At 60.4% G+C, this 56,755-nt stretch carries 47 protein-coding genes, 6 tRNA genes, 3 rRNA genes and 4 pseudogenes (1 of these 60 cut by a window edge); 18 read left to right on the top strand and 42 right to left on the bottom strand.

Annotation, left to right across the window (positions count from 1 at the left end):
- Positions 1-82: the start of a hypothetical protein gene (locus ACMGGN_RS00300; RefSeq protein WP_046784618.1), read on the bottom strand. 317 nt of this gene lie to the left of the window's left edge; the window shows 82 of its 399 coding nt (coding positions 1-82); it begins with the start codon at positions 80-82; the stop codon falls past the left edge of the window.
- 258 nt (positions 83-340) lie between these two features.
- Between ACMGGN_RS00300 and ACMGGN_RS00295 the strand changes: the two genes are divergently transcribed.
- The 3 genes from ACMGGN_RS00295 (at position 341) to ACMGGN_RS00285 (ending at position 6,740) form a co-directional block, all read left to right on the top strand.
- Complete coding sequence (locus tag ACMGGN_RS00295; protein ID WP_119687791.1) at positions 341-4,171, top strand: GGDEF and EAL domain-containing protein; 3,831 nt, start codon at positions 341-343, stop codon at positions 4,169-4,171.
- A 195-nt stretch (positions 4,172-4,366) separates the two neighbouring features.
- Positions 4,367-5,620, top strand: a complete 1,254-nt coding sequence (gene glyA / locus ACMGGN_RS00290; RefSeq protein ID WP_012316314.1) for a serine hydroxymethyltransferase — start codon at positions 4,367-4,369, stop codon at positions 5,618-5,620.
- 163 nt (positions 5,621-5,783) lie between these two features.
- On the top strand, positions 5,784-6,740 hold the full coding sequence (locus ACMGGN_RS00285) for an arsenic resistance protein (protein WP_414156369.1): 957 nt from the start codon (positions 5,784-5,786) through the stop codon (positions 6,738-6,740).
- Between the two features lie 135 nt (positions 6,741-6,875).
- Here the strand turns inward: ACMGGN_RS00285 and ACMGGN_RS00280 are convergent, their stop codons facing one another.
- From ACMGGN_RS00280 to ACMGGN_RS00265, 4 genes and pseudogenes are all read right to left on the bottom strand, one after another.
- Positions 6,876-7,118 carry a hypothetical protein gene (locus ACMGGN_RS00280; RefSeq protein ID WP_115273837.1) on the bottom strand — a complete coding sequence of 81 codons (243 nt, stop codon included), beginning with the start codon at positions 7,116-7,118 and terminating at the stop codon, positions 6,876-6,878.
- A gap of 488 nt (positions 7,119-7,606) precedes the next feature.
- Positions 7,607-7,825, bottom strand: a pseudogene (locus ACMGGN_RS00275) (XRE family transcriptional regulator); the annotation flags it as partial.
- A 36-nt stretch (positions 7,826-7,861) separates the two neighbouring features.
- A pseudogene (locus ACMGGN_RS00270) lies at positions 7,862-8,059 on the bottom strand (helix-turn-helix domain-containing protein); the annotation flags it as partial.
- 25 nt (positions 8,060-8,084) lie between these two features.
- On the bottom strand, positions 8,085-8,591 hold the full coding sequence (locus ACMGGN_RS00265) for a MarR family winged helix-turn-helix transcriptional regulator (RefSeq protein WP_012316321.1): 507 nt from the start codon (positions 8,589-8,591) through the stop codon (positions 8,085-8,087).
- A 125-nt stretch (positions 8,592-8,716) separates the two neighbouring features.
- On the opposite strand from ACMGGN_RS00265, the gene ACMGGN_RS00260 reads away from it, so the two are divergent.
- Together ACMGGN_RS00260 and ACMGGN_RS00255 are read left to right on the top strand one after the other, a co-directional pair.
- Positions 8,717-9,529 (top strand): alpha/beta fold hydrolase, encoded by an 813-nt coding sequence (locus tag ACMGGN_RS00260; protein WP_279933664.1) that lies wholly within the window; start codon positions 8,717-8,719, stop codon positions 9,527-9,529.
- The gene (locus tag ACMGGN_RS00255; protein WP_414156368.1) at positions 9,522-10,694 is read left to right on the top strand and encodes an MFS transporter; all 1,173 of its coding nucleotides are present in this window, start codon (positions 9,522-9,524) and stop codon (positions 10,692-10,694) included. The genes ACMGGN_RS00260 and ACMGGN_RS00255 overlap by 8 nt, the downstream gene beginning before the upstream one ends.
- Positions 10,695-10,848: 154 nt before the next feature.
- Here the strand turns inward: ACMGGN_RS00255 and ACMGGN_RS00250 are convergent, their stop codons facing one another.
- From ACMGGN_RS00250 to tnpB, 5 genes and pseudogenes are all read right to left on the bottom strand, one after another.
- Entirely contained in the window at positions 10,849-11,070 is a 222-nt protein-coding gene (locus tag ACMGGN_RS00250; protein WP_012316324.1) for a hypothetical protein, read from the bottom strand.
- Positions 11,071-11,941: 871 nt separating this feature from the next.
- Positions 11,942-12,412, bottom strand: a complete 471-nt coding sequence (locus ACMGGN_RS00245) for a helix-turn-helix domain-containing protein (RefSeq protein ID WP_414156367.1) — start codon at positions 12,410-12,412, stop codon at positions 11,942-11,944.
- Positions 12,409-13,584, bottom strand: a pseudogene (locus ACMGGN_RS00240) (type II toxin-antitoxin system HipA family toxin); the annotation flags it as partial. The pseudogene ACMGGN_RS00240 and the gene ACMGGN_RS00245, both read right to left, overlap by 4 nt.
- A gap of 49 nt (positions 13,585-13,633) precedes the next feature.
- The gene (gene tnpC, locus ACMGGN_RS00235) at positions 13,634-15,214 is read right to left on the bottom strand and encodes an IS66 family transposase (protein ID WP_414156366.1); all 1,581 of its coding nucleotides are present in this window, start codon (positions 15,212-15,214) and stop codon (positions 13,634-13,636) included.
- 18 nt (positions 15,215-15,232) lie between these two features.
- A complete protein-coding gene (tnpB, locus tag ACMGGN_RS00230; protein ID WP_033697337.1) occupies positions 15,233-15,592 on the bottom strand; it encodes an IS66 family insertion sequence element accessory protein TnpB in 360 nt (119 codons plus the stop codon).
- Positions 15,593-15,669: 77 nt separating this feature from the next.
- Here tnpB and istB point away from each other — a divergent pair.
- Positions 15,670-16,326: pseudogene (istB, locus tag ACMGGN_RS00225) on the top strand (IS21-like element ISPsy14 family helper ATPase IstB); the annotation flags it as partial.
- 445 nt (positions 16,327-16,771) lie between these two features.
- Here istB and ACMGGN_RS00220 read toward each other — a convergent pair.
- The 4 genes from ACMGGN_RS00220 to ACMGGN_RS00205 all read right to left on the bottom strand — a co-directional run bounded on the left by ACMGGN_RS00220 (position 16,772) and on the right by ACMGGN_RS00205 (position 20,557).
- Positions 16,772-17,953: a hypothetical protein gene (locus ACMGGN_RS00220; RefSeq protein ID WP_414156365.1), complete on the bottom strand. Its 1,182-nt coding sequence runs from the start codon at positions 17,951-17,953 to the stop codon at positions 16,772-16,774.
- A gap of 118 nt (positions 17,954-18,071) precedes the next feature.
- On the bottom strand, positions 18,072-18,284 hold the full coding sequence (locus ACMGGN_RS00215) for a hypothetical protein (protein WP_414156364.1): 213 nt from the start codon (positions 18,282-18,284) through the stop codon (positions 18,072-18,074).
- Positions 18,285-18,671: 387 nt separating this feature from the next.
- Positions 18,672-18,983 (bottom strand): hypothetical protein, encoded by a 312-nt coding sequence (locus ACMGGN_RS00210; RefSeq protein ID WP_414156363.1) that lies wholly within the window; start codon positions 18,981-18,983, stop codon positions 18,672-18,674.
- 122 nt (positions 18,984-19,105) lie between these two features.
- Positions 19,106-20,557 (bottom strand): HNH endonuclease, encoded by a 1,452-nt coding sequence (locus ACMGGN_RS00205; protein WP_414156362.1) that lies wholly within the window; start codon positions 20,555-20,557, stop codon positions 19,106-19,108.
- Between the two features lie 179 nt (positions 20,558-20,736).
- On the opposite strand from ACMGGN_RS00205, the gene ACMGGN_RS00200 reads away from it, so the two are divergent.
- Entirely contained in the window at positions 20,737-21,933 is a 1,197-nt protein-coding gene (locus ACMGGN_RS00200; protein WP_414156361.1) for an IS256 family transposase, read from the top strand.
- Positions 21,934-22,072: 139 nt separating this feature from the next.
- On the opposite strand, the gene ACMGGN_RS00195 is transcribed toward ACMGGN_RS00200, so the two are convergent.
- Positions 22,073-22,148, bottom strand: a tRNA-Thr gene (locus ACMGGN_RS00195).
- 70 nt (positions 22,149-22,218) lie between these two features.
- Positions 22,219-22,629 (bottom strand): pilin, encoded by a 411-nt coding sequence (locus ACMGGN_RS00190; protein WP_414156360.1) that lies wholly within the window; start codon positions 22,627-22,629, stop codon positions 22,219-22,221.
- Positions 22,630-22,844: 215 nt separating this feature from the next.
- On the opposite strand from ACMGGN_RS00190, the gene ACMGGN_RS00185 reads away from it, so the two are divergent.
- The 4 genes from ACMGGN_RS00185 to yacG are packed head-to-tail and all read left to right on the top strand — an operon-like array spanning position 22,845 to position 25,742.
- Positions 22,845-24,053: a type II secretion system F family protein gene (locus ACMGGN_RS00185; protein ID WP_414156359.1), complete on the top strand. Its 1,209-nt coding sequence runs from the start codon at positions 22,845-22,847 to the stop codon at positions 24,051-24,053.
- Positions 24,054-24,055: 2 nt separating this feature from the next.
- Positions 24,056-24,922, top strand: coding sequence for a prepilin peptidase (locus ACMGGN_RS00180; RefSeq protein ID WP_414156358.1), 867 nt, complete (start codon positions 24,056-24,058; stop codon positions 24,920-24,922).
- Positions 24,922-25,545, top strand: a complete 624-nt coding sequence (gene coaE / locus ACMGGN_RS00175) for a dephospho-CoA kinase (RefSeq protein WP_012316340.1) — start codon at positions 24,922-24,924, stop codon at positions 25,543-25,545. The genes ACMGGN_RS00180 and coaE overlap by 1 nt, the downstream gene beginning before the upstream one ends.
- Entirely contained in the window at positions 25,542-25,742 is a 201-nt protein-coding gene (yacG, locus tag ACMGGN_RS00170; RefSeq protein WP_012316341.1) for a DNA gyrase inhibitor YacG, read from the top strand. The genes coaE and yacG overlap by 4 nt, the downstream gene beginning before the upstream one ends.
- 130 nt (positions 25,743-25,872) lie before the next feature.
- On the opposite strand, the gene ACMGGN_RS00165 is transcribed toward yacG, so the two are convergent.
- Positions 25,873-26,613 (bottom strand): energy-coupling factor ABC transporter permease, encoded by a 741-nt coding sequence (locus ACMGGN_RS00165; protein ID WP_404602473.1) that lies wholly within the window; start codon positions 26,611-26,613, stop codon positions 25,873-25,875.
- A 34-nt stretch (positions 26,614-26,647) separates the two neighbouring features.
- On the opposite strand from ACMGGN_RS00165, the gene ACMGGN_RS00160 reads away from it, so the two are divergent.
- The 3 genes from ACMGGN_RS00160 to ACMGGN_RS00150 all read left to right on the top strand — a co-directional run bounded on the left by ACMGGN_RS00160 (position 26,648) and on the right by ACMGGN_RS00150 (position 28,963).
- Positions 26,648-27,277: a DUF1780 domain-containing protein gene (locus tag ACMGGN_RS00160; RefSeq protein WP_012316343.1), complete on the top strand. Its 630-nt coding sequence runs from the start codon at positions 26,648-26,650 to the stop codon at positions 27,275-27,277.
- A 132-nt stretch (positions 27,278-27,409) separates the two neighbouring features.
- Positions 27,410-27,583, top strand: a complete 174-nt coding sequence (locus ACMGGN_RS00155) for a DUF3094 domain-containing protein (protein WP_012316344.1) — start codon at positions 27,410-27,412, stop codon at positions 27,581-27,583.
- Between the two features lie 84 nt (positions 27,584-27,667).
- Positions 27,668-28,963 (top strand): NAD(P)/FAD-dependent oxidoreductase, encoded by a 1,296-nt coding sequence (locus ACMGGN_RS00150; protein ID WP_012316345.1) that lies wholly within the window; start codon positions 27,668-27,670, stop codon positions 28,961-28,963.
- A 264-nt stretch (positions 28,964-29,227) separates the two neighbouring features.
- Here the strand turns inward: ACMGGN_RS00150 and ACMGGN_RS00145 are convergent.
- The 6 genes from ACMGGN_RS00145 to rluD form a co-directional block, all read right to left on the bottom strand.
- A tRNA-Lys gene (locus ACMGGN_RS00145) sits at positions 29,228-29,303 on the bottom strand.
- Between the two features lie 6 nt (positions 29,304-29,309).
- Positions 29,310-29,386, bottom strand: a tRNA-Pro gene (locus ACMGGN_RS00140).
- Between the two features lie 4 nt (positions 29,387-29,390).
- Positions 29,391-29,466, bottom strand: a tRNA-Asn gene (locus ACMGGN_RS00135).
- Positions 29,467-29,889: 423 nt separating this feature from the next.
- Entirely contained in the window at positions 29,890-32,454 is a 2,565-nt protein-coding gene (gene clpB / locus ACMGGN_RS00130) for an ATP-dependent chaperone ClpB (RefSeq protein ID WP_046784643.1), read from the bottom strand.
- Between the two features lie 243 nt (positions 32,455-32,697).
- On the bottom strand, positions 32,698-33,438 hold the full coding sequence (pgeF, locus tag ACMGGN_RS00125; protein WP_046784644.1) for a peptidoglycan editing factor PgeF: 741 nt from the start codon (positions 33,436-33,438) through the stop codon (positions 32,698-32,700).
- Positions 33,435-34,397: a 23S rRNA pseudouridine(1911/1915/1917) synthase RluD gene (gene rluD, locus ACMGGN_RS00120; RefSeq protein ID WP_039602973.1), complete on the bottom strand. Its 963-nt coding sequence runs from the start codon at positions 34,395-34,397 to the stop codon at positions 33,435-33,437. Before rluD ends, pgeF begins: the two co-directional genes overlap by 4 nt.
- A 147-nt stretch (positions 34,398-34,544) precedes the next feature.
- Between rluD and ACMGGN_RS00115 the strand changes: the two genes are divergently transcribed.
- Positions 34,545-35,564 carry an outer membrane protein assembly factor BamD gene (locus ACMGGN_RS00115; RefSeq protein ID WP_414156357.1) on the top strand — a complete coding sequence of 340 codons (1,020 nt, stop codon included), beginning with the start codon at positions 34,545-34,547 and terminating at the stop codon, positions 35,562-35,564.
- Positions 35,565-35,657: 93 nt separating this feature from the next.
- Entirely contained in the window at positions 35,658-35,888 is a 231-nt protein-coding gene (locus ACMGGN_RS00110) for a PP0621 family protein (protein WP_012316350.1), read from the top strand.
- Between the two features lie 100 nt (positions 35,889-35,988).
- Here ACMGGN_RS00110 and thiO read toward each other — a convergent pair whose 3' ends face one another.
- The 5 genes from thiO to ACMGGN_RS00085 are packed head-to-tail and all read right to left on the bottom strand — an operon-like array spanning position 35,989 to position 38,854.
- A complete protein-coding gene (gene thiO, locus ACMGGN_RS00105; protein ID WP_414156356.1) occupies positions 35,989-37,086 on the bottom strand; it encodes a glycine oxidase ThiO in 1,098 nt (365 codons plus the stop codon).
- Positions 37,087-37,139: 53 nt separating this feature from the next.
- Positions 37,140-37,529, bottom strand: coding sequence for a type IV pilin protein (locus ACMGGN_RS00100; RefSeq protein WP_046784647.1), 390 nt, complete (start codon positions 37,527-37,529; stop codon positions 37,140-37,142).
- Position 37,530: 1 nt separating this feature from the next.
- Positions 37,531-38,004, bottom strand: coding sequence for a hypothetical protein (locus ACMGGN_RS00095; RefSeq protein ID WP_414156355.1), 474 nt, complete (start codon positions 38,002-38,004; stop codon positions 37,531-37,533).
- Positions 38,001-38,648: a PilW family protein gene (locus tag ACMGGN_RS00090; RefSeq protein ID WP_414156354.1), complete on the bottom strand. Its 648-nt coding sequence runs from the start codon at positions 38,646-38,648 to the stop codon at positions 38,001-38,003. The genes ACMGGN_RS00095 and ACMGGN_RS00090 overlap by 4 nt, the downstream gene beginning before the upstream one ends.
- The gene (locus tag ACMGGN_RS00085; RefSeq protein WP_046784650.1) at positions 38,645-38,854 is read right to left on the bottom strand and encodes a prepilin-type N-terminal cleavage/methylation domain-containing protein; all 210 of its coding nucleotides are present in this window, start codon (positions 38,852-38,854) and stop codon (positions 38,645-38,647) included. The genes ACMGGN_RS00090 and ACMGGN_RS00085 overlap by 4 nt, the downstream gene beginning before the upstream one ends.
- A gap of 109 nt (positions 38,855-38,963) precedes the next feature.
- Between ACMGGN_RS00085 and ACMGGN_RS00080 the strand changes: the two genes are divergently transcribed.
- Complete coding sequence (locus ACMGGN_RS00080; RefSeq protein ID WP_115273822.1) at positions 38,964-39,455, top strand: GspH/FimT family protein; 492 nt, start codon at positions 38,964-38,966, stop codon at positions 39,453-39,455.
- On the opposite strand, the gene ispH is transcribed toward ACMGGN_RS00080, so the two are convergent.
- From ispH to murJ, 6 genes are all read right to left on the bottom strand, one after another.
- Complete coding sequence (ispH, locus tag ACMGGN_RS00075; protein WP_012316357.1) at positions 39,456-40,403, bottom strand: 4-hydroxy-3-methylbut-2-enyl diphosphate reductase; 948 nt, start codon at positions 40,401-40,403, stop codon at positions 39,456-39,458.
- Positions 40,404-40,417: 14 nt separating this feature from the next.
- Positions 40,418-40,855, bottom strand: coding sequence for an FKBP-type peptidyl-prolyl cis-trans isomerase (fkpB, locus tag ACMGGN_RS00070; RefSeq protein ID WP_012316358.1), 438 nt, complete (start codon positions 40,853-40,855; stop codon positions 40,418-40,420).
- The gene (lspA, locus tag ACMGGN_RS00065) at positions 40,848-41,363 is read right to left on the bottom strand and encodes a signal peptidase II (RefSeq protein WP_012316359.1); all 516 of its coding nucleotides are present in this window, start codon (positions 41,361-41,363) and stop codon (positions 40,848-40,850) included. Before lspA ends, fkpB begins: the two co-directional genes overlap by 8 nt.
- On the bottom strand, positions 41,356-44,187 hold the full coding sequence (gene ileS, locus ACMGGN_RS00060) for an isoleucine--tRNA ligase (RefSeq protein WP_012316360.1): 2,832 nt from the start codon (positions 44,185-44,187) through the stop codon (positions 41,356-41,358). Before ileS ends, lspA begins: the two co-directional genes overlap by 8 nt.
- Positions 44,184-45,134 carry a bifunctional riboflavin kinase/FAD synthetase gene (gene ribF, locus ACMGGN_RS00055; protein ID WP_012316361.1) on the bottom strand — a complete coding sequence of 317 codons (951 nt, stop codon included), beginning with the start codon at positions 45,132-45,134 and terminating at the stop codon, positions 44,184-44,186. Before ribF ends, ileS begins: the two co-directional genes overlap by 4 nt.
- A gap of 118 nt (positions 45,135-45,252) precedes the next feature.
- Entirely contained in the window at positions 45,253-46,791 is a 1,539-nt protein-coding gene (gene murJ, locus ACMGGN_RS00050; RefSeq protein WP_125923356.1) for a murein biosynthesis integral membrane protein MurJ, read from the bottom strand.
- Between the two features lie 250 nt (positions 46,792-47,041).
- Here murJ and rpsT point away from each other — a divergent pair, with 250 nt between their 5' ends.
- On the top strand, positions 47,042-47,320 hold the full coding sequence (gene rpsT / locus ACMGGN_RS00045; protein ID WP_003247625.1) for a 30S ribosomal protein S20: 279 nt from the start codon (positions 47,042-47,044) through the stop codon (positions 47,318-47,320).
- 139 nt (positions 47,321-47,459) lie between these two features.
- On the opposite strand, the gene ACMGGN_RS00040 is transcribed toward rpsT, so the two are convergent.
- The 8 genes from ACMGGN_RS00040 to ACMGGN_RS00005 all read right to left on the bottom strand — a co-directional run bounded on the left by ACMGGN_RS00040 (position 47,460) and on the right by ACMGGN_RS00005 (position 56,304).
- Positions 47,460-49,760, bottom strand: coding sequence for a PqiB family protein (locus tag ACMGGN_RS00040; RefSeq protein WP_046784655.1), 2,301 nt, complete (start codon positions 49,758-49,760; stop codon positions 47,460-47,462).
- Positions 49,753-50,376, bottom strand: coding sequence for a paraquat-inducible protein A (locus ACMGGN_RS00035; protein ID WP_281870259.1), 624 nt, complete (start codon positions 50,374-50,376; stop codon positions 49,753-49,755). Before ACMGGN_RS00035 ends, ACMGGN_RS00040 begins: the two co-directional genes overlap by 8 nt.
- Complete coding sequence (locus tag ACMGGN_RS00030) at positions 50,363-51,022, bottom strand: paraquat-inducible protein A (RefSeq protein ID WP_125923355.1); 660 nt, start codon at positions 51,020-51,022, stop codon at positions 50,363-50,365. Before ACMGGN_RS00030 ends, ACMGGN_RS00035 begins: the two co-directional genes overlap by 14 nt.
- Before the next feature lie 134 nt (positions 51,023-51,156).
- A 5S ribosomal RNA gene (gene rrf / locus ACMGGN_RS00025) occupies positions 51,157-51,272 on the bottom strand.
- Positions 51,273-51,403: 131 nt separating this feature from the next.
- A 23S ribosomal RNA gene (locus ACMGGN_RS00020) occupies positions 51,404-54,295 on the bottom strand.
- A 236-nt stretch (positions 54,296-54,531) separates the two neighbouring features.
- Positions 54,532-54,607: transfer RNA gene (locus tag ACMGGN_RS00015), tRNA-Ala, on the bottom strand.
- A 6-nt stretch (positions 54,608-54,613) separates the two neighbouring features.
- Positions 54,614-54,690 (bottom strand) — tRNA-Ile (locus tag ACMGGN_RS00010).
- Positions 54,691-54,767: 77 nt separating this feature from the next.
- Positions 54,768-56,304, bottom strand: a 16S ribosomal RNA gene (locus ACMGGN_RS00005).
- Together the 16S, 23S and 5S rRNA genes with 2 tRNA genes alongside form the textbook arrangement of a ribosomal RNA operon.
- Positions 56,305-56,755: the final 451 nt, after the last annotated feature.

Below are 56,755 nucleotides of genomic sequence, written 5' to 3'. Positions count from 1 at the left end.
CGGTCACGGCAGTGCTGACAAGGGTCTGACTGCTGCGCCCACAGGCGGAATCGAGGCCATTGGTGGAAAAGTGAGTAACCAAAACCGAACATCTCCGATGCGTTGTCATTGAAGCGGGCGGCATTCTCGCACAGCAAGCAAGGCATTGCCGAACGGGCAGGTTTCATCGCGACCATCGGCACCCGATAGCAGGGCTGGCACTTTGCCATAATGACAGGCATGCTAGCCCGTTTCGGGTATACGGCCTTATAGTGCGCAACCGCGGTGCGGTCGCCCAGGCACCGGCATACACCGTGCATATCAATCCCTGCCGTCGCCAGCCCAATAGCAGGACCAAGGTTTGACCAATCTCAATCATCCGTCCTCGCCGCGCACTGTCACGCCGGCCCCAGCCGCTCCGGTGCGCGGCTCGGTCAAAGGTGCGCTGGCCCTGCTGGCTTTGCTGCTGCTGGGTTTGCTGCTTTGGCAACTGTTCTCGCAGTTCCGCCACACCCAGGCCGAGCAGCGCCAGCAGCACCTGGACGCAAGCGTCGAACTGGCAGACCACTTGGGCCTGAACATGGCGCTCAAGGCCCAGCAGGCGCTGAATGTGGTGCAGCCGTATGTCAAAGCGCCTTCGCCTGCCGCCTTGCCCAGCCTGCTCGACACGCTGCGCGAGCGCCTGCCAAACCTGCGCGACCTGGCCTGGCTGGACCACAGTGGGCGGCTACAGAGCGACAGCCTGGCCGGCAGCCCCGACCGCCCGCTGATTGACGAGCTGTTCGGCTTGAACCAGGGCCGGCCTTACTTCTTCGCCAACTCGGCGGACAACCGCACCGTCTACCTGCTGTTGCGCCAGGCCACCGAGCAGGGTCGCGGCTACTGGCTGCTGCGCCTGTCCAACGATTTTTACCGCACCCTGACCCAGCACCTGGACGGCCCCGGGCACCCCCTGTGGCTGCTGGAGAACAGCCGCAGCGGCGAGGTGCTGGAACGCCACGCCCCAGCGCAGACCAGCGACCAGCCGCTGCAAAGCGTGATGCTGGTCTTCATCGACAACAGTGTCTGGCAGCTGCGGGGCCTGTTCGATGCCGGCCTTGCCCAGCAGAAACTGTTGCCGGCACTGCTGGGCAAGTGCCTGCTGGCGCTGTTCTGTGCCCTGCTGCCGGTACTGGCGCTGATCAACATGCGCCGCCGCCAGCGCGCCCTGCAGGAGGACCGCCGGCGCTATCAGGAAATCTTCGAGGGCACCGGCGTAGCCCTGTGCGTGCTCGACCTCTCCAGCCTGCCCGGCCAGCTTGACCGCTACCACCTGCGCAACCTCGCCGCGCTCAAGCAGAGCCTGGCACTCGACTCCAGCCTGCGCCGCTCGCTGCTGCTGGAGCTGAAGATCACCGAAATCAACCAAGTGGCGCGCCAGTTGCTCAACGTCGACTGCCACGCAGGCGCCTGGCAACGGCTGATCGACGGCAGCGGCGACGGCCGTGACAGCGTCGGCATGCAACTGATCGATGCGCTGATCGAGCAGCGCCCGCTGCTGGAACTGGAAGTGCGCCTGCCCGCCCCCCTGGGCGGTGAGCTGCACCTGTGGCTGATGGCGCGGCTGCCGGAACAGCGCCGCGACTACCAGGCGGTGATCCTGAGCATCAGCGACATCACCAGCCGCAAGCAGGTGGAGCTGTCGCTGCTGGAGCGCGAAAGCTTCTGGTCGGACGTGGTGCGTACCGTGCCCGACCAGTTGTACGTGCAGGACGTGCTCAGCCAGCGGATGATCTTCAGCAACCGCCACCTCGGCCAGACCCTGGGCTACGACCGCACCGAGCTTGCGCAGATGGGCGACCGCTTCTGGGAGCTGCTGCTGCACCCCGAGGATGCGGCGCACTACCAGGCCCTGCGCCAGCAGCAACGCGCCAACGGCCACGGCCAGTCACTGCATTGCCAGCTGCGCTTCCGCCACCGCGACGGCGGCTGGCGCTGCTACGACATCCGTGAGCAAGTGCTGACCCGCGACAGCGATGGCCAGGTTACCCGCATCATCGGTGTGGGCAAGGACGTCACCGTGCAGATCGAGGCCAGCCAGTCGCTACGCGACAGCGAGCAGCGCTACCGCATGCTCGCCGAAAGCATCAGCGACGTGATCTTCTCCACCGACAGCAAGCTGCAGCTCAACTACGTCAGCCCCTCGGTGCAGGCAGTGCTGGGCTACAACACCGACTGGATCTTCGAAAACGGCTGGCAGTCGATTGTCGCCAACCCGTCCCAGCTCACCGGCATCTACAGCCTGATGGAACGGGTCAGCAAGGCCATGGGCGACCGGGAACAGCTGGCACAACTGCGCCAGCACCTGCCCAACCAGCTGTTTTTGTTCGACTGCCTGCGCGCCGATGGCCGCAAGATCCCTATCGAGCTGCGCCTGGTGCTGGTGTGGGACGACCGCGAGCGCTTCGAGGGTGTGCTGGGCGTGGGCCGCGACATCAGCCAGCAACGCCGTGCGGAAAAAGACCTGCGCATGGCCGCCACGGTCTTCGAACACTCAACCTCGGCCATCCTCATCACCGACCCGGCCGGCTACATCGTGCAGGCCAACGAAGCGTTCAGCCGGGTCAGCGGGTATTCGGTCAGCGATGTGCTCGACCAGCTGCCAAGCATGCTGACGGTCGACGACCAGCAGGAGGGCCACCTGCGCTACGTACTCAAACAGCTGCACCTGCGCGGCAGCTGGGAAGGCGAAGTGTGGCTCAAGCGCCGCAGTGGCGAGCACTACCCAGCCTGGGTCGGTATAACCGCGGTGCTCGATGACGAGGGCGACCTGGCCAGCTATGTGTGTTTCTTCACTGACATCAGCGAGCGCAAGGCCAGCGAACAGCGCATTCATCGCCTGGCCTACTACGATGCCCTGACCCACCTGCCCAACCGCACGCTGTTCCAGGACCGCCTGCACACCGCCCTGCAACAAGCTGAGCGGCAAAAGTCGTGGGTGGTACTGATGTTCCTCGACCTAGACCGTTTCAAGCCGATCAACGACTCCCTGGGCCACGCCGCGGGCGATCGCATGCTCAAGGACATGGCCCTGCGCCTGCTGGCCTGTGTCGACGATGACGACACCGTGGCGCGCATGGGCGGTGATGAGTTCACCCTGCTGCTGCAATCGCGCGCCACCCGCGAAATGGCACTCAACCGCGCCATCCATGTGGCCGAGAACATCCTCGCCAGCCTGGTGCGGCCGTTCGTGCTCGAAGGCCGCGAGTTCTTCGTCACCGCCAGTATCGGCATCGCCCTCAGCCCGCAGGACGGCGGCGAACTGAGCCAACTGATGAAGAACGCCGACACCGCCATGTACCACGCCAAGGAGCGCGGCAAGAACAACTTCCAGTTCTACCAGGCCGAGATGAACGCCAGCGCCCTGGAGCGCCTGGAGCTGGAAAGCGACCTGCGCCATGCCCTGGAGCAGAACGAATTCATCCTCTACTACCAGCCGCAGTTCAGCGGCGACGGCAAGCGCCTGACCGGTGCCGAGGCGCTGCTGCGCTGGCGCCACCCCACGCGCGGCCTGGTGCCGCCGGGCGACTTCATCCCGGTGATCGAGGAGCTGGGGCTGGTGGTGGATGTCGGCGACTGGGTGCTGCGCGAGGCCAGCCGCCAGCTCAAGGCCTGGCACAAGGCCAAGGTGCGCGTGCCGAAGGTGTCAGTGAACATCTCGGCCCGGCAGTTCTCTGACGGCCAGCTGGGCAAGCGCATCGCCACCGTCCTCGAAGAAACCGGCCTGCCGCCTGCGTGCCTGGAGCTGGAGCTGACCGAAAGCATCCTGATGCGCGATGTGAACGAAGCGATGCAGATACTCGACAGCCTGAAGGTGCTGGGCCTGAGCATTGCGGTGGACGACTTCGGCACCGGCTACTCGTCGCTCAACTACCTCAAGCAGTTCCCCATCGACGTGCTGAAGATCGACCGCACCTTCGTCGACGGCCTGCCCGAGGGCGAGCAGGACGCGCAGATTGCCCGGGCGATCATCGCCATGGCGCACAGCCTGAACCTGGCGGTGATCGCCGAGGGCGTCGAAACCCACGAGCAGCTGGAGTTCCTGCGTGAGCATGGCTGTGACGAGGTGCAAGGCTACCTGTTCGGGCGGCCGATGCCGGCCAGCCAGTTCGAGGCGCAGTTCAGCAACGAGACGCTGTTCATGTTCCAGTGATCCGGTGCCCGCTGGCGCGGCCCTGGCCTGCTGAAAGCGGACTTCAAAGTCAACTCCCGCCCCCATCCAGCCCAGGCAGGGCGCGGGATGCAACATGAAAGCCATTGGTCCGCGACTTGATGCCACTTCATATGCCAGGCGCGAATCAATCGGTTAGAATGCCCCCCCAATTCAGCCCGATCCTTGAGGACCGTTATGTTCAGCCGTGATTTGACCATTGCCAAGTACGACGCCGAGCTCTTCGAAGCCATGCAGCAAGAAGCTCTGCGCCAGGAAGAGCATATCGAGCTGATCGCTTCGGAAAACTACACCAGCCCAGCCGTCATGGAAGCCCAGGGTTCGGTCCTGACCAACAAGTACGCCGAAGGCTACCCGGGCAAGCGTTACTACGGTGGTTGCGAGTACGTCGACGTGGTCGAGCAACTGGCCATCGACCGCGCCAAGGAGCTGTTCGGCGCCGACTACGCCAACGTTCAGCCGCACGCCGGCTCCCAGGCCAACGCCGCTGTCTACCTGGCCCTGCTGTCGGCCGGTGACACCATCCTGGGCATGAGCCTGGCCCACGGTGGCCACCTGACCCACGGTGCTTCGGTAAGCTCCTCGGGCAAGCTGTACAACGCCATCCAGTACGGCATCGATGCCAACGGCCTGATCGACTACGACGAAGTCGAGCGCCTGGCCGTCGAGCACAAGCCGAAAATGATCGTTGCCGGCTTCTCGGCCTATTCGCAGGTCCTGGACTTCCCGCGCTTCCGCGCCATCGCCGACAAAGTAGGTGCCTACCTGTTCGTCGACATGGCCCACGTTGCCGGCCTGGTTGCCGCTGGCGTGTACCCGAACCCGGTGCCGTTCGCCGACGTGGTCACCACCACCACTCACAAGACCCTGCGCGGCCCGCGTGGCGGCCTGATCCTGGCCCGTGCCAACGCCGACATCGAGAAGAAGCTGAACTCCGCCGTCTTCCCGGGCGCCCAGGGCGGCCCGCTGGAGCACGTCATCGCGGCCAAGGCCATCTGCTTCAAGGAAGCCCTGCAGCCTGAGTTCAAGGCTTACCAGCAGCAGGTGGTGAAGAACGCCCAGGCCATGGCCAGCGTGTTCATCGAGCGTGGTTTCGACGTCGTTTCCGGCGGCACCCAGAACCACCTGTTCCTGCTGTCGCTGATCAAGCAGGAAATCTCCGGTAAGGATGCTGACGCCGCCCTGGGCAAAGCCTTCATCACCGTCAACAAGAACTCGGTACCTAACGACCCACGTTCGCCGTTCGTGACCTCGGGCCTGCGTTTCGGCACCCCGGCCGTCACCACCCGCGGCTTCAAAGAAGCCGAGTGTAAAGAACTGGCCGGCTGGATCTGCGACATCCTCGCCGACCTGAACAACGACGCCGTCATCGACGCCGTACGTGAAAAGGTCAAGGCCATCTGCAAGAAGCTGCCGGTGTACGGCAACTGATTGGCGATAGCCTGATGTGAAAAGCCCGGCCCTTGTGCCGGGCTTTTTCATGCCTGCGGGCAAGCCTTGCCATTGCAAGCCACAACAAGCGGGCGACCACAATTGCGGCGCAGCGTATTACCCTGTGCACCCTCATGCCCACCGCGAACGCCAGGACGCCGCCTTGACCAGAGAGCAACTCGAAACCCATCAGATTGCGTTGTATTTCGCCGCCGTGCTCGCCGCCGCTGCCTTCGGCCTGCTGGCCACCGACACCGCGCGCCACCTGGAAGCACTGGTCACCCCCGCCATCGCCGTACTGATGTACGCGATGTTCCTGCAAATCCCCTTCCTCGACCTGCGCCAAAGCCTGGGCAACCGCCGCTTCATGGCCGCGCTGCTGCTGGCCAACTTCATCTTCGTCCCGTTACTGGTGTGGGCCGCCACCCGAGGCTTGGTCGAGCACCCGGCCATCCTCATCGGCGCCCTGATGGTGCTGCTGACGCCCTGCATCGACTACGTGGTGGTGTTCACCCACATCGGCACAGGCGACTCGCGCCTTACCCTCGCCGCCACCCCCGTGCTGTTGCTGGTGCAACTGGTGCTGTTGCCGGTGTACCTGGCGCTGATGCTGGGTGACAGCAGCGAAGTGGCGATTTCCATCACGCCATTCATGGAGGCGTTCGTGCTGCTGATTGTGCTGCCGCTGATCCTGGCGGTGCTCACCTCGGCCGGAGCACGCCGGTCACGTAGCGTTTCTGTGTGGAATGAGGCCTGGGCGTGGATGCCGGTGCCGGCGATGGCACTGGTGCTGGTGGCAGTGATCGGCTCGCAGATTGCCGTTGTAGTGCGCGATTTCGACCGCCTGCTGCCGGTGATCCCGGTGTACATCGGCTTCATGCTGCTGGCCCCGGTGCTCGGGTTTGCCTCGGCGCGGCTGTTCCAGTTGCCGGTGGAAGAAGTACGCTCGGTGACCTTCAGCGCCGCGACACGCAACTCCCTGGTGGTGTTGCCCCTGGCGCTGGCGCTGCCGGAGGACATACGTGGGCTGGCGGCTGCGGCGGTGATCACCCAGACGATGGTGGAGTTGGTCAGTGAGTTGATTTACGTGCGAGTGGTACCAGCACTAATTCGAGCCTGATACCCGCAACCCCTGTAGGAGCGGCCTTGTGTCGCGAAAGGGCTGCAAAGCAGCCCCAAAATCCCACAGGCAAATTACTGAACTGCTAACCGCCCTGGTTAACGGTTCAGTAACTTGCCGTTTATACAACCTACCTCACCGACTTCCCTCCCCCGCCTCGCCAGCTTCGCCCTGCAAAAGGCTCGTTTTCGCACACTGCTCACTGGCCAACTGGCTGATGATCCGTATCGCCTGGTGGATACCTGCGGTGTTCCGGAAGCTCAAGTGAGGGTTGTGTTCACACTCGAGCATCTCGTCATGCTGCACCAGGGCCTCGCCGAGCAGTTCGAGGGTCCAGGCGTAGCTCTGGATTGTGGACAAGCGTTCTTGGTCAGTCATGGGGCACCTGCTTGGGTGCGCTGTGCGGACGTGATGGGTCGTAGATGGGGTAGAACCGGTGGGGTTCGGGAGCCGGCGAAGGGCGACGGCGGCGGAGAACGAATGCGAGGATCAGTAACGGATTTCGGGTGGTCATGCATGAGTTCCTTTCGTTGTGGAACTGCCACCGCTCGCGGCCAAGCAAGTTAAGGTGGCAGCAGTACGCGGGTTGGCCGACCGGGACGAAAGGAGCCCGGCACACCCGAAGGTGTCCCGCGCACCACCGCCAAAACACGACATCGCGGGCACAAAAAAAGCGCCTGCGATGAAGACTGAGCGCTGATGCGCCTTTCGAATCCGACCGGCCAAGGTCGCATCACCGATGCTTTGGCGACTGAGGCAATTTATCCCCATGCCACCGCTTTCGCAAGTGCCTTCGGCCAGCAGTACGTCAGGCTGCCCCGCTTATAGCTACGCAAACGTGACCCGATTTGCATCCCACATCAATCTTACTTTTCCTGACTGCTTTTCCGTGCCCGTGGCGATGCCGGCCTCGACACTGCCTTCTTCGCTTTGGCTGCCGCAGGGCTTTACCCTCGCTTGGGTCCGGCCACCACGTAGGAGCTGGCCAGCGGCACGGCCACAGCGATTGGCGCACCAGCCTTCAACTGGCCGACATTGTTGCCGACGACCGTTGCGATGGGCTTGTCTTTGGCAGTCATCACCATACGCAGGTAGGGCGCGATTTTCTCGGCCTTGGTGGTGGGCAGCAGCACGCCCTGGGAAGAAGCGAACAGCGTGTCATCGAAGCAGCCGCGCAGGCGCTTGAGGCAATAACTGACGGTGGGCTGGCTGACGCTCATCAACTCGGCGGTGCGCTTGGCGCTGCGCAACTCGAGCAGGTTGAGAAACACCACGATGTCCTGCAGATCCAACTGCTTGAGGTAGTTGCTGTGCAGCATGAAAATTCCTCCTGAATTTTCCAGTTCATTGGCTGGGCGCCCCTTCGCCAGGCAGACACGCGAGCATCTGCTTCAACAGCTGCGCAAACCCTGCGCGCTGCTTCGCACTCAAAGGGGCCAGTACCAGCTCCTGAATCTCAGTATGTGTAAGCAGAGCCTTCTCAATCAACACCTTACCTGCCGCGGTCAGTGCAACCTGGTAGCTGCGCTTGTCGTGATCGTCGGCAATACGTTCGACCATGCCGGCGCTTTCCAGCCGGGCCAGCCGGTTGGTCATCGCCCCGGATGTGATCAGCAGCGAGCGGTAAAGCTCGGTTGGCGTCAGGCGGTACGGCGCCCCTGCCCTTCGCAGCGTCGCCAGCACATCGAACTCGCCTTCCTTGAAGCCGTACTGTGCCAGCGCTTCGGCACGCATGCGCTCCAGATGCTTCTGGATGCGCGCCATGCGCCCGAAAATCTCCATGGATGTGACGTCCACCGAGGGCATCGCCTGCGCCCACTGCGCGACGACGAAATCCACATGATCGTTCATAGCTCCCCTTCACCGGGCAATTGATCAATTGTTAACCCGCGCAAACTCCTGAACTCCGACGCCTTTAAACTATCTTAACGTTAAGTTATCTTGCTGACGATACGACTGAAGGATCAGGAGAACACATGGCATTTTTCATACACGGACCGCATCGGCACTACTACTACGACTCAGGCGCTGGCAGCCCGGTGCTGCTGCTGCATGGCCTGGGCAACAGCGGGCGCGCCTGGGCGCCCCAGGCCAGTGCACTGCTCAGCCTGGGCCACCGCGTTATCGTATCCGACCTGCTGGGCCACGGCGCGTCCAGCGAAGCGCCCGAAGGTATCACGGCCCATGCCCAGGCACTGGAAATGCTGGCACTGCTCGACCACCTGGGGCTGGAAAGTACCCACCTGATCGGCCTCTCCCTGGGCGGCATGGTGGCGCTCGAAATGGCCTGCCATGCACCTGAGGCCGTACAGCAACTGGTGGTCGCCGGCACATTCGCCAGCATGAACAGCACGTACCGCCAGGGGCTGCTGAACGACTGGGCCGCAAACCTTGCGCAAGCGGACGGCTGCCTGAAGCGGTTCAAGGCCACATGGCCGGCGTTGGTTGGCGCTGATTATGCCGCCTCGGCCGAAGGCCAATGCCTTTACCAGGCCTGGCACGCCCAGGCCGCTCAACTGTCAGCGCAAAGCCAGATCCGCTGGTGCAATGGCATGAAGCGCTACGACCTGAGCGATCAATTGCCAGCAATCCAAGCGGCAACCCTGGTGCTCGCCGCCGAAGGCGACCTCATCAGCCCACGCTCGGAAGCCGAAGACATCACCCAACGTATCGACCATGCCCGCCAGATCACCCTCCCGGGTGACGGCCACGTATTCAACATTCCGTACGCCCAGGCCTTCAACCAGGCGATATGCACCTTCCTGCAGGAGCCACTTCAACATGCGTGATCTGCCAAGCAAAGCGTGCATCGGCCTACTGGCCATGCTGATCGGCTTGAACTTACGCCCCATCATAGCGGCCATCGGCCCCTTGCTCGGCACCCTGCAACAAGACCTGGGCCTGAGCAACGCCCAAGGCGGCCTGCTGACCACCCTGCCAGTGATGATGATGGGGTTGTTCGCGCTGTCCGGCCCCTGGCTGCTGCGCCTGGTAGGTGAAGTGCGAGGTGTGGCGATGGGTATCACGCTGATCGTCATCAGCTGCGCCGCACGGGCCTATATCACGTCCGGCACGGCGCTGATCGCAACAGCCGCGTTGGGCGGGGTCGGCATTGCGGTTATCCAGGCTTTGATGCCCGCGTTCATCAAGCGCAGCCACCCGCAAAGCGCCGGCATGCTGATGGGGCTGTTCACCACCGGCATCATGGGCGGCGCCGCGCTGGCCGCTGCCTTTGCGGCGCCGGGTGCCAGCACCTTCGGCTGGCAACTGACGTTGGGGGTTGCAGCCTTGCCGGCGCTGGTCGGCTTGATCGCCTGGTTGCTTGCCGCCGGCAGCGACCCCGGTAGCCACAGCGATGCCACCTTGCCGTACCGCAGCGGGCGAGCCTGGTTGCTGTTGTTGTTCTTCGGCATTGGCACGGGTGCCTACACCCTGGTACTGGCCTGGTTGCCGCCGTTCTATGTTGAATTGGGCTGGACGGCCACCCAGGCGGGTTACCTGCTTGGCGCCCTCACCGTCACCGAGGTCATCGCCGGCCTACTGGTTTCAGCCCTCATTCAGCGCTACCCAGACCGCAGACAGCCGCTGACCGTGGTGATACTGCTGTTGCTTGCCGGCCTGGCCTGCCTGATGCTCGCCCCCGTGCAGCTCGCGGTGGTGGCCACCCTGTGCCTGGGGCTTGGCATCGGCGCATTGTTCCCGCTGTCGCTCATCGTCACCCTCGACCACACCCACTCGCCAACCGAAGCCGGCGCCTTGCTGGCGTTCGTGCAGGGCGGTGGCTACCTGATCGCAGCGACCATGCCACTGATTGCCGGCATCGTCCGTGACCAGCTCAGTTCGTTGCACTGGGCCTGGGGGATAATGGCCATCGGTGCGGTGTTGTTGCTGGGGTTGAGCACGCTGTTGCGACCGAAGGCCGTGCAGTTGCCAGGTGCGGCGCACGAAGCGTGAGCGGGTGAGGTTTTAATCGAAGGGCACGCTGTGTGGGCGGGCCTCCGGTCAGAACCGGAGGCCGCGTTCGCGGTTCAAGGCAGGGACGGTTTACAGGCTAAAACGCGTGATCAGGTGGTACCTGAACGTGCCCTGTAACCGGATGTGCCCCTCCTTAGCAGGCTTCGCCCTTCAACAGGCTCACTTTCGCGCACTGCTCACTGGCCAACTGGCTGATGATCCGTATCGCCTGGTGGATACCTGCGGTGTTCCGGAAGCTCAAGTGAGGGTTGTGTTCACACTCGAGCATCTCGTCATGCTGCACCAGGGCTTCGCCGAGCAGTTCGAGGGTCCAGGCGTAGCTCTGGATTGTGGACAAGCGTTCCTGGTCAGTCATGGGGCACCTGCTTGGGTGCGTTGTGCGGACGGGATGGGTCGTAGATGGGGTAGAACCGGTGGGGTTCGGGAGCCGGCGAAGGGCGACGGCGGCGGAGAACGGATGCGAGGATCCTGGATAGACTTACGGTGAGCATGCATGAGGTCCTTTTCGTTTGGAGCACCACGCTGACCGTCGCCAAACGGTTAGGGTGGCAGCTGTACGCAGGTTGGCGAACCGAGGAAAAGGAACCCGGCAGACCCGAGGGTCTCCCACGCACAGCCGCCATTACACGAGACAGCGGACGCAAAAAAAGCGCCTGCAATCGTGATCGGGGCGCCGTTGCGCCTTTTCATACGGGTCGCCAAACCCGGTCGCACAATTGGTTGCGACCCGATGAATTTATCCCTCCAGGCCAGCTTCCGCAAGGTTCAGTGTGGTCCGAAAGTGCATCATGAGCCGTAGGAGTTGTCACGACAGCACGCCATAGCGCGCAGTGGCGCGACAATCATGCTGAACTGTCACGTTCGCCCGTAAGGATCAGGCTTGGGATTGTTACCCAGCAGCCTAATCGCTACTTCCGGCAGGATTGGGGGGTGGCAGCTTTGTATGGGGTAGGAATACCGGGGAACTTGGAAACCCGGCCAAGCCGAAGCCTGCCCACACACAGCCGCCATTACACGAGACACGCCAAAACCGAAAACACAGATAACCGCTATCTAGAGGACCTTGCAACGTTCTGCGGAAAAACTCAACCCCCGATTACCCATGGTTACCGTTACAAGTATGAAGCCGTCGTGGTTTGGAACTACTGCGAGCAACCAGACTTAATGCCGCAACCGATCAGTTAGAGGCAAATGGGATGAGACTTTATTTGCATCCCACATCAATCTCACTTTTCCTGACTGCTTTTCCGTGCCCGTGGCGATGCCGGGCTCGACACTGCCTTCTTCGCTTTGGCTGCCACCGGGCTTTTCCCTCGCTTGGGTCCGGCCACCACGTAGGAACTGGCCAGCGGCGCGGCCACAGCGATTGGCCCACCGGCCTTCAACTGGCCGACATTGTTGCCGACGACCGTTGCGATGGGCTTGTCTTTGGCAGTCATCACCATACCCATCCGCACGCCAAAGAGACGCAGCACGGCCTCCAAAGTGCTGAGCTTCGGATTCGACTTCCCGCTTTCCAGTTCGTACAGGCTTTTCGTGGACATCCTGCACATGGCCGCGAAGGTCTCTTGGTCAAGCCCGGTGACTTCCAGCCGCAGACGGCGGATGGATGTGCCGATTGGATCGAGCCCAGCCGCGTTGCGCTTGACGATATCCTCTACGAGCTGAGCACGCTCTTCAGGCTGTAGTTTTTTCATCGCAGTCCCCACTCCACGAGTCGCTTATCCAGGTTATTCACCGGTAGAGAGGCTGCATTGCGCATCGATTCAGGAACATCGGTCAGCAGATCGGGCAACGCCCTGAATTCCTCAGCCGCATTCATCAACCGTTGCAGCAGAACATCGGGATCAGTGTAACCAACGAGCTCAGCGCAGTTGTCGCTCCAATTGGAAGACCCCTTGCGCTCCGCCGCCCACTTCGTCGTCCGTGTGATGCCCTCTTCATCCAGGATCATTGGCGCAAGGTCATAGATTGGCGCCAAACGAAACCTCCCACCCACACGCATGATGGAGGTGTTGCGGCCGTGGTTATCGGTGTTCCCTAGAATGCGGTTCAGCAGATCGCGCCGCACGTACTCGAACACCAGGTCGTCCACCTCATCCTGCTGGCCGTTATCGATCCATAGACCTACCAGTCGGTGAACCACTTCGGCATGCGCCATCGGATGCGCGTAGCCGGTAATGCCGCAGATCGAGTACACCGACTCCAGCGGTATCCGCTCCACCCCGCCATCCACTACTCGGCGATCAAACCGTGGCATCCAGAGGCTTGGCTTCACTGCCTCTTCAAGCGCCAAACCATCAGTGGGAACCGTATCAAGGCCCAGGGCAGCAACCGCCTTGTAGTAATGAAACTCTGTTCGCAGGATGTCTTTGTCGCGCTCGCCGCCTCGATTACGCGCAAACTTGATCAGCCAGTGACGGCACGCCTGGTCATCGGGGAGCATCGCATCAGCATACAGAGCACCGTCGTGGGCTTGGGTCATGACCAGCTTGGGGGCTTGCCCGTTGGCACCGGTAGCACCGCCCAACGCCGCGCCGCTTTCATAGGCGTACTCAAGAAATTCGTTCGTCCTGTTCACGACCTCAGCATGCGCGAAAGCCTCGTTCCGATCCGGCTGAAGGCCTTCCACCGACTCCTTGATGCGCAGATGCCCAATAGGGGCCGACGTGAAGCGCTCCAGAAGGTACAGCCCCATTTCCACGCCTTCGGGCTTAAGACGCCCGTAGCGGGATTCAAGAGAGTCCTTGGCAGCACCAGAGGGAATGATGTCGTAGAGGAATGCTGGATACCCTGTGACGTCATGATGGTCCCAGTTCAACGGAAGGTTAACGCTTAGGGCCAGTTCGCAACGATCTTCCATGCGATCAAAGGAGTGCGATCCATGAACCCCTCCTATCACATGATGGGGCAGCAGGTTACCGTGGCATCTCTGGCGAGCAGTTCCACGGCAGAAGAGCTTCGTAGTCGGCCACCGACGATGCATACGGCAGGTGCTCAAGTACGTGGCGCAGCCACGTATAGGGCTCCTGGCCGTTGACCTTGGCGGTCTCAACCAAGCTGTAGATCTTTGCGCTGGCACTGGCGCCGTTCACGGTGTCGCTGAACAGCCAAGCCTTGCGCCCGATGACAAATGGCTTGATCGCACGCTCCGCAAGGTTGTTGTCGATCGGCAAATGGCCGGCCTCGACATAGCGTTCCAACCGACTCCAGTTGTTAGCCAGATAGTGCACGGCCTTGCCCAGCACACTTTGCGGTGTGACCTGGGAGTACGTCTTGTCCAGCCAGCTTTTCAATTGGCCGAGGATCGGCAGGCTTCGTTCCTGGCGACCGATGAACCGCTGCTCATCGCTGACATCCTTGAGTTCACGCTCGATGCCATACAGCTTGTTGATCATCGCCAGCGCCACATCGGCACGTCCCGTCTTGCCTTTGGGCTGCATCTTTTGCGCCTCGACAAACTTGCGGCGTGCATGAACCATGCACGCCAACCGTTCGACACCGGGCTGTAATGCCAACGCGTTGTAACCGGCGTAATCATCGGTCATGACATAACCGCGATAGCCCTCCAGCAGGCGCAACGGTATCTCCTGCGCACGGCTGGTGGTGTAGTCGAACAACACGACTTGTCGATCAGGTGGCCCGCTGGCCTGCACCCACATCCAGGACTGGCTGGTCGGGTCGCGATCCGGTTCCTTGAGCACCTGCACCCGCGTTTCATCGCAGTGAATCACCGGGCTTTCCAACAACCGCTCACGCATCAGATTCAGCAGCGGCTGGAAGTGTTCGCTGCACTGGATTACCCAGCGGGCCAAGGTTTGCCGGGGGATTTCGATGCCATGCCGGGACAGTACGCTTTCAAAACGGTGTAGCGGCAGACCATCGACATACTTGGTGGTCAGCAGCATGGCCAGCACGCTGGGGCTGGCCATGCTCTTTTCGATCAACTGGGCTGGCTTGTCAGCGGTAACCGGCGCGGTTTCGCAGCCCCGGCACCCGTAAACCTTGCGCACGTGTTTGAGTACGCGGATCTGCATCGGCACGATGTCGAGCTGCTCGCTGGTTTCCTCGCCAATGACATGCTTGCGGCAACCACAGGCGCAGGTCAGTTCGTGCTCGGGCAGGTCGTGGATGACTTCGACCCGAGGCAGATCGGCCGACAGTGGTTTGCGTTTGCCGCGACGTTTGGCAGGCGCAACGACTTCTTCGTCGGCATCGTCAACCACCGCCAGTAGCGGGTCGCTTTCGGGTTCGTTGAACATCGCCAGTTGCGGCGTGTTGGGATCGACAGTTTGCTCAGACTTACGGCCAAAGAAACGGTCACGCCATAACTTGATCTGCTCTTTCAGGTCGTCGATGTGTGTCGTATAAGCCTCCTTGACCTCCTGCTCGCGCACACGGGCAGCCGATTGCTCACACGCACGAGCAGCGTAACTCTCAAGCAGCATTTGCTTGAGCAGAACAGGGTCATCCGGGAGGTTGTCGGGCACTGAAATCATGGCCCGGATTATACCGGGTCAGGCGACGAAACGGGGCGTCAGAACCTGATGCGGACGGTTGCGCCAGAGGTCGAAACCGTCGAGTAGCCAGTTCAGTTCTTGGACGGTCAGGACAATCGCTTCGTCGCTGGCGTCGGGGGAGGTTTTGAAACGTTCGGCTTCGAGGCGTTTGAGCCAAAGGCAGAAGCCGTTGCGCTCCCAGTACAACACCTTGATGCGATTGCGAGCTTTATTGAGGAAAACGAACAGTACGGGGTCGAACACGGCGACCTTGATATCCAACTCGACCAGCGCGGTGAGGCCGTCGATGGATTTTCGGAAGTCTACGGGCTTGGGATAGAGGTACACCTTTTCGACTTTGCTGTCGGGTCGCATCATGGCGGGCGGACTCCAGAAAGAAATCGGGAGCGCAGCATCGGGCATCAGGTGGACGCTTGGAATGTGGGGATGATGGATCCCTTACCGACGAGCGCTTGGGCCTGATGGTCGACCGCGAGCTGACCGAGCGCGAAGATGCACGCCTGACGACTCGCCTCAAAGCCGCACGACTGCGCCATAACGCCTGCCTGGAAGACATCGATTACCGCAGCCCTCGTGGCCTGGACAAGGCCCTGATCCTGCAACTGGGCAGCGGCCAGTGGCTGCGCGATGGCCTGAACCTGATCATCGGCGGGCCGACGGGCGTAGGCAAAACTTGGCTCGCCTGCGCGATGGCCCACAAGGCCTGCCGCGATGGCTACAGCGTGCGATACCTGCGTCTGCCGCGCTTGATGGAGGAGTTGGGCCTGGCTCATGGCGACGGCCGCTTCGCCAAACTGATGGCCGGCTATGCCAAGACCGACCTGCTGATCTTGGACGACTGGGGCCTGGCACCGTTTACCGCCGCGCAACGGCGCGACATGCTTGAGCTGCTGGACGACCGCTACGGCAATCGCTGGACGCTGGTTACCAGCCAAATGCCGGTGGACAAATGGCATGCGCTGATCGGCGATCCGACCTTGGGCGATGCGATCCTCGACCGGCTGGTGCACAACGCTTATCGAATCGAACTGAAGGGCGAATCGATGCGCAGGCGCGCAACGAAATTGACGACGGCTGGGACTTCAGACTAACAATGCAAACCTGCGTCGCTGCGCTCCGACTGCCTGTCCAAGTGAGCGTGGAATGAGCGTCCAAATGATCGTGGGCTGGGTGTCCAAGTGTAGTGGAATCCGCACGAATGGCTTCGCTACAACGTCACCTCACTCGGAAACAAGCATTGGAGGTGGTTTCGCAAGAACTGAGCCACTTCCGCCCTGAGATTACCGAGGTCTATCTGCGTTGAGCGTCACCATCGATCCAATCCTGATTCAAAGCAGCCTTCTCTTCGTTTTAGGGGCTATTCGGATTATGGTGTGGAAGCTGGAACTCCCTGTAAATCAAAACCCAGATAATCGTGTCTAATACAGCAGCCGTTTTCCTACCCATACCCAAGCTTTTTAGCAGTGAAGTAGCCTGTCGTTTTTTCCGTGATCAGACGCTAGCGTCGGTCGGGAGAGCGGCAGCCGCTAAAGCGATTTAGCGTCCCAGCAGCTTCAGCCGACTTGCTGTTTTCATGTCCACAGGCACCGCTTCAACGACGCCCTGATCTACAGTAGGGCTAATCATGAGCGCGTATGTCTTCGCTTGCTCCCGTCCTTTCTGTAATTGTTCCGGTGTACAAATAAATACTGGCAAATCCCCCGACCAGTTACCTACGCCTTCGAGCTCCGCATCCACATGAATGGACAGATATTGCTCGGTAAGCTCAAAGGTCGGTGTGCTAACGCTATTAACGCGATTGACCCAGGCAAGCGGTGCCATTTGCTTATTATCAGATCTGGATTTCCGGGGGACAAACGACAGGCGGATGATCTCCTTCATAATTAATCTGCTAAGCCACGCGGAGTCTGAATACCTTTCGTGATAATCAGAGATAAAGCTGCCGTTATGAAGGTCTGCAAACCAAGTGCCGTGAGCCACGCCCAGGACGTTGCTAAAGAGCGACTCCACCGCATTCATGCCATCAAGCATCCTACCGGTGTGGCTGCACATGGTTTTGGTTTTCATGGCATCGCGGCGGTCTGTAGCCGCTTGGATTAGTACGGTGACCTCGTGCCCGAATTCTGTTCGCTCGATCAAAGGTGGCTGAGAAAGCTGCCCGCCATAGCCCAGTTCGTTTGAAAGTACATACCTGTCCTCATCTGGCCATTTGCTGAAATCTACGCTCAGTGCCCACAGCTCCCGGATAGTACCTTCTAGGAAGTGAGAAATTCGGAACCGGCATCCGTCCGGACCGAATCGTAATACTGCACCCAGCGCTATCAGACTGGGGCCGATAGCGATGATGTCCTCGCAACCCACATCACCTTGTCCCTGAAGGCGCTTTGATGCCTCGTGGCTGAGCTTCAGCTCATGCAGGTATTGAGCTGTAAATCGGGCTTCGTCCCTGTCGATGAGTACGCTGCAATTGGCGCACAGCCAAATCCCATTATCGATTGATCCACGTTGCTCAGGACTCATCGAATGGTCGTAACGGCGAGCGCCAGGGCCAGGTGCAGCTGCTGCGATGTGAGCTGCAACGCCGATCATCGTCACCGCATTTGAGGCTTCGTCGCTGGGCCCTACTGTCGGTTCCTTGCACAAGGAGCATTGATAACACGCCCGTAGGGCAAGGTCGCTCTTGGTCCGTTTTGAAAAATCGTCACGGTTGGTTTTCATCTGTGGAATATAACCCTGGTAGAGCCCATCGGTAGCAGAGTATCCGGAGTCCGAAAGCCGCCCCCTAGCACTGACAAAGCCCGCTCAAGGGCGGGTCAGTGATCGGAGGCTCTTTCCCTCACTCGTCCTCGCCTTCGAGCTCATCTAATCTCCGATGGTTTTGCTCATGCTCATCCCATTTGAATTCTTCGATTTGGATGAGAACAATCTCGTCATCGGTCTTGCCGTACCAGACGCCACCTTCCGATGTTTTATCGTCATAGGTAGGGTCGAACTCTGCTTCCCACTCATCGACCAAAGGCGTGAGTGTCCGATTTTCGCTATCTGTCATACCGTTTTCCCCTGCTCGATCCTGGTCGCGAAAACCGCGCCTCTCTGCTGCTGCTGCCCAGCTCGATGGCTGGGCTTCGGGTTTACCTGGACGTTTTCCTGCCTAGATCGGCGATTCGGTTTTCCCGCAACGCGTACAAGTATTCGTCACAAAATCACGGTCGTGATGCGGAATTCGGGAGGTTTCAACCATGTTGTGCCCAAAAAAGCACCGAAACCGCTTCCACAGACTCACCTTTTCTTTTCCGTACATGATCGCTCCTTTGTTATGGGGGACGTGAAATCGCCCCCTTCTACTGCATCGGCCCAGCGCATGGCTGGGCCTGGGCGTATCTGGGCGTTTTCCTATGGTCTGACGCCGTTGATCCAACCCAGCCCAGTGGATGATTCACCACGGCGCTATACCAGCAGCAACGAAGAAGCTCTGCAGCTTTGCCAGCCCTTCCGTCATCAGGTGTGCATCATCGTCGCTTACGGCTTTAGAACGACAATCTTCTAGGTTCAAACTCCTGACCAATCGGGCCAAAGCGTAGGCTTCGGCTCGCTCAAATTCCGCATATACCGTCTCCCCGGTTCGTGGATTGTCGGCAGTTATGATCAGATCTGGGCTATTGCTCATGTGGCTTCCTCTGCTTTGTCCTGGAGACCAGGATTTTCCGTGCAAATCAGGCTCGATCAGATTCAGCTGCTGGTTGAGCATCCGACGCCCCAAGGATCGCGCTCAAGTAGCAGGTAACGTCGTTCAACGGTTCCAGCTTCTGGGTAGTGACGTAAAGACTGGATCCCTTCATGCTTTTTCCATCCCACGGAACAGAAACAGCATCATGTTGCCACTTTTAATCCCGCGACGATCCTCTGAAACTCAAAACGCAGTTTCAGGGCGTCACTTGAATAATGGGCCCGCCGGTGGTCCCCTGCACACAGCGCTATCATGCTCGCCGGATCATCCAAGCCACCCTCTGACAACGGGATGATGTGGTGAGTCTCCAGGTACTGCCTGCCATTGGCCTTCAGAAACCCAGCCTCCCCGCAGTATTCGCAATGCCCGCGGGATCGGATCAGCACCTGTCTACGGTACTCGGGGTTACGAGCAACATAATTGACCTGCTTGTTGAGTCGTTCCTGTCCCGCCTCGACAAATTGATCGTCTATGCCAATCCCATAACTTTCGGCCGTGAGAGTCGGCAGTACGATGTATTCTGATGTCCGCTGCTCAGAATTCGCGGACGATTCGGTATCAAGGTTTGCCAGACCGTCGCCGACAGCGCCCGTGCCACGGACCAGTAGAAAATCAAAGGTTTTCAAGTCAAAGGTGCTCAGATGCCAAGGCTCCAGATCCAGCTCTCTAGCTTTGGGGGTATCTGAGGAGGTAGCCCCGCCATCCTCACGATCAACGATCGCCACACGGATGTCAGCTCTACGGCCAAAACAGTCAATCAGTAGCGAGTTGACTGCCCTCGCTTGCTCCGACCAACGCTGGCCTCGACGATAGAGAGCTTGAGCCTCGACCTTAAAATTGCCACGCAACTGCCGATAATTCTCACCGAGTCGCGCGTAGTGCAACGCATCCTCGTTGAAATTGCCGGCGCAGACGATTTTATCATCGCGAACTCTCATTTTTGAGTACCACAGGTTTAGAACCACGATACCGCTTGCAGAGTCGCGATATGACCATTCGCTATTCTGGTTTCTGTTCTCAGCTGGCCGGTCGAATGGTTTTCCATCGGCAAGAACGCCCCAGTGAATGAGGTCAAATCCGCAGCCAATCAGCACGTCATAGACTCGCTGTTTTGTGCGAGGACGTAGGGAATTCAGTAGCTCGGGCACTGATCTGGCGTGCAGCGCTCGTGGAGGTTCATGCGTCAGTTTTGTGCACACTTGCAGGCACAGATTGCAGATGCGCTCGATCGTGGTTGAGTCAATTTTCACTTGCCACGCAGAAAAGCGTGAGCTTGATCCTGGGCGATTGACCACACGCGGCATTTCTTCATCGTCAAACACCGCACACAGTTCAGCTCGAACATCCTCCCTCTCCTGCCAGAAGGAAATGGGAAAGGACAGGACAGCACTTGGCTCACAACGAAATGCCAGCACGTCTTCCGAGCTGCTACCTTCAAGCTGCGTACGCCGAAAGAGAAGCGTAGAGGTGTTCGACTTGCCCAATGGATATAAGCCAGCGGCAGTGAGGATGGCAAAAATCTTCACAAATTCAGCTCCCAAAGCGGAGGCTGAAAACGCGTCAACGACTAGTGCTGTGATTGCATCGCTCTTCACGGCTTCTTTTTACCTTTCCATGAGATTTAAAGTGCAGCTAGGCTGTGCATCGGATCGTGTCCCGGGAAGTGATGTAACTGAACCAGCCGAAGGCGCCCTACGGGCGAAAGAGGATGGTCATCGTGGTTCTTGGCTAACGTTGAGTTTGCGAAGACCAAACACTCACCAGAGAAACCACGATGACCAAGCCCACTATCGCATTGACCGAGTTGGTTGAGAAAGGGGCAGACGCTGATCTGCTCAAGCAAATGATCCAGTTCGTTGCCCAGCGCATGATGGAGTTCGATGTCGAAGGCCTGTGCGGCGCGGGCTTCGATGTCAAAAGCCCAGACCGGACAAGTAGCCGTAATGGCTACCGTGATCGCCTTTGGCAAACCCGCGCCGGCGACGTTGACCTGAAGATCCCGAAGCTGCGCCAAGGCAGCTACTTTCCTGGCTTCCTCGAACCCCGACGTACCGCCGAGAAGGCCATGGCGGCGGTGATCCAGGAAGCCTACATCCAAGGCGTTTCAACGCGTTCGGTGGACGAGCTGGTCAAGGCCATGGGCATGACCGGTATCTCCAAAAGCCAGGTTTCACGGCTAGCTGGTGAGATCGATGAGCGCGTTCACGCTTTCCTTGATCGCCCGCTTGAAGGCGACTGGCCCTATCTCTGGATCGATGCCACCTACGTCAAGGTGCGGGAGGCCGGGCGCATCGTCTCGGTCGCCGTAATAATCGCCGTGGCCGTGAACACCGACGGTGGCCGCGAAGTCCTGGGCATGCGGGTTGGGCCGTCAGAGGCTGAGCCGTTCTGGACAGACTTCCTGCGCAGCCTCATGCGACGTGGTTTGCGGGGCGTGAAACTGGTCATCTCCGACGCCCACGAAGGGCTCAAGGCGGCTGTTTCCAAGGTATTCAACGCGACCTGGCAGCGCTGCCGTGTGCATTTCATGCGCAATGCCATGGCCCACGTCGGCAAAGGTCAGCGCACCATGGTAGCGGCGCTGCTGCGCACGGTCTTCGCCCAGGACAGCCGTGCCGAATGCCATCAGCAATGGCGGTTGGTCGCCGATCAACTGCGCGAAAAGTACCCGAAGATCGCGACGCTCATGGACGGCTGCGAGGATGAAGTGCTGGCTCACATGGCGTTTCCCAAGGCGCACCGGCAGCAGTTACACAGCACCAACCCGCTTGAACGGCTCAACGCTGAAATCAAACGCCGCACCGATGTCGTGGGGATTTTCCACAACGATCCGGCCATCACACGGCTGGTAGGCGCGATGCTGCTGGAGCAGAACGACGAGTGGTGCCTGCAAAGACGTTACATGCAGTTGGAGGCCTTCGAAGCGGTCAGCGATAATCCACAAGCCAAGCTGTCAGCTGTGATCAACTAAACGGCGAACTCAATGGCCAGAGCCATGATGAGTTACACCACTTCCTGGGACACGATCACCGCATGAAACAGAAAGCCCGCACTAGGCGGGCTTCTGAGGGGCTTCATGCGAGTGCTTGGCACTGCATGAACCTATTGACTGGTGCCGGAGACAGGAATCGAACCTGCGACCTTCGCGTTACGAGTGCGCTGCTCTACCGACTGAGCTACACCGGCGTGTAGCGCAACGTACCACTGCCGCAGCCGTTACGCAAACGCCTGTTTCCGCTGACTTATTCCCCTGCCCTCAGGCCCCTTTGCAGCCACTGGGCGCCAGGTCTTCCTCGATGTTGGTGGTGCAGCGCCAGCCGGTAGCCGAGCGCGTCAGGGTGAGGGCCTTGCCCGCCACATTGGCCGGCGCGTCCACCAGGGTGCAGACAATGCTCCCGTTGCCGTCGGCAGCCTTGCCGGCAGCGGTGATCGCGCAATGTGCAGTCGCGGGCTGGCCGCCCAGTGCAGCTACATCGGCCACATCCTTCCCTTCATTCAAGCGCAGGTCCATCGCTGTCTTCAGCGCGCTGATCTCCAGCAAACCGGCAGCCGCCTTGGTGCGTGACTGGTGGTTGGTGTACATCGGGATGGCGATGGTCGCCAGGATGCCGATGATCGCGACGACGATCATCAGTTCGATCAGGGTGATACCGCGTTGCCCTTTCATGAACGGTTTCCTTTTTGATACGCGTGTTCGTTGAGGTCAGGCTCGACCCCGGCTGGCAGCGGCGCAGTAGACCTGAACAGACACCTTTTGTCACCCCTGCCGGCCGGGGCGTCACCTTCGCTGAACTACTCTAGTGAGCATCGCCAATGCGCGCCCCTTCATGGACACGACAAGCTGTTTCCAGGCTTGTCACACGGGCAGAAAAGGACCTTTGCATGAACCATTCAACACAGCTCTATGCCTGGCAGGGCATCGATGCCAATGGCGCAGAAGTGCGCGGGCAGATGGCTGGGCGCAGCCCGGCCTATGTGCGGGCCGGGCTGCAGCGCCAGGGCATTCGCGTGGCTAGTTTGCGCCCCGCAGGCGGGCTGGTATGGCGCTGGCCTGCACGTAGGGTAAAGAGCGACCCTGCGGGTTTCAGCCGGCAGTTGGCAACGTTGCTGAGGGCGGGTGTACCGCTGCTGCAGGCCTTCCAGGTGATGGGCCGCAGTGGGTGCAGCGCGGCGCAGGCGGCGTTGCTGGAACGTTTGAAACAGGATGTGGCGGCGGGGTTGGGGCTGGCGGATGCGTTGCAGCGCCACCCGCAGTGGTTCGACGGGCTGTACTGCAACCTGGTACGCGTGGGCGAGCAATCCGGGACCCTCGACCGGCAGCTTGAGCAACTGGCGGGCATGCTGGAGCAGCGCCAGGCACTGCTCAAACGGGTGCGCAAGGCGATGCTGTATCCGCTGCTGCTGTTGCTCACCGGCCTGGGCGTGTCGGCGGTGCTGTTGCTGGAAGTGATTCCGCGCTTTGAAAGTCTGTTTGCCGGCTTTGATGCTGCGTTGCCGGCGTTCACGCAATGGGTCATCGGCTTGTCCACAGGGCTGGGCCGCCATGGGCCGCTGCTGTTGATAACCCTGCTTGTGGTGGCTTTGGGTATGCGCCAGCTGTATCGGCAGCATGCGCCAGCACGCCTGTGGATATCTTGCCAGGTACTGCGCCTGCCGGTGTTCGGTCGGCTGCTGGGGCAAGCGGCGCTCGCCCGTTTTGCACGCAGCCTGGCTACGGCGTATGCCGCTGGGGTACCGCTGCTGGATGGGCTGGGCACCGTGGCCAGGGCCTGTGGGGGCGAGCTGCACGAGCGGGCCATTTTGCGGCTGCGCCAGGGCATGGCCAATGGGCAAGGGCTGCATCAGGCGATGGCGGCTGAGCCGTTGTTCCCGCCGCTGCTGGTGCAGCTGACGGCCATCGGTGAATCAAGCGGCACCCTGGACCAGATGCTGGAAAAAGCCGCCAGCCTTTACGAGGAACAGGTCAGCCAGGCGCTGGACCAGTTGACCAGCCTGCTGGAGCCAGCCATCGTGCTGGTTCTGGGCCTGCTGGTCGGTGGCCTGGTGGTGGCGATGTACCTGCCGATCTTCCAGTTGGGTAGTTTGATCTGAACATGACTTTATGGACTTTACTGGCCGAACAGCCGGCGTACTTCTTCACCCTTGCGACAGTGCTTGGCCTGTTGGTCGGCAGCTTCATCAATGTGGTGGCGTATCGGCTGCCGATCATGCTGGAGCGCCAATGGCAGCGTGAAGCGCAGGAGGCGCTGGGGCTGCCGACCGATGAGCATGAGCGCTTCGACCTGTGCCTGCCCGCTTCACGTTGCCCGCACTGTGGGCATGCGATCCGTGCCTGGGAAAATATTCCGGTGCTCAGTTACCTGGCCTTGCGCGGGCGCTGCTCTGCGTGCAAACAGCCTATCGGCTCACGGTACCCGCTGGTGGAGCTGGCCTGCGCCTTGCTGTCGCTGACGGTGGCCTGGCATTCCGGTGCCGGGATGGAGACACTGGCCTTGCTGGCCTTTACCTGGAGCCTGCTGGCGCTGAGCCTTATCGACCACGACAAGCAGATACTGCCGGATGTGCTGGTGCTGCCAACGCTGTGGCTGGGGCTGATCGTCAATGTTTTCGATACCGTGGTGCCATTGTCCGACGCCATCTGGGGCGCGGTGGCTGGTTATCTCAGCCTGTGGACAGTGTATTGGCTGTTCAAGCTGATCACCGGCAAAGAAGGCATGGGCTACGGCGACTTCAAGCTGCTGGCGCTGATCGGGGCCTGGGGCGGCTGGCAGGTAGTGCCGCTGACCTTGATGCTGTCGTCGCTGGTCGGGGCGGTGGTGGGGTTGTGCATGTTGCGCCTGCGCAGCCATTCGATGGGTACGGCGATACCTTTTGGCCCTTATCTGGCCATTGCGGGGTGGATTGCCGTGCTCTGGGGTGATGAAATATACGCCTCATACCTGCAACTGCTTGGATTCTGATGACCACTGCGCCGTTCACCCCCTGGATTCTCGGCCTCACCGGCGGCATTGGCAGCGGCAAAAGCGCCGCCGCCGAGCGCTTCGTCGAGCTTGGTGTGCACCTGGTCGATGCCGACCAGGCCGCGCGTTGGGTCGTGGAGCCCGGCCGCCCGGCCCTGGCCAGCATTGTCGAGCGCTTTGGCCCGGGCGTGCTGCTGGAGGACGGCCAGCTTGATCGCACAGCGTTGCGCCAGTTGATCTTCGCTGACCCGGCCCAGCGCAAATGGCTTGAACAGCTGCTGCACCCACTGATCGGGCAGGAGATATTCAGCTACCTGGCCAAGGCTGAGTCGCCGTATGCGGTGTATGTGTCGCCGCTGCTGATCGAGTCTGGCCAGTACCAGAAAACCCAGCGTGTGCTGGTGATCGATGCACCGCAAGCGCTGCAGGTAGCGCGCACCTTGCAGCGGGACAACACCAGCCCCGAGCAGGTGCAAGCCATCCTCAAGGCTCAGTTGGCCCGCGAAGAGCGCTTGCGCCATGCCGATGATGTGGTGGTCAACGACAGTGACCTTGCCGCGCTGCATGCGCAGATCGACCATCTGCACCACTTTTACCTGACTTTACGAGGAGGCCAGCCATGAGCCAGCCATTGACCGTCGATTGCCCTACCTGTGGCGCACCTGTGGAATGGGACGCGAAGAACGCGTTCCGGCCGTTCTGCTCTGACCGTTGCAAGTTGATCGACCTGGGCGCCTGGGCGGCTGAGGAGCACAAGATTGCGGGGTCGCAAGAGTCCGAGGATGAGTTGTATTCGGGGGACCTGGAGCCACGGCACTAAGGCGCTGCGCCGGGACCTGTAGGCGCGGCCTTGTGTCGCGAAAGGGCTGCGCAGCGGCCCTCGATATTTCGGTATTGATGCAACAATTGCTTGGGCCGCTCTGCGGCCCTTTAGCGACACAAGGCCGCTGCTACTCGTCCTTCCACGGCGCCTGCAGGTACCGCGTGCGGTTGAATGTCTCCAGCCACTCCGGGCAGAACACCACCAGCGCACTGACCACCATGCCGTTGATGAACGCCTCCGGGAACATCATCAGCCACAGGTAGCCGACAAAGTCGCTGAGCCACTCCGGCATGGCGAAACGCCCGTCCAGCCACAGCAGCCCCAACCCGGCCAGCAGGCACACCAGCACGGTCAGTGCTGCGGGAAAGAACCCCGAGCAGAAGATATAAACGAAGAGGTTACGCGGCTGCGCCCGCTCGACCAGGATGGCGCACACCTCGGTGATCAGCACCGGCAGGCCGATCAGCAGCAGGCCGTTGACACCAAGCGCTGCCAGGTCCTGGCGCCCCAGCGCCAACAAGCCGAGCTGGGCCAGAAACCCGCCAAGCACCGCCAGCGGCCAGTCCAGCAACAACGTCACGGCGGTCATGCCGATGAAGTGGTACGACACACCGGTGTCGAAGTCGCGCCTGACCAGCCAAAGTGCAAACAGGCAGAACACCGTACCGAACAGCAGGTGCTGCCGGCGGCTGTCGGCGAACAGTTCCAGCCAGCGAGTGCGGCTGGCCGCCCACAGCAGCAAAGGGACGAACCCTACCCAACCGAGCGTGAGGCTGGTGCTGGACAAGACTTGCGCGCTGATCACTTGACGAATGCCCCTGTCGAGACTGTGGACATACCTGAGTCTACACCCATTCAAAAACAGCATCTTATCGTCATGGTTTAGCGTCTAAGCTGTGAGCATGGATGACTCAGACTACCTGCGCCTGCTCACCATCCAGGCCGAACAAGCCAATGCATTCCTCTCCAATGCTCGCAAATGGGAGCGGGAGCGTTGGGTATGCCAGCGCCTGCTGCAGGGGCTGAACATCCCCTATCGCAGTGAAGATTTCACCCCGGCCGGCCAGGAGCCGCCCGACGTGCTGTTCCGCGATGCGTCGTTCGAGGTGTTTTTTGTGCTCGACGAAGGCCGCCGGCTCAATGATGAGTGGCGCGAAGAGCTGCAGCGAAGGCGCAGCGCCTTTTCACTGGCCCAGCTGGTACGGCGCGAGGCGCGGCCCAGGCGTATCGCCGCCACCGAGCTGCTGGCGCGGCTGGCGCCCACCTTGCGCAAAAAGGCGCACAACTATCGCGAACGCGGGCTGGACCTGAGCGAGCTGGACATCATCGCCTTCGCCAGCCTCAAGCGTGAAGTGCTCGACCTCAACACCCACTTCCCGCCGCCCACCGAGTACCTGCGCCAGGGTTGGCGCTCGCTGTCGCTGGTGGGGCCGACCTTTGCCCGGGTGCTGTTCGCCCACCCTGATGCCCCGGACTTTCTGCGCGGCAACCTGGGGCGCAGCATCGTGTTCGACGTGGGCATCAGTCTTTGATCCAGTGCCGAGAGTCTTTGCGATGGCGTACACTCGGCGCCAGGGATAGAAAGCTTTATCATTTGTCTCAAGTACTTGCCGGAACGCTGTAGCGTTCAGGCAGTCACATACGTCTACCTGACGAGGCCCACCATGACTAGCCGACTGAATCCGGAAGATCAGCGTCGTGTCGATGAGTATCTGCGAGCCCCTCAGCACCAAGTCGAGCGCAAGCCATTCCGGCCGTGGCTGCTCCTTGTGCTGGTGGTGGCCGTGACCATCGGGCTGGGCCTCATCAGCCGCCTGTTGAGTGGACTGGTGCTATGAGCTGCCTCGCGCTCGCCCTCCCCTCTTGCAGTTTGCGGCAGGCCCCTGGGGCCACGAATTCCGTAAACCTTATGAGATATCCCCATGACTCATCGCATCGTGATTGTCGGCGGCGGCGCCGGCGGCCTGGAACTGGCGACCCGCCTGGGTAAAACCCTCGGCAAGCGCAAGCAGGCCGAGATTACCCTGGTCGACGCCAACCTCACGCACATCTGGAAGCCGCTGCTGCACGAAGTGGCCGCCGGCTCGCTCAACTCCTCGGAAGACGAACTGAACTACGTGGCCCAGGCCAAGTGGAACCACTTCAACTTCCAGCTGGGGCGCATGAGTGGCCTGGACCGTGAAGGCAAGCAGATCCAGCTGGCCGCCACCCTCGATGAAGAGGGCCGCGAGCTGGTGCCTGCGCGCACCTTGCGCTATGACACCCTGGTCATTGCCGTGGGCAGCAACACCAACGACTTCGGTACCCTTGGCGCGGCGCAGCACTGCCTGTTCCTGGACACCCGCAAGCAGGCCGAGCGTTTCCACCAGCAACTGCTCAACCACTACCTGCGTGCTCATGCGGGTGACCAGGCTAGCGAGAAAATCAGCGTGGCGATCGTCGGCGCCGGTGCCACCGGTGTGGAGCTGGCGGCCGAACTGCACCACGCAGCGCACGAACTGGCGGCTTATGGCCTGGACCGTATCCAGCCAAAGGACATGCACATCACCGTGATCGAGGCAGGCCCGCGCGTGCTGCCTGCGCTGCCAGAGCGCATCAGCGTGCCGGTGCACAAGACCCTGGAAAAGCTCGGCGTGACGGTGATGACCAACGCTGCCGTCAGCGAAGTGACCGCCGATGGCTTGAAGACCGCCAACGGTGAAGTGATCCAGGCCAGCCTCAAGGTGTGGGCGGCCGGTATTCGTGCGCCGGGCTTCCTCAAGGATATCGACGGCCTGGAAACCAACCGTATCAACCAACTGGTGGTGCGCCCTACCCTGCAAACCACCCGCGACGATGACATCTTCGCCTTCGGTGACTGTGCAGCCTGCCCGCAACCGGGCAGCGACCGCAACGTGCCGCCACGCGCCCAGGCAGCGCACCAGCAGGCCGAGATGCTGGCCAAGAGCCTGAAAGCGCGCCTGGAGAACAAGCCGCTGCCGACCTATGCCTACAAGGATTACGGTTCGCTGGTGTCGCTGTCGCGCTTCTCGGCGGTGGGTAACCTGATGGGCAACCTGATGGGTAGCGTGAAGCTGGAAGGCTGGCTGGCGCGGATGTTTTATGTGTCGCTTTACCGCATGCACCAGATGGCGCTGTACGGGTTCTTCCGCACGGCGATGATGATGCTGGGTAGCAAGATTGGGCGGGGCACTGAGCCGCGACTGAAGCTGCACTGACCTGCGCGCTAGAGGCTTGGGGTTCAGGTTGTCTGCACTGGCCTCATCGCCGGCAAGCCGGCTCCCACAGGGGATGCACAGCTCTCAAGGCTTGTGAAACACCTGTGGCTTGCCGGCGATTGGGCCAGATGCCCACATACCAGGCATGGCCTGTGCGATGACGAATGAATAAAGAAGATTTGCACCGCTCGGTGCATTTTTTTTGCGCGAGATAAAATCGAGACAAAAGAAAAAGGGCATCTCAGTCGAGATGCCCTTTTTACATGGTGGGTCGTGTAGGATTCGAACCTACGACCAATTGGTTAAAAGCCAACTGCTCTACCAACTGAGCTAACGACCCTGAAAATGGTCGGGGTGAGGGGATTCGAACTCCTGACATCCTGCTCCCAAAGCAGGCGCGCTACCGGACTGCGCTACACCCCGAGATTGGCTCCGCGACCTGGACTCGAACCAGGGACCCAATGATTAACAGTCATTTGCTCTACCGACTGAGCTATCGCGGAACTGAACTTCGGTACATCTTTACAGCTTCGAAGTCTGTGTTAGCTTCGATCTCTTTGGCTATCCGCTTTCGCGTTGTCGCTGCTGAGGCCGGCTATTCTACATTCTTCGTTTTGCTTGTCAACCACTTTTTTTCATTCAACTTACTGATTTCTAAGTTGTTTTGCGGTCACCGATGTTGCTGGTGATTCGCTTAGTGCCTGACAACGCGGCGTATATTAGGGGCACTCTAATTTCTGTGCAAGCGTTTTTTTCAAAAATTTCAGCAAGTTATGGAAAAAACTGGCGAGCCCCCGATTTTGCTGGGTTTGGCCGGGGCTGTCCGCCGGCAAGCCGCCCCCCACAGGGTTCCACGTTGGCTGCCGAAACGCTGCGGCCAATAAAAAAGCCCCGCAGGTGCGGGGCTAGTTTTTGCAGCGAAGGGATCAGGCGAACACGATTTCTTCGCCTTCCACCTTGGCAGTGATCGCCGAACCCGGCATGAATTTGCCGGCCAGGATCATTTGCGCCAGCGGGTTCTCGATCCAGCGCTGGATCGCCCGCTTCAGCGGCCGGGCGCCATACACCGGGTCGTAACCCACCGCGATCAGCTTGTCCAACGCCTCCGGGCTCAGGCTCAAGGCCAGCTCGCGCTCGCTCAGGCGGCTGCGCAGGCGGCCAAGCTGGATCTCGGTGATGCCGGCGATCTGCTCGCGGCCCAAGGGCTCGAACACCACCACTTCGTCGATCCGGTTGACGAACTCCGGACGGAAGTGCGCACCCACCGCATCCATCACTGCCGCACGCTGCGCTTCGCGATCACCGGCCAGCTCCTGGATCTGCGCCGAGCCCAGGTTGGAAGTCATCACGATCACCGTGTTGCGGAAGTCCACCGTACGGCCATGGCTGTCGGTCAGGCGGCCATCCTCGAGCACCTGCAGCAGCACGTTGAACACATCCGGGTGGGCTTTCTCCACTTCATCCAGCAGCACTACCGAGTAAGGCTTGCGCCGTACCGCTTCGGTCAGGTAACCGCCCTCTTCATAACCTACATAGCCTGGTGGGGCGCCGATCAGGCGAGCCACGGAGTGTTTCTCCATGAACTCGGACATGTCGATCCGCACCATGGCCTCTTCGGTGTCGAACAGGAATTCGGCCAGGGCCTTGCACAGCTCGGTCTTGCCCACACCGGTCGGGCCTAGGAACATGAACGAACCACTTGGCCGGTTCGGGTCGGAGAGGCCTGCACGCGAGCGGCGTACCGCGTTGGCCACGGCGGTCACCGCCTCGTGCTGGCCGATCACGCGCTGGTGCAGCAGGTCTTCCATTTTCAGCAGTTTTTCGCGCTCGCCTTCCAGCATCTTGGCCACCGGGATGCCGGTCCACTTGGACACTACTTCGGCAATCTCTTCCTCGGTCACCTTGTTGCGCAGCAGCTGGTTTTCGGTCTTGCCATGCTGGTCGACCATCTGCAGGCTGCGCTCCAGGTCCGGGATAACCCCGTACTGCAGTTCGGCCATGCGGTTCAGGTCGCCTTTGCGACGGGCCGCTTCCAGCTCCTGGCGGGCTTGCTCGATCTTTTGCTGGATCTGCGCCGAGCCCTGCACTTCTGCCTTCTCGGACGCCCAGATTTCTTCGAGGTCGGAATACTCACGCTCCAGGCGCTCGATTTCCTCGGTCAGCTTCTCCAGGCGCTTCTTGGCTGCTTCGTCTTCTTCTTTCTTCAGCGCCTGGGATTCCACCTTCAGCTGGATCAGGCGACGGTCGAGGCGGTCGAGTACTTCCGGCTTGGAGTCGATCTCCATGCGGATACGGCTGGCCGCTTCGTCGATCAGGTCGATGGCCTTGTCCGGCAGCTGGCGGTCGGTGATGTAGCGGTGGCTGAGCTTGGCCGCAGCAATGATCGCGCCGTCGGTGATGGCCACCTTGTGGTGCACTTCATAGCGCTCTTTGAGGCCACGCAGGATGGCGATGGTGTCTTCCTCGCTCGGCTCCTCCACCAGTACCTTCTGGAAGCGCCGCTCCAGGGCGGCGTCCTTCTCGATGAACTGGCGGTATTCGTTGAGCGTGGTGGCACCGACGCAATGCAGTTCACCACGGGCCAGCGCCGGCTTGAGCATGTTGCCAGCGTCCATGGCGCCTTCGCCTTTACCGGCACCGACCATGGTGTGCAGCTCGTCGATGAACAGGATGATCTGGCCTTCCTGCTTGGACAGCTCGTTGAGCAACGACTTGAGGCGCTCTTCGAACTCACCGCGGTACTTGGCGCCGGCGATCAGCGCGCCCATGTCCAGCGCCAGCAGGCGCTTGCCCTTGAGGCCGTCCGGCACTTCACCGTTGATGATGCGCTGGGCCAGGCCTTCGGCGATGGCCGTCTTGCCCACGCCGGGTTCGCCGATCAGCACGGGGTTGTTCTTGGTACGGCGCTGCAGCACCTGCACGGTGCGGCGAATTTCGTCGTCACGGCCGATGACCGGGTCCAGCTTGCCCTCTTCGGCACGCTTGGTCAGGTCGACGGTGTACTTGTCCAGCGCCTGGCGCGACTCTTCGGCATTGGCGTCGTTCACCGCCGCGCCGCCGCGCAGGTTGTTGATGGCGTTTTCCAGGGCCTTCTTGCTCACGCCTTGGCTAAGCAGCAGCTTGCCGAGCTTGCTGTTCTCATCCATGGCGGCGAGCAGCACCAGCTCGCTGGAAATGAACTGGTCGCCCTTCTGCTGGGCCAGGCGGTCGGCCTGGTTGAGCAGGCGCGCCAAGTCCTGCGACATGTTCACATCGCCGGTGGGGTTCTGGATTTTCGGCAGTTGGTCGAGTTCTTTTACCAGTGCCTGGCGCAGGTTGTTGATGTCGAAGCCAACCTGCATGAGCAGTGGCTTGATCGAACCACCTTGCTGCTCGATCAACGCCTGCAACAGGTGCAGGGGTTCGATGGCAGGGTGGTCCATGCCAACGGCCAGGGACTGGGCATCGGATATCGCTAATTGAAGCTTGCTGGTCAAACGGTCTATTCGCATGGGGATACCTTCCTGTAAGGGCAGGTCGGAGCGATGGACAGCGCCTTTGATGAAGAAACCTGCCTGAGATGACCTTATAGATAAGGGTGATTCTGGAAGTTTCAAGCGTAGCGGGGTTGACTAAAGTCAGCCTAATGGATTAGCGGTGCCCCAATCGCCGGCAAGCCGGCCACAGGAATGCGCAAACTTCAAGAAAGGTGGGTACTTGTGGGAGCCGGCTTGCCGGCGATGAGGCCGGGCCTGTCAGCGAGGATCTAGCCAGACCAAAGAAGCAAACCGCCCACCCTGCGGGGTGCGGCGATAGGAGAAAAACCGCTCATCGCTGACGGTGCAAAAACCACCGCCATAAACAGCTGTCACACCGCGCGCCGCTAGGCGAATGCGCGCCAGCGCATAGATGTCTGCCATCAGCTTGCCCGGCCGCTCACCCTCGACAAAAGCCTTGGCAGCCTCCGGGTGCACGGCGGTGAACGCATCCCGCACTTCCAGGCCCACTTCGAATGCCTGCGGGCCGATGGCAGGCCCCAACCACACCAGCACCTCTTCAGGCGGCAATGCCAGGCGCTCCAGCGTGGCTTCCAGCACGCCACCAGCCAGTCCGCGCCAGCCCGCATGTGCGGCAGCCACACGGGTGCCCGCGCGGTCGCAGAACAGCACGGGCAGGCAGTCGGCAGTCATTACGGTGCAGGCAATGCCTGGCTGGTCGGTCCAGCCGGCGTCGGCTTCGGCGACCACCGACGGGTCGGCATCCGCCACGATCACGCCATGCACCTGCTTGAGCCAGGCGGGCTGAATGGCAAATTCGTCGCTCAGACGGCGGCGGTTCTCGGCGACCGCAAGCGGGTCGTCGCCCACGTGGTCACCGAGGTTGAAGGATGCATAGGGCGGCAGGCTAATGCCACCCTCACGGGTGGTGACACAGGCGCGAACCGAGGCCGGAGCCGGCCAGTCGGGGAACAGCAGCGCCTGCGTCAGGCCACTCATCCGATAAACGCCTCGCGGTCCTGGTTCAGCAGCGACAGCAACCAGACGAAGTCATCCGGCAGTTCCGACGCCCACTCCATGCGCTCACCGGTAGTGGGGTGGTCCAGCGCCAGGAAGCGTGCATGCAGGGCCTGGCGCGGGAAGGTCTTGACCGCCTCGACCATGGTCGGGCTGGCTGCCGGCGGGATGCGGAAGCGGCCGCCGTAGGTCTGGTCGCCGACCAGCGGGAAACCGACATGGGCCATGTGCACACGGATCTGGTGAGTACGGCCGGTTTCCAGCTTGACCCGCACGTGGGTGTGCGAACGGAAGCGCTTGAGCACACGGTAGTGGCTGACCGCCGGCTTGCCGCCTTCGGTCACTGCCATGCGCTGGCGTGCGCCACCGTGACGGCCGATCGGGGCGTTGATCTTGCCGCCGGCAGTTACCACGCCGATCACGATGCACTCGTAGATCCGGCTGACCGTACGGCTCTGCAGCTGCTCGACCAGCTTGGTCTGCGCCTGCAGGGTCTTGGCCACGACCATCAGGCCGGTGGTGTCTTTGTCCAGGCGATGGACAATGCCAGCGCGCGGTACGTTGACGATATCCGGCACATGGTGCAGCAAGGCGTTGAGCAATGTGCCACTGGCGTGCCCGGCAGCCGGGTGCACGACCAGCCCGGCCGGCTTGTTGATCACCATGATCTGGTCGTCTTCGTAGACGATGTCCAGCTCGATGTCTTCGGCGATCCACTCGCCCTGGGCCTCTTGCTCGGCCTCAAGTGCAAGCATGGAGCCACCATGGACGGTGTCTCGAGGGCGCACGACGGCACCATCGACCGTCAGGCGGCCCTCTTTGATCCACGAAGTAAGCCGCGAACGCGAGTACTCGGCGAACAATTGGGCGGCGACCTGGTCGAGGCGTTGACCGCCCAGTTCGGACGGTACCTCTGCGCTAAGTTGAATGATCTCGGACATGCTCGATTCGGCGGGCGCACAGCCTTTGGTTTCGGCTGCGAGCTTGTGGTTAAATACGGCTTCTTTTGTCCCGGGGTTGGCCGGGGCGCTCATCATAACAGGACGGCACCGCCCAAGACAGCGGCCGTCAAAGGGACGCAAGCCGCTATGCAAGTGAAACACCTGCTGCTGATCGCCATCCTCGGGCTTACCGCGGCCTGTTCCTCTAATAAAGAGGTCATTGACGAGAACCTCAGCGAGGCCGAGCTGTATCAGCAGGCCCAGGCTGATCTGGACAACTCCAGCTACAACAGCGCCGTGAACAAGCTCAAGGCCCTGGAGTCGCGCTACCCGTTCGGCCGTTACGCCGACCAGGCGCAGCTCGAGCTGATCTACGCCAACTACAAGAATTCCGAGCCCGAGGCTGCCAAGTCGGCTGCCGAGCGCTTCATCCGCCTGCACCCGCAGCACCCGAACGTCGACTACGCCTACTACCTCAAGGGCCTGACCTCGTTCGACCAGGACCGCGGCCTGGTGGCGCGCTTCCTGCCGCTGGACATGACCAAGCGTGACCCGGGTGCCGCCCGCGACTCGTACAACGAATTCGCCCAGCTGACCAGCCGCTTCCCCAACAGCCGCTACGCCCCGGACGCCAAGCAGCGCATGATCTACCTGCGCAACCTGCTGGCGTCTTATGAAATCCACGTGGCCGACTACTACCTGAGCCGCCAGGCTTACGTGGCCGCCGCCAACCGTGGCCGCTACGTGGTGGAAAACTTCCAGGAAACCCCATCGGTCGGCGACGGCCTGGCCGTGATGGTCGAGGCATACCAGAAGATGCACCTGGACGACCTGGCCGCCACCAGCCTGGAAACCCTCAAGCTCAACTACCCTGACCACCCGAGCCTGGCCGATGGTGAGTTCCAGCCCAAGCAGACCGAGTCTGACGGCCGCGGCTGGCTGTCCAAGGCCACCCTGGGCCTGATCGAGACCGACGCGCCACTGCCACCGGGTGAAACCCGCGCCAACCAGGACGTGGTCCGCCAGTTCCAGGATGCCCGCGCCGAGATGCCGCAGGACTTGCTGCCCAAAGATGAAAACGGCGACCCGATCCTGCCGGAAGGGCCGAAAGAAGCCGAGAAAGACCGCTCCTGGTTCAGCTACATGACCTTTGGTCTGTTCGACTGATTCAACGGGGTGCGAGAAAGGGAGACTGAGGTCTCCCTTTTTTATTGGCCTCGTCCTAGACTGTCGCCTCAATCAATAGACAAGCTGGACACCATGGTTCGCCTACTTTTCTGGATCGCCCTGATCGCCGCCGCGTTCTGGCTGTGGCGCAAATTCAAGATCAGCCAGCAGTCGCCGTCCGAGCCGAAACTCGACGACCCGCTGAAGATGGTGCGCTGCGCCCACTGCGGCGTGCACCTGCCCAATGACCGGGCGCTGCAGCAGGGCAGTCAGTGGTATTGCAGCCAGGCGCACCTTCAGCAAGGGCCTGGCCAGCAGGACTGAGCCAGTACCGCACGGGCCCAATCGGCGGCAAGCCGGCTCTCACGCTGTACCCTGTGGGCCGGCTTGCCGCCGATTGGGCCGCTAAGCGGCCCCGGCGATCTCAGCCCAGACGCCCGGCCGGAGCATAAGGCGCCGGGTCAATGATCGGCTCCACCCCTGTCAGCAAATCAGTAAACAACTGACACGAAGCCGGCGCCAGCACCAACCCATTGCGGTAATGCCCGCAGTTCAACCACAACCCGCCATGCCCCGGCACTCGGCCGATATACGGAATGCCTTCAGGCGAACCTGGCCGCAGCCCTGCCCAGTGCGCCACCACCGTGGCATCCGCAAGCTCCGGCAACAACTCTGCCGCTGAAGCCTTGAGGCTCGCCAGTGCATCCTGGGTCGGGGTCTTGTCGTACCCGGCATGCTCCAGCGTGCTGCCCACCAAAATGTGCCCGTCACGGCGCGGGATCGCATAGCGTCCCTTGGCCAGCACCATGCTCGGCAGGAAGTCTTCGGCGCACTTGAACAGGATCATCTGGCCTTTCACCGGTTCCACCGGCAGCTCAATGCCTAGCGTGCGCAGCAGGTCGCCGCTCCAGGCGCCAGCGCTGAGCACGACATCATCAGCCTGCAGCACGCCGTCTGCGGTCTGCACGCCAGTCACGCGCTCACCGTCCTGAACAAAGCCGGTGATCTGGCAGTGCTCGCGCAAGGTCACGTTGGGCATTGCCAGCAGCGCAGCCTTCAGTGCCTTGACCAGCCGCGGGTTGCGCACATTGGCCACGCCTGCCATGTAGATGGCGCGCTTGAAGCCTGGGCCCAGTACGGGGACCGCGTCATAGGCCGCCGAAATATCCACAGGGCTGAGCGGCCGCCGCTCGCGTTCTGCCCAGGCCAGCGCCTCGGCTTCATCGTCCAGGTCGAGCCAGTACAAGCCGGTGGTGTGGACTTGCGGATCAATACCGGTGCTGGAGAACAGGTGCTCACCCAGCTGTGGATAAAAGTCCTGCGACCAGTGCGCCAGGGCAGTGACTGCCTGACTGTAGCGCCAAGGGTAAAGCGGCGAGACGATACCGCCGCCCGCCCAGGACGACTCACGCCCGACCTCGGCCTGGTCACATACCACTACCTGGCCGACCTTCGTCGCCAGGTTGAACGCCGTCAGCAGGCCGATCACCCCGCCGCCGACCACCACTACTTGCTTGTTCATCTGTCGATCCAACACCTGAAGTAAAACCGCGATGCACGGGCATCATTCAACCTTCAGCTCCCCCAGCAGCGCTCAATAGCCCCGGTGCCATCCGGGTTGCTCTGTACACCGGCCTGGTCGAGCTGGAAATCACCGCAGCGATCGTCCGCCATCAAACCATGCGGCAGCCGCCGTGCACGCAGCGTGAAGGTATCGCTGCCGCGTTCGGCATGCAGGCTGTAATGGCGGTTGCCAGCGGGCAATGCCGGTTCGCCCTCGGCGTACTGGCCGGTGCGTACACGGTGGTGTTCCAGGCGCAGGGCAGCGTCATGCAGCAGGCCAACCACTTCGCTGCGTGCGGCTCGCCTGAGCTGGTCGCTGTAACTGGGGTAGGCAATGGCTGCCAGAATGCCGGTGACAGCCACGACAATCAACAACTCGATCAGGCTCAGGCCTTGCTGCATGTCAGTCTTCCCTCAGTCTCTGCCGCCAGAGAATCCGCTGCGGCGCCTGTGTTTGAGCCGCTGGCATGGCATACACCGCCTCCAGCACTTGCCGGGCCGCGAGTTGCCGGCTGACTGCGGTCACCCGGTAAAGCATGACGGGTTCATCCCTCGGCCTATGCGCGGCCCGGGTAGTTAGGCCAAGGTTCTGCAGCTGGAAGTATCCGCTCTCGCTGGTTTGCCATTGCCCCAGCAAGTCATGCGCGCGCGGGGGTGGCAGGCACGCTTGGCACAACCCAGGCGGCGCGCGCTGCAGTTCGGCCTCTGCGACCAGCAGCGTGGCTTCGGCCTGATCGAATGCCTGCAAACCCTCGCCCAGGTAGCCGGCCATGCGCGTTTCCACCAAGGCATCACGCAACGCCGAAGCCGCCAGCAGGCCAAGCAAAAGGCTGAGGACCAGCGCCAGCAGCAGTACCATGCCACGCTGGCGCTTCATGGCCTGACAACCGGGTTGCGGATCGCCACACTCATGTCGTAACGCTGCTCGATGCCCAGACCAGGATCGAACAAGGTCAGTTGCACATCCACCCGCTGCCCTTCGGCGGTGTCGACAGGTTCAACGCGCATTTCGCGCACGTGGTCGACCAAGGGCTGAGAGCTGTTGCGCCGCATGAACCTCAGTGTGCTGCCGCGAAGTTGGTAGTGGTGCCGGCTGATGGGAAATGCCAAGGGCAAACCGGGGCTTTGAGCACGCCCCGCGTGCACCTCGGCCTCGCTGATACAATCGGTGTGCAAGGTCCAGTCCGGAGCCCCGGGGTACCCAGGCAGCTCTGCCACTATCAGGCTCAGGCTTGCCGGGCCAATCTGCAAAGGCCGCGCAAACGCTTCTCGCGCAGATGGGTCCCTGAAGTCGCCAGGCTCAAGGCGCAGGCAACCGAACATGCCGGCCATACGGATATCCTGGGCCATACGCAACAATGCCAGACGGGCGTCCGCCTGCATGCGCAACGCAGCAGATTGAAGGAGTGAGCTCTGGTGGGCCGAGATGAAAAGCTGGCTGGCGGCAGTCAGCAGCATCAGGCCGATGGCAAGCGCAAGCATTGCCTCGACCAGGCCGAAACCACCCTGCTCACGCTTCATGGCCGCGGCACCGTCAGCTTGCCAGCGGCCTTGCCCCGCTCAAGCAGCGTATGGGCGCCCAGCGCATCCTGCATATCACGACGCGCACTGTCAGTGGCCTGCAATGCCTGCAGCTGCAACGCTGCGGCAGCGAACATGCCCAGTGCCACCACCGCTACGGCCAACAGTACCTCCAGAAGCGTCATGCCCCGTTGTTTCGTGTGCATCCCTGCACCTCCTGCGATCTTTCCCGCAATTGCCTTGCACCTCGCCGACTGGACCTCTTGCCCAACGACCGTGAAGCTACAGCCAAGCACTTCCAGGGAGGAATGCACGGTGAAGCAACAGGGCGTAACACTGATACAAATGATGTTCGGGCTGGCTATGGCGGCGCTGCTGACGCAGCTTGGCATGCCGGCCTACGCGAAATTGAGCGATGACCTGCACAGGGCAGCAGCAGCCCGCGACTTGGCCCAGGCGCTGCGTAGCGCACGCAGCCACGCGGCCCTGCAAGGCCAGGCGGTAGTGGTGCAGTCTTTGGACAATGATTGGGGCAAGGGCTGGCGCGTGCTGTTGGAACATAACCAGCAGTTGCTGCGCGAGTACCGACTGGCTCGGCCCCAAAGGGTGAAAGCCAATATCGGGAACCAGGTAAAATTCAGCGCACTGGGTGTGCCATTGGGGAAGAACAACAACTTGTCAGGGGGGCGGCTGGAGGTCTGTGAGCGCTCGTCTGCAACCAGCCGGCACCGTGTTGTGCTGGCGACCAGCGGTAGGGTCAGCCTGCGCACTGATGAACTGAAAAAGTCCCTGTGCGCAGGCCGCTGATCAGATCAGCGAACGAACCCGCAGCTCTTTGGGCATGGAGAACGTGATGTTCTCCGGGCGCCCATCAAGCTCTTCGGCGCCGGTGGCACCCCAAGCCTTGAGCTGGTCGATCACGCCACGCACCAGCACTTCGGGGGCCGAAGCGCCAGCAGTGATACCAATCCGCGCAGCCTGGTCGAACCAGCCGCGTTGCATGTCCTCGGCGCCATCGATCAGGTAGGCCGGGGTACCCATGCGCTCGGCCAGCTCACGCAGGCGGTTGGAGTTGGAACTGTTGGGGCTGCCCACCACCAGTACCACATCACACTCACCGGCCAGTTGCTTGACGGCGTCCTGGCGGTTCTGGGTGGCGTAGCAGATGTCGTCTTTGCGCGGGCCGCCGATGTTCGGGAAGCGCGTACGCAGGGCATCGATGACACGGCTGGTGTCGTCCATCGACAGCGTGGTCTGGGTGACGAACGCCAGGTTGTCCGGGTCGCGCACCTGCAGCCGGGCAACATCCTCCTCGTCTTCGACCAGGTAGATGGCACCGCCGTTGCTGGCGTCGTATTGCCCCATGGTGCCTTCGACTTCCGGGTGCCCTTCGTGGCCGATCAGGATGCACTCACGGCCGTCACGGCTGTATTTGGCGACCTCGATATGCACCTTGGTCACCAGCGGGCAGGTGGCGTCGAACACTTTCAGGCCGCGGCCGGCGGCTTCCTGGCGCACGGCCTGGGAAACACCATGGGCGCTGAAAATGACGATGACGTCGTCCGGTACCTGATCCAGTTCTTCGACGAAGATGGCGCCACGGCTGCGCAGGTCTTCCACCACGAACTTGTTGTGCACCACTTCATGGCGCACATAGATCGGCGGGCCGAAGACTTCCAGCGCACGGTTGACGATCTCGATCGCCCGGTCGACCCCAGCGCAGAAACCGCGAGGGTTGGCGAGTTTGATTTGCATGCTCGGCTCCAGGCTTACAGGGCCTTCACCTCGAGGATCTCCACCTCGAAGGTAAGGGTCTTGCCTGCCAGTGGGTGATTGAAGTCGATGGTCACCTGGTTGTCATCGAACGCTTTGACCACACCGGGTAATTCGGTGTTGGCGGCATCGTTGAAGATGATCAGCAGCCCTTCGGACAATTCCATGCCCTCGAACTGGGACCGTGGCATGACCTGTACGTTCTGCGGGTTAGGCTGGCCGAAGGCATTCTCCGGGGCAACCACGACCGTGCGCTTGTCACCGGCCTTGAAGCCGAACAGCGCGGCCTCGAAACCCGGCAGCAGGTTGCCATCGCCGACCTTGAAGGTGGCTGGAGCCTTGTCGAACGTGCTGTCGACGGTGTCGCCGTTTTCCAGGTGCAGCGCGAAGTGCAGGGTAACTTCGGTGTTCTGGCCGATACGGGTGTCAGTCATGGACCGGATCCTCGGACTTCTTGCTCTTGAACATATCCAGCGCCAGCATCACCGCACCAACGGTGATGGCGCTGTCGGCCACATTGAAGGCCGGGAAGTGATGAACGTTCTTCCAGTGCACCAGGATGAAATCCACCACATGGCCCAGCACGATGCGGTCGTACAGGTTGCCCAGCGCCCCACCGAGCACCAGCGCCAGCGCCACGGCCAGCCAGGTCTCGTTGCGCCCCAGGCGCTTGAGCCAGACCACCAGCACGGCGCTGACCACCACGGCGATCAGGGCGAACAGCCAGCGCTGCCAGCCGGAGCTGTCGGCCAGGAAGCTGAACGCCGCGCCGGTGTTATAGGCCAGAGTCCAGCTGAAGTAGTCAGGAATGACCACGATCTGCTGGTACATGCTCAGGGCGTTGTTGAAATACAGCTTGGTGGCCTGGTCAACGACCAGGACCAGCAGGCTGAGCCAGAGCCATGCAAGGCGCCCGAAGCGCCCCGCTGCAGGGTTAGGCATAGTGGCGCACCTCACCGGAACCGCTCAGGTTGTCGACGCAACGGCTGCAGATTTCCGGGTGCTCCGGATGGCTGCCGACGTCGGCGCGGAAGTGCCAGCAGCGGCCGCACTTGGCGTGGCCAGACTTGACCACTTTCAGCTTGAGGCCTTCGACTTCGGTGGCCACGGCATCGGCCGGCGCCTGGGCGAACGGCACCACGCTGGCAGCGGAGGTGATGAGTACGAAGCGCAGCTCATCGCCCAGCTTGCTCAGGTCGGCGCTGAGGCCCTCTTCGGCGAACAGGGTAACTTCGGCCTGCAGGTTGCCGCCGATGACCTTGGCGGTACGCTGGTTTTCCAGCTCCTTGTTGACCGCAGCCTTGACCGCCATCACGCGGTCCCAGTAGGCGCGATCCAGCTCGGTGCCTTCCGGCAGCTCGCTCAGGCCCTGGTACCAGCCGTTGAGCATGACCGACTCGTTGCGTTCGCCCGGCAGGTACTGCCAGATTTCATCGGCAGTGAAGGCCAGGATCGGCGCGATCCAACGCACCAGCGCTTCGCTGATGTGGTACAGCGCGGTCTGGCAGGAACGACGGGCGACACTGTTGGCGCCAGTGGTGTACTGGCGGTCCTTGATGATGTCGAGGTAGAAGCCGCCCAGCTCCTGCACGCAGAAGTTGTGGATCTTCGAGTAGACGTTCCAGAAGCGGTACTCGCTGTAGTGCTCTTCCAGCTCGCGTTGCAGCAGCAGGGTACGGTCCACTGCCCAGCGGTCCAGGGCCAGCATGTCCTCTGGGGCCAGCAGGTCGCGGGCCGGGTCGAAGCCGGACAGGTTGGAGAGCAGGAAGCGGGCGGTGTTGCGGATACGGCGGTAGGCGTCGGCGCTGCGCTGCAGGATCTGCTCGGAAACGGCCATCTCACCCGAATAGTCGGTGGCCGATACCCACAGGCGCAGGATGTCGGCACCCAGGGTGTTGTTGACCTTTTCCGGTTCGATGGTGTTACCCAGCGACTTGGACATCTTGCGGCCGCTTTCGTCCACGGTGAAACCGTGGGTCAGCAGTTCGCGGTACGGCGCGTGGTTGTCGATGGCGCAACCGGTCAGCAACGAGGAATGGAACCAGCCACGGTGCTGGTCGGAGCCTTCCAGGTACAGGTCCGCACGCGGGCCGGTGGCGTGGCCGATGTCGTGCGAGCCGCGCAGTACGTGCCAATGGGTGGTGCCGGAGTCGAACCACACGTCCAGAGTGTCGGTGATCTTGTCGTACTGGCCGGCTTCATCACCGAGCAGTTCGGCGGCGTCCAGCTTGAACCAGGCCTCGATGCCCTCCTGTTCGACGCGCTTGGCCACGGCTTCCATCAGCTCGACGGTGCGCGGGTGCAGTTCGCCGGTCTGCTTGTGCAGGAAGAACGGGATCGGCACACCCCAGTTGCGCTGACGCGAGATGCACCAGTCCGGGCGGTTGGCGATCATCGAGTGCAGGCGCGCCTGGCCCCAGGCCGGGACGAACTGGGTGTCTTCGATGGCTTTGAGCGCACGCTCACGCAGCGGCTCGCCAGTGCTTGGCTGCTTGTCCATGCCGACGAACCACTGCGCGGTAGCGCGGTAGATCAGCGGGGTCTTGTGGCGCCAGCAGTGCATGTAGCTGTGGCTGATGGTTTCGGTGTGCATCAGCGCACCGACTTCGCTCAGCTTTTCGACGATGGCCGGGTTGGCCTTCCAGATGAACTGGCCGCCAAAGAACTCCAGCGACTCGACATACACACCGTTGCTCTGCACCGGCGTGAGGATATCGTCGTTGACCATGCCGTAGCGCTTGCAGGTAACAAAGTCGTCTTCACCGTAGGCCGGCGCGGAGTGGACCACACCGGTACCTGCGCCCAGCTCGACGTAGTCGGCCAGGTAGACAGGCGACAGGCGGTCGTAGAAGGGGTGACGGAAATTGACCAGCTCCAGGGCCGAGCCTTGGGCGGTGGCGATGACCGAGCCTTCCAGGTTGTAGCGCTTGAGGCACGACTCGACCAGTTCTTCGGCCAGCACCAGCAGACGCTCGCCGGTATCGACCAGAGCGTACTTGAACTCCGGGTGGATGTTCAGCGCCTGGTTGGCGGGGATGGTCCACGGGGTGGTGGTCCAGATCACGATGGCAGCGGGCTTGGCCAGCGCCGGCAGGCCGAACGCGGCAGCCAGTTTGTCAGCGTCGGCGACCGGGAAGGCCACATCGATGGTCTGCGACTTCTTGTCGGCGTACTCGACCTCGGCTTCTGCGAGCGCGGAGCCGCAATCGAAGCACCAGTTCACAGGCTTGAGGCCCTTGAACACGAAGCCCTGCTTGACCATTTCGGCCAGGGCACGGATTTCACCGGCCTCGTTGGCGAAGTTCATGGTCTTGTAAGGGTTGTCCCAGTCACCCAGCACACCCAGACGGATGAACTCGGTCTTCTGCCCTTCGATCTGCTCGGCAGCGTATTCGCGGCACAGCTCACGAGTGCGGTCGGCCGTCAGGTGCTTGCCATGGGTGACTTCGACCTTGTGCTCGATCGGCAGGCCGTGGCAGTCCCAACCGGGTACGTAAGGCGCGTCGAAGCCCGACAACGTCTTGGAGCGGACGATCATGTCCTTGAGAATCTTGTTCAGCGCATGACCGATGTGAATCTTGCCGTTGGCATAGGGCGGGCCGTCGTGCAGGACGAACTTCGGACGATCCTTGCCAATTTCGCGCAGCTTCTGGTACAGGCCAATGCTGTCCCAGCGCTGCAGGATCTGCGGTTCGCGCTGAGGCAGGCCGGCCTTCATGGGGAAGGCGGTGTCCGGAAGGTTTAGCGTGGCTTTGTAGTCGGTCATTTCAGGCTCTTGGTTAGCGGTTGAGCGTGCCAATGTGCACGTGCGGCGGCGATATCCGCATCGATCGCCGACTTCAGCGCCTCCAGGGAGGCGAATCGCTGCTCTTCACGCAGCTTGTGGTGGAATTCCACCGTCAGGCGCCGGCCATACAGATCGCCGGCATAATCCAGTAGATGAATTTCAAGGTGCGGGCGGCCGTCGCCGGCCACGGTGGGGCGCACCCCGATGTTGCCGACACCCGGCCAGGCCTTGCCGTCGATTTCGATGCTGGCCAGGTAGACCCCGGACAACGGTACGCGACGGCGCTTGAGCTGGATGTTGGCGGTGGGCGTGCCGAGCTGGCGGGCCAGCTTCTGGCCGTGCAATACGCGCCCGGTAATGCTGTAGGGGCGGCCCAGCAAGTGCTCGGCGAGCTCGAAGTTGCCTTCGGACAACGCCTGGCGTACCTCAGTACTGCTGACCCGTAAACCGTCCTGGATCACCGTGTTGGCGGCCTCGACGGTGAAACCGTACTGCTTGCCGGCTTCGATCAGGAAGGTGAAATCGCCAGCGCGGTCGCAGCCAAAGCGGAAGTCGTCGCCCACTTCAAGGTGGCGCACGCCCAGGCCATCGACCAGGATCGCCTCGACGAATTCATCGGCGCTCAGGTTGCTCAGGCGCTGGTTGAACGCCAGGCACAAGACCCTATCGATACCTTCGCCAGCCAGCAGCTCGACCTTGTCACGCAGGCGCGCCAGGCGGGCCGGCGCAGTGTCCGGAGCGAAGTACTCGCGCGGCTGCGGCTCGAAGATCACCACGCACGTAGGCAGGCCAAGTGCCTGGCCGCGCTCGCGCAGACGCGCCAGGATTGCCTGGTGGCCGCGGTGAACCCCGTCGAAGTTGCCAATGGTGGCGACACAGCCCCGGTGCTCGGGGCGCAGGTTGTGAAGACCTCGAACCAGCTGCATAACGCGCTTCTTGCTCATAAAGTGGCCGATTATAACCACACCCGGGCGCTGGTGACAGGCAGCAGCGCCCCGGTGCAGCGTGGAAAACGAAAAACCGACGCCTGACCCGCCATCCAGCTCAGTGCAGGGCCTTGCGGGCGAAATGCCGGGGCCTGAAGCCGCACAGGTAAAGGCAACCGAAATAGGTCACGATACCGGCCGCGATCAACGCCCCGAGGCGCACGAAACGCTCGAACATGTTGCCTTGCTCCCACGCCGGCAGGTAGTGCATGCCCACCAGCAGTACGGCCACCATCAGCGCTACTGCCAGCACCAGCTTGAGCAGGAACAGCGTCCAGCCCGGCTGCGGCTGGAACAGCTGCTGGCTGCGCAGCTTCCAGAACAGCAGGCCCGCATTCAGGCAGGCGCCCAGGCTGATCGCCAGGGCCAGGCCGGCGTGCTGCAGCGGGCCGACCAGGGCCAGGTTGAACAGTTGGGTGCAGATGAGGGTGAAGATAGCGATCCGCACGGGCGTACGAATATTCTGCTGCGCATAGAAGCCCGGTGCCAGTACCTTGACCAGAATGATCGCCAACAGGCCTACCGAATAGGCGATCAGTGCCTGCTGGGTCATCGCCGCATCGAAGGCGCTGAACTTGCCGTACTGGAACAATGCAACGGTCAGCGGCTCGGCGAGTATCGCCAGGGCCAGTGTGCAGGGCAGCACCAGCAGGAAGCACAGGCGCAGGCCCCAGTCGAGGATCCGCGAATACTCCTCGCGGTCCTTGTTGGCGTAGGTCTTGGCCAACGTCGGCAGCAGGATGGTACCCAGGGCAACGCCAAGCACGCCCGAGGGCAACTCCATCAGACGGTCGGCGTAGTACATCCAGGACACCGAGCCGGCCACCAGGAAGGAGGCGAAGATGGTGTTGATGATCAGCGAAATCTGGCTGACCGAAACGCCGAGAATGGCCGGCAACATCTGCTTGAGCACGCGCCACACGCCGGAGTCACGCAGGTTCAGGCGCGGCAGCACGAGCATGCCGATTTTTTTCAGCGCCGGCAGCTGGTACAGCAACTGCGCCAGGCCTCCGGCCAGCACGCCCCAGGCCAGTGCCATGATGGGCGGGTCGAAATACGGCGTGAGCAGCAGGGCGAAGATGATCATCGCCACGTTGAGCAGGGTCGGCGTGAAGGCCGGGACCGAAAAACGGTTCCAGGTATTGAGGATCGCCCCGGCCAAGGACGACAGTGAGATCAGCAATATATAAGGAAAGGTCACCCGCAGCAGGTCGGTGGTCAGCTGGTATTTCTCGGCATCGTCCGCAAAACCGGGCGCCGTGGCCCAGACCACCCAGGGTGCCGCAAGCACGCCAATCACCGTGACCAGGGCCAGGACCAGCGTCAGCAGGCCGCTGATATAGGCGATGAAAGTGCGCGTCGCCTCCTCGCCCTGCTGGGTCTTGTATTCGGCAAGGATCGGCACGAACGCTTGGGAGAAGGCCCCCTCGGCAAAAATGCGCCGCAGCAGGTTGGGCAACTTGAAGGCGATGAAAAAGGCGTCGGTAGCGATGCCGGCGCCGAAAACACGGGCCAGGATGGTGTCACGCACGAACCCCAGCACCCGGGAAATCATGGTGATGGAGCTGACTGCAGCCAGGGATTTGAGCAGGTTCATCGAAAAGATTCACGCCAAGGGCAGAGGACGCTGCCAGACAGCGTCCGAATGTGCGATACTCCCGCGCCTTCGCAGGGGAGCCAAAAATTCCCGAGTTTACAGGTCGTGCAGCAGAAAGGAATATTTCCCTCCTGTTGGTACACCGCTCGGCGGAACCCTGCAGGTGGCCTTGACATCCGGTCAACTGATCGGCATGATTCGCGGCCTATTTTGTTTGCTATTTACCTAAAGTCTTTCGAGGAGCTCGACGGTGGCCAACACACCTTCCGCCAAGAAACGTGCAAAACAGGCTGAGAAGCGTCGCAGCCACAACGCCAGCCTGCGTTCCATGGTCCGCACCTACATCAAGAATGTAGTCAAAGCCATCGACGCAAAAGACGCCGAAAAAGCGCAAGCCGCTTACGTTCTGGCTGTACCTGTAATCGACCGTATGGCCGACAAGGGTATCATCCACAAGAACAAAGCTGCTCGCCACAAAGGCCGTCTGAATGGCCACATCAAGGCGCTGAAAGAAGCTGCAGCTGCCTAAGCGACGCTTGTCGAAAAACCGACCCTAGGGTCGGTTTTTTATTGCCTGCGATTTGATGATGCTTGTGTTGCCAGTTACGGCCTCATCGCCGGCAAGCCGGGCCCCACAAAAGCGATAGGGCCGCATAGCGGCCCCTGCATTACTTGGCGATCTGGATCTTCGGTGCCCACTGCAGCCAGGCGTCCTCAGGCTTGTCGAACAAGGCAAAGGTCTGCTGCGGCCGCGCCGGGTTACCCATCTGCTCGCCATCAGGCGTGGCGAATGCAATACCACCGTCGATGAGGGTCTCCAGCGACTCGGTACGCACAGTGGCGCCCTTGAACAAGCCCCAGTCGAAACCGAAACCGCTGCTGTTCCAGAACCGGCTGCCACCGCGCACCAGCGCGGCATAGCGTGGCTCGATCAGGATGTGAATCAGCACGCGGTCTGCCGTCTGGCCCAACTCGAAGCCCGTTACCTTACCCACCGCGACCTCACGGTAGGTCACCGGCACGCCCGGCTTGATCGACCCCCTGCGCGGGGCGCTGAGGGTCAATGGCAAGCCGACTTCCACCCCGGTTACCTCAGGCGCGTCAGCCAAGGCTATGAAATCACGCTGCGGGCCTTTGTCCTTAACAGCGGGCTGCACCTCCAGGTACTGGCCGCCAATCAGGGTATCGAGGTTTTCTGTACGCACAAGGCCAAGGGCCGGCTTGACCACCCAGAACTGCGTCCCTGCACGGGCGATGCGGTCTGCCGCTTCGGTGATACGTGCGCGCAACAACACAGCCTGCAGGTCTTTGGTCAGGTCGACACTCTCGACACTACCAACATCCAGGCCACGGAAACGGATGGGCGTTCCCGGCTTGAGGCCATCTGCACGGTCTACACGGATGGTTATCAGCGTGCCGGCACGGTTTACCGCCTCCTGGCTGTCGTGCAGCCGGAACCTTGGAATATGGCGCTTGAGGGCTACGTTCGGCGTTGGCGTGTCGAAGGCGATGCCACCGGCCATCAGGGTCTGCAGCGACTCACTCTTTATCTTGATGCCCGACAGGCCACCGGTGAGGGTAATGCCGCTGACGTTCCAGAAACGCGAAGAGCCATTGACCAGGTTCTCGTACTCCTTTTCGATGTGCACACCGATCAGGATGCGATTGCTGTTGCGGGCGAACTGGTAGCTCTGCACGCTACCAACCTTGACCTGGCGATACATCACCGGGCTACCGACCTCCAACGAGCCCAGCGTATCGGCGAACAGCACCATGTGCAGGCCAGGCGCCTTGAGGTCCAGCGGCGGTGCCTTGGCCCTTGCTTCGAACTCGCGCTGCGGCGTGGCCCCCTTCTCACCCGGGCGAATGGCAATGTAGTTACCCTTCACCAAGGCCTCCAGGCCTGTGATACCCGCCAGAGAAATGGAAGGTTTGACCACCCAGAACTGCGTGCCATCGACCAGATAGTCTTCGGTCAGGGGGTCCAGGGTCAGCTCAGCCATGGCGCTGCCAAGGTTGTTTTCCATCTTCAGGGCTTTCAGCGAGCCGACTTGAATGCCTTTGTACATGACCGGGGTGCGCCCCGCCTGCAGTCCCTCATAGTCGCTCAGCTTGACCTTCACACGGATACCCGCCTGGGCGGCATCGAAATCTTCGTACAAGCGGAATGGCAGGCTCGGGTCGGTGGGCGGGCTATCCTTGCGGTATTCCGGTGTAGCAAAGGCGATACCACCGGCAACGATGCTGGAGAGGGATTCGCTGCGTACTTTTACCCCGGACAGCCCGGCATCGATGCTGATGCCGCTGGCATTCCAGAAGCGCGTGTGTTTGCGCACCAGGCTGGCATAAGCCGGCTCGATGAAGACTTTGACCTCGACCGTGCTCTGGTCCTCGGAAAGGCGATAGCTCTTTACCCGGCCAACCTGGATCTGCTTGTAGAACACAGGGCTATCGCGGTTGAGCGAGCCCAAGCGATCGGCCTTGAGCGTAAGGTGCAGGCCCGGTTCGCTGTCCGAAAGCGGTGGCGCCACCTTCAATGCCTTGAAGCGCTTGGTTCGCTCACCCTCGCCAGGGCTGACGGCAATGTAATTCCCTGACACCAATGTCTCGAGACCCGAGATACCCGCCAGCGTGACACTGGGCTTGACCAGCCAGAACCGTGTCCCTTTGGTAAGGTGAGGCTCTGCGTCTTTGTTCATCTCGATAGTGGCAATGACACCTTGGTTTTCGCCCTCGGCATCGAGCACCAGGCTTTTTACCTTGCCGACGGGCATGCCTTTGTAGATGACTTCGGTTTTGTTGGCGACGATGCCCTCACCGCTCTCGAAACGAACCTCGATTTCCACACCCGCATCACGGTAGGCCTGCCAGGCCAGCCACCCTCCAATCATCAAAGCGATCAGCGGCAGAATCCAGATGGCCGACCAGTTGGAGGCGGGCCGGGTTTTAGCCGTTGGCATGTCACTCATGGTCGTCATCCGACTCCGTGTTATCCCAAATCAGTCGGGGATCGAAAGTTAAAGCAGCGAGCATCGTGAGAATCACCACAGTAGCGAAGGCGACAGCGCCCAGGTTGGCTTCGACACTGGCGATACGGCCGAAATTCACCACCGCCACCAAGATGGCGATGACGAAGATGTCCAGCATGGACCAGCGTCCTATGAACTCGATGAACCGATACATCAAGATGCGTTGCCGCGCTGACAAGGGTTGGCGGCGCTGCACCGAATATAACAACAAACCGATGCCCACCAGTTTGAAGGTGGGCACCAGAATACTGGCAATGAACACCACTGCGGCAATGGGCAACATGCCATGCTTGAGCAGGGTAATGACGCCGGACATGATCGTGTCCGGGCTGCCCTGCCCCAATGTACTGACAGTCATGATCGGCAGCACGTTGGCAGGTATGTACAGGATCGAGGCAGCGATGAGTAGCGCCCAGGTACGGACGATACTGTTGGGCCGACGTGCATGCACAATCGCGCCACAGCGCGTGCAGGTCTGCGACTTGCTCTCGGAATCCTGTCGATTCAGTTCATGACACTCATTGCAGACCACAATGCCCGCATCAATCGCCCGCATGCAGATCCTCCCCCGACAGCGCACTCCAGATCTGGTGTGGAGACATCACCACTTCAAGCCAAACCTGAATCAGCAACAGGCTTATGAAGCAAAACAACCCTAGGCCTACGGTCAGCTCGGCAAGGTCGACCAGTTTCACGATTGCGACCAGTACGCCCATGAAGTAGACCTCGAGCATGCCCCAGTCACGCAAATGGTGATAAATGCGATAGAACAGCAGCCCATAACTACGCCCAACGTTAAGGCGGATGCTCAATAGCACCATGAGCTGGCACATCAGCTTGAGAAACGGAACCGCCATGCTGCACAGGAACACCACGACAGCGACACCGCGCATTTCGGAGTTGTACAAGCCCAGCACACCACTCCACACCGTATCGTCTGAAGTCTGGCCAAGCAGGTGCAGCTGCATGATCGGCAGGAAGTTGGCAGGCACGAAGAGCAGCAGCGCGGTCAGCACCAGTGCCAGGCTGCGATTGACCACATTGTGCCGGTGAGCGTATAGCTCATAACCACAGCGGGGGCACTGCGCCTTTTCATCGTGTTGCAGTTGGGGCTTGCGCATCAGCAGGTCGCATTCATGGCACGCGACCAGCTCGTCCAGCGGCAACTGCTCTAGCGCTTGGGTTTCGACTGGGTTGGGCATCTCGAGGTTCTGAATAGGTACGTCGGCTCTATTCTAGTGATACAGCTCGAAATGTGGGAGCCGACTTTCGGGCAACGGAGCTGGAAAGACAAAACCCCTACCTGCTCGCGCAGATAGGGGTTTTGCGAAATGAATCTTGACGATGACCTACTCTCACATGGGGAAACCCCACACTACCATCGGCGATGCATCGTTTCACTACTGAGTTCGGGATGGGATCAGGTGGTTCCAATGCTCTATGGTCGTCAAGAAATTCTGTAGCCAGAATGTCCAGATGGACAGCCCAGCGAATTCGGATATGCGATAGTTGTGATGCTGCGAACTTTCGGTTCTTTCGTCTTCACCACCGCAATCTGCAGAAGCAAATTGCTTGGGTGTTATATGGTCAAGCCTCACGGGCAATTAGTATTGGTTAGCTCAACGCCTCACAGCGCTTACACACCCAACCTATCAACGTCGTAGTCTTCGACGGCCCTTTAGGGGATTCAAGATCCCAGTGAGATCTCATCTTGAGGCAAGTTTCCCGCTTAGATGCTTTCAGCGGTTATCTCTTCCGAACATAGCTACCCGGCAATGCCACTGGCGTGACAACCGGAACACCAGAGGTTCGTCCACTCCGGTCCTCTCGTACTAGGAGCAGCCCCTCTCAAATCTCAAACGTCCACGGCAGATAGGGACCGAACTGTCTCACGACGTTCTAAACCCAGCTCGCGTACCACTTTAAATGGCGAACAGCCATACCCTTGGGACCGGCTTCAGCCCCAGGATGTGATGAGCCGACATCGAGGTGCCAAACACCGCCGTCGATATGAACTCTTGGGCGGTATCAGCCTGTTATCCCCGGAGTACCTTTTATCCGTTGAGCGATGGCCCTTCCATACAGAACCACCGGATCACTAAGACCTACTTTCGTACCTGCTCGACGTGTTTGTCTCGCAGTCAAGCGCGCTTTTGCCTTTATACTCTACGACCGATTTCCGACCGGTCTGAGCGCACCTTCGTACTCCTCCGTTACTCTTTGGGAGGAGACCGCCCCAGTCAAACTACCCACCATACACTGTCCTCGATCCGGATAACGGACCTGAGTTAGAACCTCAAAGTTGCCAGGGTGGTATTTCAAGGATGGCTCCATGAGAACTGGCGTCCCCACTTCAAAGCCTCCCACCTATCCTACACAAGCAAATTCAAAGTCCAGTGCAAAGCTATAGTAAAGGTTCACGGGGTCTTTCCGTCTAGCCGCGGATACACTGCATCTTCACAGCGATTTCAATTTCACTGAGTCTCGGGTGGAGACAGCGCCGCCATCGTTACGCCATTCGTGCAGGTCGGAACTTACCCGACAAGGAATTTCGCTACCTTAGGACCGTTATAGTTACGGCCGCCGTTTACCGGGGCTTCGATCAAGAGCTTCGCTTGCGCTAACCCCATCAATTAACCTTCCGGCACCGGGCAGGCGTCACACCCTATACGTCCACTTTCGTGTTTGCAGAGTGCTGTGTTTTTAATAAACAGTCGCAGCGGCCTGGTATCTTCGACCGGCATGAGCTTACGGAGCAAGTCCTTCACCCTCACCGGCGCACCTTCTCCCGAAGTTACGGTGCCATTTTGCCTAGTTCCTTCACCCGAGTTCTCTCAAGCGCCTTGGTATTCTCTACCTAACCACCTGTGTCGGTTTGGGGTACGGTTCCCAGTTATCTGAAGCTTAGGAGCTTTTCTTGGAAGCATGGCATCAACCACTTCGTCGCCTAAAGGCAACTCGTCATCAGCTCTCGGCTTTGAGATCCCGGATTTGCCTAAGATCTCAGCCTACCACCTTAAACTTGGACAACCAACGCCAAGCTGGCCTAGCCTTCTCCGTCCCTCCATCGCAATAACTGGAAGTACAGGAATATTAACCTGTTTTCCATCGACTACGCTTTTCAGCCTCGCCTTAGGGACCGACTAACCCTGCGTCGATTAACGTTGCGCAGGAAACCTTGGTCTTTCGGCGTGCGAGTTTTTCACTCGCATTGTCGTTACTCATGTCAGCATTCGCACTTCTGATACCTCCAGCAAGCTTCTCAACTCACCTTCACAGGCTTACAGAACGCTCCTCTACCGCATCACCAAAGGTGATACCCGTAGCTTCGGTGCATGGTTTGAGCCCCGTTACATCTTCCGCGCAGGCCGACTCGACTAGTGAGCTATTACGCTTTCTTTAAAGGGTGGCTGCTTCTAAGCCAACCTCCTAGCTGTCTAAGCCTTCCCACATCGTTTCCCACTTAACCATGACTTTGGGACCTTAGCTGACGGTCTGGGTTGTTTCCCTTTTCACGACGGACGTTAGCACCCGCCGTGTGTCTCCCATGCTCGGCACTTGTAGGTATTCGGAGTTTGCATCGGTTTGGTAAGTCGGGATGACCCCCTAGCCGAAACAGTGCTCTACCCCCTACAGTGATACATGAGGCGCTACCTAAATAGCTTTCGAGGAGAACCAGCTATCTCCGAGCTTGATTAGCCTTTCACTCCGATCCACAGGTCATCCGCTAACTTTTCAACGGTAGTCGGTTCGGTCCTCCAGTCAGTGTTACCTAACCTTCAACCTGCCCATGGATAGATCGCCCGGTTTCGGGTCTATACCCAGCGACTAAACGCCCTATTAAGACTCGCTTTCGCTACGCCTCCCCTATTCGGTTAAGCTCGCCACTGAATATAAGTCGCTGACCCATTATACAAAAGGTACGCAGTCACCTAACAAAGTAGGCTCCCACTGCTTGTACGCATACGGTTTCAGGTTCTATTTCACTCCCCTCTCCGGGGTTCTTTTCGCCTTTCCCTCACGGTACTGGTTCACTATCGGTCAGTCAGTAGTATTTAGCCTTGGAGGATGGTCCCCCCATATTCAGACAAAGTTTCTCGTGCTCCGTCCTACTCGATTTCATTGATAAGAGATTTTCGTGTACGGGGCTATCACCCACTATGGCCGCACTTTCCAGAGCGTTCCACTAATCTCAAACCAACTTAAGGGCTGGTCCCCGTTCGCTCGCCACTACTAAGGGAATCTCGGTTGATTTCTTTTCCTCAGGGTACTTAGATGTTTCAGTTCCCCTGGTTCGCCTCTTGCACCTATGTATTCAGTACAAGATACTCAGCTTGTGCTGAGTGGGTTCCCCCATTCAGAGATCTCTGGATCACAGTCTGTTTGCCGACTCCCCAAAGCTTATCGCAGGCTACCACGTCTTTCATCGCCTCTGACTGCCAAGGCATCCACCGTATGCGCTTCTTCACTTGACCATATAACCCCAAGCAATCTGGTTATACTGTGAAGACGACATTCGCCGAAAATTCGCATGTTGCTCTTCCGAGCAGAACTCACAAATTTTACCTTAGCCTGATCACACACCAGTGAAAGTGCATGTCAGTCTATTTCTATCACATATCCGAATTTTTAAAGAACGATCTGACAAAAGCCAGAAATCAACATTCGATGCAAATGCTCATTTCTGAGTTTGATCAAGGTACAGCAGAAGTGGTGGAGCCAAGCGGGATCGAACCGCTGACCTCCTGCGTGCAAGGCAGGCGCTCTCCCAGCTGAGCTATGGCCCCGCATATTGGTAGGTCTGGGCAGATTTGAACTGCCGACCTCACCCTTATCAGGGGTGCGCTCTAACCAACTGAGCTACAGACCTATATAGGGTCTTGATCGTCTTCGACAATGAATCAAGCAATTCGTGTGGGAGCTCATCAGCAGGCTGATGTCGTCGATTAAGGAGGTGATCCAGCCGCAGGTTCCCCTACGGCTACCTTGTTACGACTTCACCCCAGTCATGAATCACACCGTGGTAACCGTCCTCCCGAAGGTTAGACTAGCTACTTCTGGTGCAACCCACTCCCATGGTGTGACGGGCGGTGTGTACAAGGCCCGGGAACGTATTCACCGCGACATTCTGATTCGCGATTACTAGCGATTCCGACTTCACGCAGTCGAGTTGCAGACTGCGATCCGGACTACGATCGGTTTTGTGAGATTAGCTCCACCTCGCGGCTTGGCAACCCTCTGTACCGACCATTGTAGCACGTGTGTAGCCCAGGCCGTAAGGGCCATGATGACTTGACGTCATCCCCACCTTCCTCCGGTTTGTCACCGGCAGTCTCCTTAGAGTGCCCACCATAACGTGCTGGTAACTAAGGACAAGGGTTGCGCTCGTTACGGGACTTAACCCAACATCTCACGACACGAGCTGACGACAGCCATGCAGCACCTGTGTCAGAGTTCCCGAAGGCACCAATCCATCTCTGGAAAGTTCTCTGCATGTCAAGGCCTGGTAAGGTTCTTCGCGTTGCTTCGAATTAAACCACATGCTCCACCGCTTGTGCGGGCCCCCGTCAATTCATTTGAGTTTTAACCTTGCGGCCGTACTCCCCAGGCGGTCAACTTAATGCGTTAGCTGCGCCACTAAAATCTCAAGGATTCCAACGGCTAGTTGACATCGTTTACGGCGTGGACTACCAGGGTATCTAATCCTGTTTGCTCCCCACGCTTTCGCACCTCAGTGTCAGTATCAGTCCAGGTGGTCGCCTTCGCCACTGGTGTTCCTTCCTATATCTACGCATTTCACCGCTACACAGGAAATTCCACCACCCTCTACTGTACTCTAGCTTGCCAGTTTTGGATGCAGTTCCCAGGTTGAGCCCGGGGCTTTCACATCCAACTTAACAAACCACCTACGCGCGCTTTACGCCCAGTAATTCCGATTAACGCTTGCACCCTCTGTATTACCGCGGCTGCTGGCACAGAGTTAGCCGGTGCTTATTCTGTCGGTAACGTCAAAACACTAACGTATTAGGTTAATGCCCTTCCTCCCAACTTAAAGTGCTTTACAATCCGAAGACCTTCTTCACACACGCGGCATGGCTGGATCAGGCTTTCGCCCATTGTCCAATATTCCCCACTGCTGCCTCCCGTAGGAGTCTGGACCGTGTCTCAGTTCCAGTGTGACTGATCATCCTCTCAGACCAGTTACGGATCGTTGCCTTGGTGAGCCATTACCTCACCAACTAGCTAATCCGACCTAGGCTCATCTGATAGCGCAAGGCCCGAAGGTCCCCTGCTTTCTCCCGTAGGACGTATGCGGTATTAGCGTTCCTTTCGAAACGTTGTCCCCCACTACCAGGCAGATTCCTAGGCATTACTCACCCGTCCGCCGCTGAATCAAGGAGCAAGCTCCCGTCATCCGCTCGACTTGCATGTGTTAGGCCTGCCGCCAGCGTTCAATCTGAGCCATGATCAAACTCTTCAGTTCAATACTGCTTGGATTTTTAAGAAACCCTAAACTTGGCTCAGCAATCTCAAATGACTATGTGATTTCTCGCATGGTCACTTGTGATGCTGATAATCTTTCTGACTATCAGTCCGTACTCACAAGCACCCACACGAATTGCTTGATTCGATTTGTTAAAGAGCGTTTGGTTAAGAGCTTTTCGTCTCAACCGAGGCGCGCATTCTACGCTTTCCTCAGAGCCTGTCAAGCGTTTATTTTGAAGTTTTTTGCGAGAAACTCGTTTAGCTTCAAACACTTGGCTCGCTGCGATCTCTCGTAGCGGGAGGCGGATCATACAGCGTTTAGAAGCGCTGTCAACCACCATTTCACCGCTATCGATCAGGCGATCGAAGCACCACCAGCACCACCTGGATTAAGCAACTCTTTGAATTTCAAGGAGTTTCTCGTTCCGACTACGCTGGAAGTGGGGCGT

This window comes from Pseudomonas sp. BNK-30 (assembly GCF_047456185.1).
GTDB lineage: Bacteria > Pseudomonadota > Gammaproteobacteria > Pseudomonadales > Pseudomonadaceae > Aquipseudomonas > Aquipseudomonas putida_E.
Note: the sequence above shows the minus strand (reverse complement) of the source record. Positions and strands in the feature narration are given on the sequence as shown.

Excerpts from the sequence above, each read along its gene's own strand:
- glyA (WP_012316314.1), top strand. The coding sequence starts at position 4,367 with ATGTTCAGCCGTGATTTGACCATTGCCAAGTACGACGCCGAGCTCTTC.
- ACMGGN_RS00280 (WP_115273837.1), bottom strand. The coding sequence starts at position 7,118 with ATGACTGACCAAGAACGCTTGTCCACAATCCAGAGCTACGCCTGGACC.
- ACMGGN_RS00265 (WP_012316321.1), bottom strand. The coding sequence starts at position 8,591 with ATGAACGATCATGTGGATTTCGTCGTCGCGCAGTGGGCGCAGGCGATG.
- ACMGGN_RS00260 (WP_279933664.1), top strand. The coding sequence starts at position 8,717 with ATGGCATTTTTCATACACGGACCGCATCGGCACTACTACTACGACTCA.
- ACMGGN_RS00255 (WP_414156368.1), top strand. The coding sequence starts at position 9,522 with ATGCGTGATCTGCCAAGCAAAGCGTGCATCGGCCTACTGGCCATGCTG.
- ACMGGN_RS00250 (WP_012316324.1), bottom strand. The coding sequence starts at position 11,070 with ATGACTGACCAGGAACGCTTGTCCACAATCCAGAGCTACGCCTGGACC.
- ACMGGN_RS00245 (WP_414156367.1), bottom strand. The coding sequence starts at position 12,412 with ATGAAAAAACTACAGCCTGAAGAGCGTGCTCAGCTCGTAGAGGATATC.
- tnpC (WP_414156366.1), bottom strand. The coding sequence starts at position 15,214 with ATGATTTCAGTGCCCGACAACCTCCCGGATGACCCTGTTCTGCTCAAG.
- tnpB (WP_033697337.1), bottom strand. The coding sequence starts at position 15,592 with ATGATGCGACCCGACAGCAAAGTCGAAAAGGTGTACCTCTATCCCAAG.
- ACMGGN_RS00220 (WP_414156365.1), bottom strand. The coding sequence starts at position 17,953 with ATGAAAACCAACCGTGACGATTTTTCAAAACGGACCAAGAGCGACCTT.
- ACMGGN_RS00215 (WP_414156364.1), bottom strand. The coding sequence starts at position 18,284 with ATGACAGATAGCGAAAATCGGACACTCACGCCTTTGGTCGATGAGTGG.
- ACMGGN_RS00210 (WP_414156363.1), bottom strand. The coding sequence starts at position 18,983 with ATGCTCAACCAGCAGCTGAATCTGATCGAGCCTGATTTGCACGGAAAA.
- ACMGGN_RS00200 (WP_414156361.1), top strand. The coding sequence starts at position 20,737 with ATGACCAAGCCCACTATCGCATTGACCGAGTTGGTTGAGAAAGGGGCA.
- ACMGGN_RS00190 (WP_414156360.1), bottom strand. The coding sequence starts at position 22,629 with ATGAAAGGGCAACGCGGTATCACCCTGATCGAACTGATGATCGTCGTC.
- ACMGGN_RS00185 (WP_414156359.1), top strand. The coding sequence starts at position 22,845 with ATGAACCATTCAACACAGCTCTATGCCTGGCAGGGCATCGATGCCAAT.
- ACMGGN_RS00180 (WP_414156358.1), top strand. The coding sequence starts at position 24,056 with ATGACTTTATGGACTTTACTGGCCGAACAGCCGGCGTACTTCTTCACC.
- coaE (WP_012316340.1), top strand. The coding sequence starts at position 24,922 with ATGACCACTGCGCCGTTCACCCCCTGGATTCTCGGCCTCACCGGCGGC.
- yacG (WP_012316341.1), top strand. The coding sequence starts at position 25,542 with ATGAGCCAGCCATTGACCGTCGATTGCCCTACCTGTGGCGCACCTGTG.
- ACMGGN_RS00165 (WP_404602473.1), bottom strand. The coding sequence starts at position 26,613 with ATGCTGTTTTTGAATGGGTGTAGACTCAGGTATGTCCACAGTCTCGAC.
- ACMGGN_RS00160 (WP_012316343.1), top strand. The coding sequence starts at position 26,648 with ATGGATGACTCAGACTACCTGCGCCTGCTCACCATCCAGGCCGAACAA.
- ACMGGN_RS00155 (WP_012316344.1), top strand. The coding sequence starts at position 27,410 with ATGACTAGCCGACTGAATCCGGAAGATCAGCGTCGTGTCGATGAGTAT.
- ACMGGN_RS00150 (WP_012316345.1), top strand. The coding sequence starts at position 27,668 with ATGACTCATCGCATCGTGATTGTCGGCGGCGGCGCCGGCGGCCTGGAA.
- clpB (WP_046784643.1), bottom strand. The coding sequence starts at position 32,454 with ATGCGAATAGACCGTTTGACCAGCAAGCTTCAATTAGCGATATCCGAT.
- pgeF (WP_046784644.1), bottom strand. The coding sequence starts at position 33,438 with ATGAGTGGCCTGACGCAGGCGCTGCTGTTCCCCGACTGGCCGGCTCCG.
- rluD (WP_039602973.1), bottom strand. The coding sequence starts at position 34,397 with ATGTCCGAGATCATTCAACTTAGCGCAGAGGTACCGTCCGAACTGGGC.
- ACMGGN_RS00115 (WP_414156357.1), top strand. The coding sequence starts at position 34,545 with ATGCAAGTGAAACACCTGCTGCTGATCGCCATCCTCGGGCTTACCGCG.
- ACMGGN_RS00110 (WP_012316350.1), top strand. The coding sequence starts at position 35,658 with ATGGTTCGCCTACTTTTCTGGATCGCCCTGATCGCCGCCGCGTTCTGG.
- thiO (WP_414156356.1), bottom strand. The coding sequence starts at position 37,086 with ATGAACAAGCAAGTAGTGGTGGTCGGCGGCGGGGTGATCGGCCTGCTG.
- ACMGGN_RS00100 (WP_046784647.1), bottom strand. The coding sequence starts at position 37,529 with ATGCAGCAAGGCCTGAGCCTGATCGAGTTGTTGATTGTCGTGGCTGTC.
- ACMGGN_RS00095 (WP_414156355.1), bottom strand. The coding sequence starts at position 38,004 with ATGAAGCGCCAGCGTGGCATGGTACTGCTGCTGGCGCTGGTCCTCAGC.
- ACMGGN_RS00090 (WP_414156354.1), bottom strand. The coding sequence starts at position 38,648 with ATGAAGCGTGAGCAGGGTGGTTTCGGCCTGGTCGAGGCAATGCTTGCG.
- ACMGGN_RS00085 (WP_046784650.1), bottom strand. The coding sequence starts at position 38,854 with ATGCACACGAAACAACGGGGCATGACGCTTCTGGAGGTACTGTTGGCC.
- ispH (WP_012316357.1), bottom strand. The coding sequence starts at position 40,403 with ATGCAAATCAAACTCGCCAACCCTCGCGGTTTCTGCGCTGGGGTCGAC.
- fkpB (WP_012316358.1), bottom strand. The coding sequence starts at position 40,855 with ATGACTGACACCCGTATCGGCCAGAACACCGAAGTTACCCTGCACTTC.
- lspA (WP_012316359.1), bottom strand. The coding sequence starts at position 41,363 with ATGCCTAACCCTGCAGCGGGGCGCTTCGGGCGCCTTGCATGGCTCTGG.
- ileS (WP_012316360.1), bottom strand. The coding sequence starts at position 44,187 with ATGACCGACTACAAAGCCACGCTAAACCTTCCGGACACCGCCTTCCCC.
- ribF (WP_012316361.1), bottom strand. The coding sequence starts at position 45,134 with ATGCAGCTGGTTCGAGGTCTTCACAACCTGCGCCCCGAGCACCGGGGC.
- murJ (WP_125923356.1), bottom strand. The coding sequence starts at position 46,791 with ATGAACCTGCTCAAATCCCTGGCTGCAGTCAGCTCCATCACCATGATT.
- ACMGGN_RS00040 (WP_046784655.1), bottom strand. The coding sequence starts at position 49,760 with ATGAGTGACATGCCAACGGCTAAAACCCGGCCCGCCTCCAACTGGTCG.
- ACMGGN_RS00035 (WP_281870259.1), bottom strand. The coding sequence starts at position 50,376 with ATGCGGGCGATTGATGCGGGCATTGTGGTCTGCAATGAGTGTCATGAA.
- ACMGGN_RS00030 (WP_125923355.1), bottom strand. The coding sequence starts at position 51,022 with ATGCCCAACCCAGTCGAAACCCAAGCGCTAGAGCAGTTGCCGCTGGAC.